At 60.5% G+C, this 55,276-nt stretch carries 56 protein-coding genes and 1 tRNA gene (2 of these 57 running past the window's edge); 33 read left to right on the plus strand and 24 right to left on the minus strand.

Annotation, left to right across the window (positions count from 1 at the left end):
* On the plus strand, nt 1 holds a 1-nt sliver of the coding sequence (locus tag CRO59_RS06215; protein WP_096796176.1) for a nucleoside hydrolase. It extends 1,028 nt beyond the left edge of the window; just 1 of its 1,029 coding nucleotides falls inside the window; its start codon lies off the left edge, out of view; the stop codon is cut by the window's left edge — 1 of its three bases falls inside, at nt 1.
* Between the two features lie 33 nt (nt 2–34).
* Here the strand turns inward: CRO59_RS06215 and CRO59_RS06220 are convergent, their stop codons facing one another.
* Entirely contained in the window at nt 35–247 is a 213-nt protein-coding gene (locus CRO59_RS06220; protein WP_096796226.1) for a hypothetical protein, read from the minus strand.
* Between the two features lie 132 nt (nt 248–379).
* Here CRO59_RS06220 and CRO59_RS06225 point away from each other — a divergent pair, with 132 nt between their 5' ends.
* Together CRO59_RS06225 and CRO59_RS06230 are read left to right on the plus strand one after the other, a co-directional pair.
* Nucleotides 380–685 carry a hypothetical protein gene (locus tag CRO59_RS06225; protein WP_097088685.1) on the plus strand — a complete coding sequence of 102 codons (306 nt, stop codon included), beginning with the start codon at nt 380–382 and terminating at the stop codon, nt 683–685.
* 169 nt (nt 686–854) lie between these two features.
* Nucleotides 855–1,172 carry an I78 family peptidase inhibitor gene (locus CRO59_RS06230; RefSeq protein ID WP_007961248.1) on the plus strand — a complete coding sequence of 106 codons (318 nt, stop codon included), beginning with the start codon at nt 855–857 and terminating at the stop codon, nt 1,170–1,172.
* A gap of 72 nt (nt 1,173–1,244) precedes the next feature.
* Here CRO59_RS06230 and CRO59_RS06235 read toward each other — a convergent pair whose 3' ends face one another.
* Nucleotides 1,245–1,457, minus strand: a complete 213-nt coding sequence (locus CRO59_RS06235) for a cold-shock protein (protein ID WP_003179963.1) — start codon at nt 1,455–1,457, stop codon at nt 1,245–1,247.
* Between the two features lie 292 nt (nt 1,458–1,749).
* On the minus strand, nt 1,750–2,049 hold the full coding sequence (locus tag CRO59_RS06240) for a hypothetical protein (RefSeq protein ID WP_003226370.1): 300 nt from the start codon (nt 2,047–2,049) through the stop codon (nt 1,750–1,752).
* Between the two features lie 381 nt (nt 2,050–2,430).
* Here CRO59_RS06240 and thrS point away from each other — a divergent pair, with 381 nt between their 5' ends.
* The 11 genes from thrS (at nt 2,431) to CRO59_RS06295 (ending at nt 11,242) form a co-directional block, all read left to right on the plus strand.
* Nucleotides 2,431–4,353, plus strand: a complete 1,923-nt coding sequence (thrS, locus tag CRO59_RS06245; protein ID WP_097088687.1) for a threonine--tRNA ligase — start codon at nt 2,431–2,433, stop codon at nt 4,351–4,353.
* On the plus strand, nt 4,353–4,904 hold the full coding sequence (gene infC, locus CRO59_RS06250; protein ID WP_170929410.1) for a translation initiation factor IF-3: 552 nt from the start codon (nt 4,353–4,355) through the stop codon (nt 4,902–4,904). Before thrS ends, infC begins: the two co-directional genes overlap by 1 nt.
* Nucleotides 4,905–4,964: 60 nt before the next feature.
* Nucleotides 4,965–5,159 carry a 50S ribosomal protein L35 gene (gene rpmI, locus CRO59_RS06255; RefSeq protein WP_002553160.1) on the plus strand — a complete coding sequence of 65 codons (195 nt, stop codon included), beginning with the start codon at nt 4,965–4,967 and terminating at the stop codon, nt 5,157–5,159.
* 28 nt (nt 5,160–5,187) lie between these two features.
* Nucleotides 5,188–5,544, plus strand: coding sequence for a 50S ribosomal protein L20 (gene rplT, locus CRO59_RS06260; protein ID WP_002553161.1), 357 nt, complete (start codon nt 5,188–5,190; stop codon nt 5,542–5,544).
* 109 nt (nt 5,545–5,653) lie between these two features.
* Nucleotides 5,654–6,670: a phenylalanine--tRNA ligase subunit alpha gene (pheS, locus tag CRO59_RS06265; RefSeq protein WP_003226365.1), complete on the plus strand. Its 1,017-nt coding sequence runs from the start codon at nt 5,654–5,656 to the stop codon at nt 6,668–6,670.
* A gap of 26 nt (nt 6,671–6,696) precedes the next feature.
* Complete coding sequence (gene pheT, locus CRO59_RS06270) at nt 6,697–9,075, plus strand: phenylalanine--tRNA ligase subunit beta (protein ID WP_097088689.1); 2,379 nt, start codon at nt 6,697–6,699, stop codon at nt 9,073–9,075.
* 3 nt (nt 9,076–9,078) lie between these two features.
* Nucleotides 9,079–9,381 (plus strand): integration host factor subunit alpha, encoded by a 303-nt coding sequence (gene ihfA, locus CRO59_RS06275; protein WP_002553164.1) that lies wholly within the window; start codon nt 9,079–9,081, stop codon nt 9,379–9,381.
* Complete coding sequence (locus tag CRO59_RS06280) at nt 9,362–9,718, plus strand: MerR family transcriptional regulator (RefSeq protein ID WP_003179985.1); 357 nt, start codon at nt 9,362–9,364, stop codon at nt 9,716–9,718. Before ihfA ends, CRO59_RS06280 begins: the two co-directional genes overlap by 20 nt.
* Before the next feature lie 88 nt (nt 9,719–9,806).
* Nucleotides 9,807–9,883 (plus strand) — tRNA-Pro (locus CRO59_RS06285).
* Between the two features lie 80 nt (nt 9,884–9,963).
* Complete coding sequence (locus CRO59_RS06290) at nt 9,964–10,626, plus strand: DUF2625 family protein (protein ID WP_097088691.1); 663 nt, start codon at nt 9,964–9,966, stop codon at nt 10,624–10,626.
* Nucleotides 10,627–10,819: 193 nt separating this feature from the next.
* Nucleotides 10,820–11,242, plus strand: coding sequence for an RDD family protein (locus tag CRO59_RS06295; protein ID WP_097088693.1), 423 nt, complete (start codon nt 10,820–10,822; stop codon nt 11,240–11,242).
* Nucleotides 11,243–11,273: 31 nt separating this feature from the next.
* On the opposite strand, the gene CRO59_RS06300 is transcribed toward CRO59_RS06295, so the two are convergent.
* Nucleotides 11,274–11,534, minus strand: coding sequence for a hypothetical protein (locus CRO59_RS06300; RefSeq protein WP_097088695.1), 261 nt, complete (start codon nt 11,532–11,534; stop codon nt 11,274–11,276).
* Between the two features lie 174 nt (nt 11,535–11,708).
* Nucleotides 11,709–13,316 carry an RNA repair transcriptional activator RtcR gene (rtcR, locus tag CRO59_RS06305; RefSeq protein ID WP_097088697.1) on the minus strand — a complete coding sequence of 536 codons (1,608 nt, stop codon included), beginning with the start codon at nt 13,314–13,316 and terminating at the stop codon, nt 11,709–11,711.
* Between the two features lie 204 nt (nt 13,317–13,520).
* Here rtcR and CRO59_RS06310 point away from each other — a divergent pair, with 204 nt between their 5' ends.
* From CRO59_RS06310 to CRO59_RS06330, 5 genes are all read left to right on the plus strand, one after another.
* Nucleotides 13,521–15,068 (plus strand): TROVE domain-containing protein, encoded by a 1,548-nt coding sequence (locus tag CRO59_RS06310; protein ID WP_097088699.1) that lies wholly within the window; start codon nt 13,521–13,523, stop codon nt 15,066–15,068.
* A gap of 335 nt (nt 15,069–15,403) precedes the next feature.
* Nucleotides 15,404–16,630: an RtcB family protein gene (locus CRO59_RS06315; RefSeq protein ID WP_027611573.1), complete on the plus strand. Its 1,227-nt coding sequence runs from the start codon at nt 15,404–15,406 to the stop codon at nt 16,628–16,630.
* 14 nt (nt 16,631–16,644) lie between these two features.
* Nucleotides 16,645–17,433, plus strand: a complete 789-nt coding sequence (locus CRO59_RS06320; RefSeq protein WP_097088701.1) for a nucleotidyltransferase domain-containing protein — start codon at nt 16,645–16,647, stop codon at nt 17,431–17,433.
* Nucleotides 17,434–17,441: 8 nt separating this feature from the next.
* A complete protein-coding gene (gene rtcA / locus CRO59_RS06325; RefSeq protein WP_097088703.1) occupies nt 17,442–18,470 on the plus strand; it encodes an RNA 3'-terminal phosphate cyclase in 1,029 nt (342 codons plus the stop codon).
* A gap of 106 nt (nt 18,471–18,576) precedes the next feature.
* Nucleotides 18,577–18,906, plus strand: a complete 330-nt coding sequence (locus CRO59_RS06330) for a hypothetical protein (RefSeq protein WP_007961262.1) — start codon at nt 18,577–18,579, stop codon at nt 18,904–18,906.
* A gap of 57 nt (nt 18,907–18,963) precedes the next feature.
* Here CRO59_RS06330 and CRO59_RS06335 read toward each other — a convergent pair whose 3' ends face one another.
* Nucleotides 18,964–19,377 carry a VOC family protein gene (locus CRO59_RS06335; protein WP_097088705.1) on the minus strand — a complete coding sequence of 138 codons (414 nt, stop codon included), beginning with the start codon at nt 19,375–19,377 and terminating at the stop codon, nt 18,964–18,966.
* 202 nt (nt 19,378–19,579) lie between these two features.
* Here CRO59_RS06335 and CRO59_RS06340 point away from each other — a divergent pair, with 202 nt between their 5' ends.
* Nucleotides 19,580–21,391, plus strand: coding sequence for an ABC transporter ATP-binding protein (locus CRO59_RS06340; RefSeq protein ID WP_097088707.1), 1,812 nt, complete (start codon nt 19,580–19,582; stop codon nt 21,389–21,391).
* On the opposite strand, the gene CRO59_RS06345 is transcribed toward CRO59_RS06340, so the two are convergent.
* From CRO59_RS06345 to CRO59_RS06355, 3 genes are all read right to left on the minus strand, one after another.
* Nucleotides 21,388–22,332, minus strand: a complete 945-nt coding sequence (locus CRO59_RS06345) for an alpha/beta hydrolase (protein ID WP_097088709.1) — start codon at nt 22,330–22,332, stop codon at nt 21,388–21,390. The genes CRO59_RS06340 and CRO59_RS06345 overlap by 4 nt on opposite strands.
* Nucleotides 22,333–22,441: 109 nt before the next feature.
* Nucleotides 22,442–23,440: an NAD(P)H-quinone oxidoreductase gene (locus CRO59_RS06350; protein WP_097088711.1), complete on the minus strand. Its 999-nt coding sequence runs from the start codon at nt 23,438–23,440 to the stop codon at nt 22,442–22,444.
* 61 nt (nt 23,441–23,501) lie between these two features.
* Nucleotides 23,502–24,692: a YbfB/YjiJ family MFS transporter gene (locus tag CRO59_RS06355; RefSeq protein WP_097088713.1), complete on the minus strand. Its 1,191-nt coding sequence runs from the start codon at nt 24,690–24,692 to the stop codon at nt 23,502–23,504.
* Between the two features lie 111 nt (nt 24,693–24,803).
* On the opposite strand from CRO59_RS06355, the gene CRO59_RS06360 reads away from it, so the two are divergent.
* Together CRO59_RS06360 and CRO59_RS06365 are read left to right on the plus strand one after the other, a co-directional pair.
* On the plus strand, nt 24,804–25,679 hold the full coding sequence (locus CRO59_RS06360) for a LysR family transcriptional regulator (protein WP_097088715.1): 876 nt from the start codon (nt 24,804–24,806) through the stop codon (nt 25,677–25,679).
* A gap of 171 nt (nt 25,680–25,850) precedes the next feature.
* A complete protein-coding gene (locus CRO59_RS06365) occupies nt 25,851–26,339 on the plus strand; it encodes a hypothetical protein (protein WP_256578446.1) in 489 nt (162 codons plus the stop codon).
* Nucleotides 26,340–26,390: 51 nt separating this feature from the next.
* Here the strand turns inward: CRO59_RS06365 and CRO59_RS06370 are convergent, their stop codons facing one another.
* A complete protein-coding gene (locus CRO59_RS06370; RefSeq protein ID WP_097088717.1) occupies nt 26,391–27,113 on the minus strand; it encodes a pirin family protein in 723 nt (240 codons plus the stop codon).
* Between the two features lie 220 nt (nt 27,114–27,333).
* On the opposite strand from CRO59_RS06370, the gene CRO59_RS06375 reads away from it, so the two are divergent.
* Both CRO59_RS06375 and CRO59_RS06380 read left to right on the plus strand, forming a co-directional pair.
* Nucleotides 27,334–28,284, plus strand: coding sequence for a GlxA family transcriptional regulator (locus CRO59_RS06375; RefSeq protein WP_097088719.1), 951 nt, complete (start codon nt 27,334–27,336; stop codon nt 28,282–28,284).
* 90 nt (nt 28,285–28,374) lie between these two features.
* Complete coding sequence (locus CRO59_RS06380; RefSeq protein WP_097088721.1) at nt 28,375–29,844, plus strand: winged helix-turn-helix domain-containing protein; 1,470 nt, start codon at nt 28,375–28,377, stop codon at nt 29,842–29,844.
* Here CRO59_RS06380 and CRO59_RS06385 read toward each other — a convergent pair.
* Nucleotides 29,809–32,616 (minus strand): winged helix-turn-helix domain-containing protein, encoded by a 2,808-nt coding sequence (locus CRO59_RS06385; protein ID WP_097088723.1) that lies wholly within the window; start codon nt 32,614–32,616, stop codon nt 29,809–29,811. The genes CRO59_RS06380 and CRO59_RS06385 overlap by 36 nt on opposite strands.
* A 355-nt stretch (nt 32,617–32,971) precedes the next feature.
* Here CRO59_RS06385 and CRO59_RS06390 point away from each other — a divergent pair, with 355 nt between their 5' ends.
* Nucleotides 32,972–33,541, plus strand: coding sequence for a flavodoxin family protein (locus CRO59_RS06390; RefSeq protein ID WP_027611586.1), 570 nt, complete (start codon nt 32,972–32,974; stop codon nt 33,539–33,541).
* A gap of 34 nt (nt 33,542–33,575) precedes the next feature.
* Here the strand turns inward: CRO59_RS06390 and CRO59_RS06395 are convergent, their stop codons facing one another.
* Complete coding sequence (locus tag CRO59_RS06395; protein WP_097088725.1) at nt 33,576–34,031, minus strand: helix-turn-helix domain-containing protein; 456 nt, start codon at nt 34,029–34,031, stop codon at nt 33,576–33,578.
* Between the two features lie 119 nt (nt 34,032–34,150).
* Between CRO59_RS06395 and CRO59_RS28905 the strand changes: the two genes are divergently transcribed.
* The 6 genes from CRO59_RS28905 to ycaC all read left to right on the plus strand — a co-directional run bounded on the left by CRO59_RS28905 (nt 34,151) and on the right by ycaC (nt 39,074).
* Nucleotides 34,151–34,282, plus strand: coding sequence for a hypothetical protein (locus tag CRO59_RS28905; protein WP_256578447.1), 132 nt, complete (start codon nt 34,151–34,153; stop codon nt 34,280–34,282).
* A 57-nt stretch (nt 34,283–34,339) separates the two neighbouring features.
* Nucleotides 34,340–35,263, plus strand: a complete 924-nt coding sequence (locus CRO59_RS06400) for a LysR family transcriptional regulator (protein ID WP_096796195.1) — start codon at nt 34,340–34,342, stop codon at nt 35,261–35,263.
* A 214-nt stretch (nt 35,264–35,477) separates the two neighbouring features.
* The gene (locus tag CRO59_RS06405; protein WP_096796196.1) at nt 35,478–35,894 is read left to right on the plus strand and encodes a DoxX family protein; all 417 of its coding nucleotides are present in this window, start codon (nt 35,478–35,480) and stop codon (nt 35,892–35,894) included.
* Nucleotides 35,887–36,513: an antibiotic biosynthesis monooxygenase gene (locus tag CRO59_RS06410; protein WP_095136682.1), complete on the plus strand. Its 627-nt coding sequence runs from the start codon at nt 35,887–35,889 to the stop codon at nt 36,511–36,513. Before CRO59_RS06405 ends, CRO59_RS06410 begins: the two co-directional genes overlap by 8 nt.
* Before the next feature lie 30 nt (nt 36,514–36,543).
* Nucleotides 36,544–38,382, plus strand: a complete 1,839-nt coding sequence (locus CRO59_RS06415) for an amidohydrolase (protein ID WP_097088727.1) — start codon at nt 36,544–36,546, stop codon at nt 38,380–38,382.
* Between the two features lie 68 nt (nt 38,383–38,450).
* Nucleotides 38,451–39,074 (plus strand): isochorismate family cysteine hydrolase YcaC, encoded by a 624-nt coding sequence (gene ycaC, locus CRO59_RS06420; RefSeq protein ID WP_007961287.1) that lies wholly within the window; start codon nt 38,451–38,453, stop codon nt 39,072–39,074.
* 192 nt (nt 39,075–39,266) lie between these two features.
* On the opposite strand, the gene CRO59_RS06425 is transcribed toward ycaC, so the two are convergent.
* Entirely contained in the window at nt 39,267–40,694 is a 1,428-nt protein-coding gene (locus CRO59_RS06425; protein ID WP_097088729.1) for a mechanosensitive ion channel family protein, read from the minus strand.
* A gap of 206 nt (nt 40,695–40,900) precedes the next feature.
* Nucleotides 40,901–41,917, minus strand: coding sequence for an alpha/beta hydrolase (locus CRO59_RS06430; RefSeq protein ID WP_097088731.1), 1,017 nt, complete (start codon nt 41,915–41,917; stop codon nt 40,901–40,903).
* A gap of 129 nt (nt 41,918–42,046) precedes the next feature.
* Here CRO59_RS06430 and CRO59_RS06435 point away from each other — a divergent pair, with 129 nt between their 5' ends.
* Nucleotides 42,047–42,934 carry a LysR family transcriptional regulator gene (locus CRO59_RS06435; RefSeq protein ID WP_097088733.1) on the plus strand — a complete coding sequence of 296 codons (888 nt, stop codon included), beginning with the start codon at nt 42,047–42,049 and terminating at the stop codon, nt 42,932–42,934.
* A 381-nt stretch (nt 42,935–43,315) separates the two neighbouring features.
* Nucleotides 43,316–44,122: a class I SAM-dependent methyltransferase gene (locus CRO59_RS06440; protein ID WP_097088735.1), complete on the plus strand. Its 807-nt coding sequence runs from the start codon at nt 43,316–43,318 to the stop codon at nt 44,120–44,122.
* 134 nt (nt 44,123–44,256) lie between these two features.
* Here CRO59_RS06440 and CRO59_RS06445 read toward each other — a convergent pair whose 3' ends face one another.
* From CRO59_RS06445 to CRO59_RS06490, 10 genes are all read right to left on the minus strand, one after another.
* Nucleotides 44,257–44,949 carry a GNAT family N-acetyltransferase gene (locus tag CRO59_RS06445; protein WP_027611596.1) on the minus strand — a complete coding sequence of 231 codons (693 nt, stop codon included), beginning with the start codon at nt 44,947–44,949 and terminating at the stop codon, nt 44,257–44,259.
* Nucleotides 44,950–45,004: 55 nt separating this feature from the next.
* Nucleotides 45,005–45,796: a ChbG/HpnK family deacetylase gene (locus CRO59_RS06450; protein WP_097088737.1), complete on the minus strand. Its 792-nt coding sequence runs from the start codon at nt 45,794–45,796 to the stop codon at nt 45,005–45,007.
* The gene (locus CRO59_RS06455) at nt 45,768–46,952 is read right to left on the minus strand and encodes a GNAT family N-acetyltransferase (protein WP_097088739.1); all 1,185 of its coding nucleotides are present in this window, start codon (nt 46,950–46,952) and stop codon (nt 45,768–45,770) included. Before CRO59_RS06455 ends, CRO59_RS06450 begins: the two co-directional genes overlap by 29 nt.
* Nucleotides 46,953–46,956: 4 nt before the next feature.
* Nucleotides 46,957–47,646, minus strand: a complete 690-nt coding sequence (locus tag CRO59_RS06460; protein WP_097088741.1) for an N-acetyltransferase — start codon at nt 47,644–47,646, stop codon at nt 46,957–46,959.
* Between the two features lie 215 nt (nt 47,647–47,861).
* Nucleotides 47,862–49,781: a hypothetical protein gene (locus CRO59_RS06465; RefSeq protein WP_097088743.1), complete on the minus strand. Its 1,920-nt coding sequence runs from the start codon at nt 49,779–49,781 to the stop codon at nt 47,862–47,864.
* On the minus strand, nt 49,778–51,082 hold the full coding sequence (locus tag CRO59_RS06470) for a lipopolysaccharide biosynthesis protein (RefSeq protein WP_097088745.1): 1,305 nt from the start codon (nt 51,080–51,082) through the stop codon (nt 49,778–49,780). Before CRO59_RS06470 ends, CRO59_RS06465 begins: the two co-directional genes overlap by 4 nt.
* On the minus strand, nt 51,079–52,080 hold the full coding sequence (locus CRO59_RS06475) for a polysaccharide deacetylase family protein (RefSeq protein ID WP_097088747.1): 1,002 nt from the start codon (nt 52,078–52,080) through the stop codon (nt 51,079–51,081). The genes CRO59_RS06470 and CRO59_RS06475 overlap by 4 nt, the downstream gene beginning before the upstream one ends.
* Nucleotides 52,081–52,093: 13 nt before the next feature.
* Complete coding sequence (locus CRO59_RS06480) at nt 52,094–53,230, minus strand: glycosyltransferase family 2 protein (RefSeq protein ID WP_097088749.1); 1,137 nt, start codon at nt 53,228–53,230, stop codon at nt 52,094–52,096.
* Nucleotides 53,223–54,191 carry a glycosyltransferase gene (locus tag CRO59_RS06485; protein ID WP_096796211.1) on the minus strand — a complete coding sequence of 323 codons (969 nt, stop codon included), beginning with the start codon at nt 54,189–54,191 and terminating at the stop codon, nt 53,223–53,225. The genes CRO59_RS06480 and CRO59_RS06485 overlap by 8 nt, the downstream gene beginning before the upstream one ends.
* Nucleotides 54,188–55,276, minus strand: the 3' portion of a protein-coding gene (locus tag CRO59_RS06490) for an O-antigen ligase (RefSeq protein WP_097088751.1). Its footprint extends 282 nt past the window's final position; 1,089 of the gene's 1,371 nt are visible here — the last part of the coding sequence; its start codon lies off the right edge, out of view; it ends in the stop codon at nt 54,188–54,190. The genes CRO59_RS06485 and CRO59_RS06490 overlap by 4 nt, the downstream gene beginning before the upstream one ends.

Genomic DNA, 55,276 nt, shown 5'->3' on the forward strand with positions numbered 1-55,276 from the left:
AGGCTGTGACCCGCAGGTGCCAGCCTGCGGGTTTTTATTTTCTCTCGGTGTCCTGCGTGTTCTCGCCGTCATGCTGGTACCGCTCGAACACCTGGGCGATAAACGTTTGTGCGCCCTGGGTTCCCATCGTCTTGACCAGCAGATCGATGCTGATCAATGCCAACTCCTCCGCACTGCCCGGGCTGTACGAGCTGTGCCCCTTCGGCCAATGAACCTTGATGTCGGCGGAGATGCTTACGGTGTTCATGAGTGCGCTCGAAAAGTCGGAAATGTCTGAAAGCGAGTTAACCACTTTGGCGGGCGTTTGGCACTGCGACTTAGGCATGAGCGCGTCGCTATGCGACACTTGGTCTTTTCCGGCTGATCCAAGGAATGTGCTGTGCAGATCGATTTGAACACCCCCGACGGCCTCACACTCGACGCTGTGCGCCAGTTGCTGGCGTCGGCCAGCGATGATGTGCACACGCAGCTGCGTGTGACCAAGGGTGGGATTGCCTATATCTCTTCCGGTGTGACCGGCGGCCAGGATATTGATGGCCTGCTGTTTCGCCTGGAGACCTGGGCCAAGGGCTCGGGGTATGTCGGCAAGGTCGCGGCCAGTGATGAAGTCTGGGTGATGCAGATTTTCAATGCGCTGAAAGACAACTGGCCGAATCCGCCGCACGATTACATCGACGTCTATTGAGCTTCGTTAATATTCGGTGACGATTGCGTGAGGATGCGATGCGCGCACTTCAGGCAGACTCAGCGTTTTTTCCGGATCGTGGGGCAGGGTGACAGCATCGGTTGTGAAACCAAACGCCGGATTGGTGGTCGCACGATCTCAGCTTAACCATTTGAAAAAAGGAGGCTTCATGCCTTTGAAGTTCGCGTCTCTGGGTGCACTAATGGCCGTTGCCATGTTGGCCGGTTGCAGCACAACCTCCAGCGAGTCGGCAAAGGATCCTGTGGCGACCGATGCTGGTCATAGCCGCTGTGAAGCAAAGGCAGCGGAGTTTGCCATCGGTAAAAAGGCTTCGCCGGAACTGCTCGATCAGGCTCGTGCCAAGGCTGGCGCGCAAAACGCCCGCTTCCTCAAGCCAACCGACATGATCACTCTGGAGTACCGTTCCGATCGCTTGAATCTGAACACCGACAACAACCTGGTGGTCACTCGCGTCAACTGCGGCTGATCTCAGACCGCTTTTGTTGCAGGTATAAAAAACCCCGTCACATGGGCGGGGTTTTTTTAGTGCGCCGGGAAATTACTCTGGGCGAACTTGTGCAGCTTGCATACCCTTTTGGCCTTTCTCAGCCACGAAAGAGACGGTCTGGCCTTCTTTCAGGCTTTTGAAACCGTCGGATTCGATAGCTTTGAAGTGTACGAACAGGTCGTCACCGCCACCTTGAGGAGTGATGAAGCCGAAGCCTTTTTCATCGTTGAACCATTTAACGGTGCCGGTTTGGCGATTAGACATGGTGTATCTCCAAGAAACATATATTTTCAGTAGTACTGTGCTGCTCAGGCCAACTGGGCACACCGGAGTATCATAGTCGAAATGTTCGCTTTGGTAGCCCCCCGGACGTGCTGTTTGCTTTCATATTGCATCGATTTCAACCTCTGAAATGTCTGCAAGCCCCGGTTTCAGTGGCTTTCAGCCGAGTGAAGAGGGTGTAAAAAAAGCTATAAAACCTGCGTAAATTATCGATTTTGGGGTCTTTTTGGCGGTTTTCAGCCTGCTGGACGCCCGAAAAAACATTCGTCAGCGCTTATTTCTGCACGCGGCAAACCGAGATTTCTTTCAGCGCGCGCTGACCCAGTTCACCACTTGGCGGGGTGTTCTTGTCCATCAGTTGCGCGATCTCTTGCGTGGTGAATTTCTTTTCCAGAACGTCGGCACCGCAAGCGCAATGTTTATTGGCTTCGGCCGGATTGACGCTCTTGCTGGCTGCGGCGGTGCAGTCGTTCATGTATTGGGCTTTGACGCCGGCAGGCCAGGCCGCGTTGGCGCTCAGCGGCAGCAGCAGGGCCAGCGGGGCCGCGAAAGCAAAAAGTCGGATGAGGCGCATGTCGGAAACTCCTTGGGTTGATATCGGCGACGATTCTCAGCCTATTTGAGGCAAAGCGTATATCCCAAGTTCACTTCGCGCCGCAAAAATGCGCAAATCAGCAACACCTCAATTCGATGACGTCGATGACCGCTCATCTGTGCTAGCATGCCGGGCTCAAGCGTTCTCAGGCTCCGGATGGCCTTCAGCCCCGGCAGCGGTCAGCGTGCGAAAATTCTGATTTGAATCCCAGTCACTCTGGTTCGGTTTTCCGGTTGGCCGCAAGGCTCCTGCCGCTGTAAGGCAGGCGTTCGTCATTGAATGGCCTGGATCGGATCTTGTACTGGCTCATCCCAACCCACGTGACCTTTGGTAGGGGTCACCACTAGGAGAGGAGGCGCCATGCCAACTATTACTCTTCCCGACGGCAGTCAACGTTCATTCGATCACCCGGTTTCCGTAGCCGAGGTCGCCGCATCCATTGGTGCCGGTCTGGCCAAGGCCACTGTGGCCGGCAAGGTCAACGGCAAGCTGGTCGACGCCTGCGACATCATCGACAGCGACGCGACGCTGCAAATCATCACGCCAAAGGATGAAGAGGGGCTGGAGATCATTCGCCACTCTTGTGCGCACCTGGTTGGCCACGCGGTCAAGCAGCTGTACCCGACTGCGAAAATGGTCATCGGCCCGGTTATCGACGAAGGCTTCTATTACGACATCGCCTTCGAGCGTCCTTTTACGCCGGACGACATGGCCGCCATCGAACAGCGCATGCATCAGCTGATCGACAAAGATTACGACGTCATCAAGAAAGTCACTCCGCGCGCCGAAGTGATTGAAGTGTTCAAAACCCGCGGCGAAGACTACAAGCTGCGTCTGGTCGAAGACATGCCGAACGAACAGGCCATGGGCCTGTACTACCACGAAGAATACGTCGACATGTGCCGCGGCCCGCACGTGCCGAACACGCGTTTTCTGAAATCCTTCAAGCTGACCAAGTTGTCCGGCGCCTACTGGCGCGGCGATGCCAAGAACGAGCAATTGCAGCGCGTTTACGGCACAGCCTGGGCTGACAAGAAGCAGCTGGCGGCTTACATCCAGCGCATCGAAGAAGCTGAAAAGCGCGACCACCGCAAGATCGGCAAGCGCCTGGGCCTGTTCCACACCCAGGAAGAGGCGCCGGGCATGGTGTTCTGGCACCCGAACGGCTGGACCCTGTATCAAGTGCTCGAGCAGTACATGCGCAAAGTGCAGCGCGACAACGGCTACCTGGAGATCAAGACTCCGCAAGTGGTCGATCGCAGCCTTTGGGAGAAATCCGGACACTGGGCCAACTACGCCGACAACATGTTCACCACCGAGTCGGAAAGCCGCGACTACGCCATCAAGCCGATGAACTGCCCGTGTCACGTGCAGGTGTTCAACCAGGGCCTGAAGAGCTACCGCGAGCTGCCGATGCGACTGGCCGAGTTCGGTGCCTGCCACCGTAACGAGCCATCAGGTGCGTTGCACGGCATCATGCGTGTGCGTGCGTTCACTCAGGACGACGCCCACATTTTCTGCACTGAAGAGCAGATGCAGGCCGAATCCGCTGCGTTCATCAAGCTGACCATGGACGTTTACCGCGATTTCGGCTTCACCGATGTCGAGATGAAACTGTCCACTCGTCCGGAAAAACGCGTAGGTTCCGATGAGCTGTGGGATCGCGCCGAAGCGGCACTGGCTGCAGCCCTTGATTCCGCGGGTCTGCCGTATGATCTGCAGCCGGGCGAGGGTGCGTTCTACGGTCCGAAAATCGAGTTCTCGCTGAAAGATTGCCTCGGTCGCGTCTGGCAGTGTGGTACCTTGCAGCTCGATTTCAACCTGCCTGTCCGTCTCGGTGCTGAATACGTCTCCGAAGACAACAGCCGCAAACACCCAGTGATGTTGCACCGGGCGATCCTCGGTTCCTTCGAGCGTTTCGTCGGGATTCTGATCGAGCATTACGAAGGTGCATTCCCTGCGTGGCTGGCGCCAACCCAGGCAGTGATCATGAATATCACTGATAAACAGGCAGATTTTGTTGCAGAAGTAGAAAAAACTCTCAACGAAAGCGGATTTCGTGCCAAGTCCGACTTGAGAAATGAAAAGATCGGCTTTAAAATCCGCGAGCATACTTTGCTCAAGGTTCCCTATCTTTTGGTTATCGGAGATAAGGAAGTCGAGATGCAGACTGTCGCTGTGCGTACTCGTGAAGGTGCTGACCTGGGCTCGATGCCCGTCGCCCAGTTCGCTGAGTTTCTCGCGCAAGCGGTTTCCCGGCGTGGTCGCCCAGATTCGGAGTAATTATTATTAAGCGTGAAATGAGACAAGATAAACGAGCTGCACCGAAAGCCCCGATCAACGAGAATATCTCGGCACGCGAGGTTCGGTTAATTGGCGCTGATGGCGAGCAGATTGGCATCGTCTCGATTGATGAAGCGCTTCGTATTGCTGAAGAAGCAAAGCTTGATCTGGTAGAAATCTCTGCTGACGCAGTCCCACCGGTTTGCCGGGTGATGGACTACGGCAAATCGATCTTCGAGAAGAAGAAGCAGATTGCAGCAGCGAAGAAAAACCAGAAGCAGATTCAGGTAAAAGAAATCAAGTTTCGTCCAGGGACGGAGGAAGGGGATTACCAGGTAAAACTGCGCAACCTGGTACGTTTCCTGAGTGACGGGGACAGGGCCAAGGTATCCTTGCGATTCCGCGGCCGTGAGATGGCCCACCAGGAGCTGGGGATGGAACTCCTCAAGCGGGTTGAAGCTGACCTGCTCGAGTACGGTTCGGTCGAACAGCATCCTAAGATGGAAGGACGCCAGCTGATCATGGTCATCGCCCCGAAAAAGAAGAAGTAATCAACAGGGCACGGCAGGCCTTCTGATTATGTTTATCAACTGAATGCGGAGTATCCGAACATGCCAAAAATGAAAACCAAAAGTGGTGCTGCTAAGCGGTTTCTGAAAACTGCTAACGGTATCAAGCACAAGCACGCTTTCAAGAGCCACATCCTGACCAAAATGTCGACCAAGCGTAAGCGTCAACTGCGCGGTAGCAGCTTGCTGCATCCGTCTGACGTGGCAAAAGTCGAGCGCATGCTGCGCCTTCGTTAATTTTAGTCAAGAATAGAGGAAGTAACTCATGGCTCGTGTAAAGCGTGGCGTCATTGCCCGTAAGCGTCACAAAAAAATTCTGAAACTTGCTAAAGGCTACTACGGCGCACGCTCCCGCGTATTCCGTGTTGCCAAGCAAGCGGTAATCAAGGCAGGCCAATACGCCTACCGTGACCGTCGTCAGAAAAAACGTCAGTTCCGCGCTCTGTGGATCGCTCGTATCAACGCTGGTGCTCGTGTTAACGGTCTGTCCTACAGCCGTTTCATCGCTGGCCTGAAAAAAGCGTCCATCGAGATCGACCGTAAGGTTCTGGCTGATCTGGCAGTGAACGAAAAAGCGGCGTTTGCTGCGATTGTCGAGAAAGCTAAAGCCACCTTGGCTTAAGTACCCCCGACAGTCACCCGGCCTCACCTCTGTGGGGCCAGGTGTTAAACGTCATAAATAGGGGAAGAGCCTTCAAGCTCTTCCCCTATTTTGTATCTGGAGTCTGTACATGGAAAACCTGGATGCGCTGGTCTCTCAAGCACTAGAGGCTGTGCAAAGCGCTGAAGATATCAATGCCCTGGAGCAAATCCGGGTTCAATACCTTGGCAAAAAGGGTGAATTGACTCAGGTGATGAAGACCCTGGGGAATTTGCCGGCAGAAGAGCGTCCGCAAGTCGGCGCCCTGATCAACGTTGCCAAGGAGCGTGTTACAGGCGTTCTCAATGCGCGCATGGCTCTGTTTGAAGAAGCCGAACTGGCTGCCAAACTGTCTGCCGAATCCATTGACGTGACGTTGCCGGGCCGTGGCCAGACCTCCGGTGGTCTGCATCCTGTGACCCGGACTCTGGAACGAGTCGAGCAGTTCTTCACCCGCATCGGCTACGGCATCGCCGAAGGCCCTGAGGTCGAAGACGACTATCACAACTTCGAAGCGCTCAACATCCCAGGCCACCACCCGGCCCGGTCGATGCATGACACTTTCTATTTCAATGCCAACATGTTGCTGCGCACCCATACCTCGCCGGTACAGGTCCGCACCATGGAGTCCAAGCAGCCGCCGATCCGCATCGTTTGCCCTGGCCGTGTGTATCGCAGCGACTCCGATATCACCCACTCGCCGATGTTCCACCAGGTCGAAGGCCTGCTGGTCGATCGCGACATCAATTTCGCCGACCTCAAAGGCACCATCGAAGAATTCCTGCGGGTGTTCTTCGAAAAAGAGCTGGCCGTCCGTTTCCGTCCTTCGTACTTCCCGTTCACCGAGCCATCCGCTGAAGTCGACATGGAATGCGTGATGTGCAGCGGTAAAGGCTGCCGCGTCTGCAAGCAGACCGGCTGGCTGGAAGTCATGGGCTGCGGCATGGTGCACCCGAACGTGCTGCGCATGTCCGGCATCGATCCGGAAGAGTTCTCCGGTTTTGCCTTCGGCATGGGTGTCGAGCGTCTGGCAATGCTCCGTTACGGCGTGAACGACTTGCGTCTGTTCTTCGACAACGACTTGCGGTTCCTCGCGCAATTTCGCTAGTCGTAACGAATTCTTAGGAGAGCAGGATGAAATTCAGTGAACAATGGCTGCGTGGCTGGGTTAGCCCGCAGGTAAGTCGCGACGAGCTGGTTGCTCGTCTGTCGATGGCGGGTCTGGAGGTCGATAGCGTGACCCCGGCCGCCGGTATATTCAGCGGCGTGGTTGTGGGCGAGGTGCTGAGCACCGAGCAGCACCCTGATGCCGACAAGTTGCGTGTGTGCCAGGTCAGCAATGGTGCGGAAACCTTCCAGGTCGTGTGCGGTGCGCCAAACGTGCGTCCGGGCCTGAAGATTCCGTTCGCCATGATCGGTGCCGAACTGCCGGGCGACTTCAAGATCAAGAAGGCCAAGCTGCGTGGCGTCGAGTCCAACGGCATGCTGTGCTCGCAAGCCGAGCTGCAGGTCGGTGAAGGCAACGACGGTCTGATGGAACTGCCGGCCGATGCGCCGGTGGGCGAAGATTTCCGTGTGTACCTGGATCTGGAAGATGCCAGCATCGAGGTCGACCTCACCCCGAACCGTGGCGACTGCCTGTCGCTGGCCGGTCTGGCCCGTGAAGTGGGTGCGCTGTACGACACGCCGGTCACTCGCCCGGTGGTCATGACCATTCCGGCTGTGCACGACGAAGTGCGTCCGGTAGAAGTGCTGGCGCCTGCCGCCTGCCCGCGTTACCTGGGTCGTGTCATCCGTAACGTTGATCTGTCCAAACCAACCCCGCTGTGGATGGTTGAACGTCTGCGCCGCGCCGATGTGCGCAGCATCGACGCTGCCGTCGACATCACCAACTACGTGATGCTTGAGCTGGGTCAGCCACTGCACGCTTTCGATCTTGCCGAAATCAATGGCGGCATCCGCGTGCGTATGGCGGAAGAGGGTGAGAAGCTGGTTTTGCTCGACGGTCAGGAAGTCAGCCTGCGTAGCGATACCCTGGTGATTGCCGACCACACCCGCGCTCTGGCGATTGCCGGCGTAATGGGTGGCGAGCACAGCGGTGTGTCCGCAACCACTCGCGACGTTTTCCTGGAAAGTGCCTTCTTCGATCAGATCGCTGTGGCGGGCAAGGCTCGTTCCTACGGCCTGCACACCGACGCCTCGCACCGTTACGAGCGTGGCGTGGACTGGCAACTGGCCCGTGAAGCCATGGAGCGCGCCACTGGCCTGCTGCTGGAAATTACCGGTGGTGAAGCCGGCCCGATCATCGAGACCGTCAGCGAACAGCACCTGCCGTCGATCGCGCCGATCACCCTGCGTGCGCAGCGCATCACCCAGATGCTGGGGATGGAAATGGATTCGGCGCAGGTCGAGCGTCTGCTCAGCGCCTTGGGTCTGAAGATTTCCGCTGACGGCGCAGGGCAGTGGCGCGTAGAAGTGCCAAGCCATCGCTTCGACATCAGTCTGGAAGTCGATCTGATCGAAGAGCTGGCGCGTCTCTACGGCTACAACCGTCTGCCGGTTCGTTACCCGCAAGCGCGTCTGGCGCCGCAAGCCAAGGCTGAAGCGCGCAGCGAATTGCCTGAACTGCGTCGTCTGTTGGTTGCCCGTGGTTATCAGGAAGCGATCACTTACAGCTTCATCGATCCGAAGCAGTTCGAACTGTTCAACCCGGGCGTCGAGCCGCTGTTGCTGGCCAACCCGATTTCCAATGACATGGCGGCCATGCGTTCTTCGCTGTGGCCGGGTCTGGTCAAGGCGTTGCAGCACAACCTGAACCGCCAGCAGGATCGCGTGCGTCTGTTCGAAAGCGGTCTGCGCTTCGTCGGTCAGCTGGAAGGTCTGAAGCAAGAACCGATGCTGTCGGGTGTTGTTTGCGGCAGCCGTCTGCCGGAAGGTTGGGCGCAGGGTCGCGACACCGTCGATTTCTTCGACGTGAAGGCTGATGTTGAAGCGGTGTTGGGCTTTGCCGGTGCACTGGATACCTTCACTTTCACTCCGGGTAAACACCCGGCGCTGCACCCGGGGCAAACCGCGCGCATCGAACGTGACGGGCGTGAAGTCGGCTTTATCGGTGCGATCCACCCTGAGCTGTCCAAAGCCCTGGGCCTGGATCGTCCGGTCTTCGTCTTCGAGCTGGTTCTGGCTGAAGTCGCTTCCGGAAAAATGCCGCAATTCCACGAGTTGTCGCGTTTTCCTGAAGTGCGTCGTGACCTTGCACTGATCGCACACAAAGACGTCGCGGCCTCGGCTGTATTGGACGTAATTCGTGAAAATGCAGGCGAATGGCTCACGGATCTCAGGCTGTTTGACGTGTATCAGGGTAAAGGTATTGATCCTGATAGAAAAAGCCTTGCAGTTGGCTTGACCTGGCAGCATCCATCGCGCACTCTTAATGACGATGAGGTGAATTCGACGACGCAAAATATCCTCACCTCGCTCGAACAAAGGTTGAACGCCACGTTAAGGAAGTGACGTATGGGGGCTTTGACGAAAGCTGAGATGGCGGAACGTCTGTATGAAGAGCTGGGCCTGAACAAGCGGGAAGCCAAGGAATTGGTTGAACTGTTTTTCGAGGAAATCAGGCACGCTCTTGAAGACAACGAGCAGGTCAAATTGTCCGGTTTCGGCAATTTCGACCTTCGGGACAAACGCCAGCGGCCTGGCCGCAACCCGAAAACGGGGGAAGAAATCCCGATCACGGCTCGCCGTGTGGTCACCTTTCGTCCAGGGCAGAAGTTGAAGGCCCGAGTTGAGGCTTATGCTGGAACCAAGTCATAACGACGAACTACCCGTCATCCCGGGCAAACGCTACTTCACCATTGGTGAAGTCAGCGAGCTGTGTGCGGTAAAACCACACGTGCTGCGCTACTGGGAGCAGGAGTTTCCTCAACTCAACCCCGTCAAACGCCGCGGAAACCGCCGGTATTATCAGCGCCAGGACGTGCTGATGATCCGGCAGATCCGCGCGCTCCTTTACGATCAGGGATTCACCATCGGCGGTGCACGTCTGCGTTTGTCCGGTGATGAAGCCAAAGACGACACCACCCAGTACAAGCAAATGATCCGCCAGATGATCGCTGAGCTTGAAGATGTACTGGTGGTGCTCAAGAAATAAAAAGCTGCGTTTGAATACTTCCAGTTTTCAAAAGCTTGCGATATATTCTTGAGCGCTCTTCGAGACGAGGGGCGGGTTTCAAACCAGTCGGGGCGTAGCGCAGTCCGGTAGCGCACTAGCATGGGGTGCTAGGGGTCGAGTGTTCGAATCACTCCGTCCCGACCATTATTCCTGAGTAAAATCAGACACTTAAGCCGATCATCTAGATCGGCTTTTTTGTGCCTGCGCAAAAAAAAGGTCGCTGGATGAAAAGTTTGGATCACTTGATAGACAAGCGGGATCCGGCGCTGCCCATCATTGAAAAAATGCTGGGGGAAGCCGTACTCAACTATCAGTTACTCCCTCCCTCCACCGAAAATGGCAGAGTTCTTTCAGGTCTTCAGCTCACGACTAAATCGACTTTAGGTGCGATCGCCTTCGAAACGGGTGGGCTGTTGATTGATCACGGCTGGTTACGTGTGCTCGGCTCCGGGCATCTGCAATTACCGCGAAATCTTCTGGATTGGAATGGCGGCCGTGCTGATGCTTATATGTTGGTCGCCGACGATGCCGCTGGAGGTTTTTTTGCTCTCAATGGCGGTGGTTTGGGTGAAGAGGTTGGGGCGATGTATTACTGGGCGCCTGACACGCTCTTGTGGGAGCCATTGCACATTGCTTACACCGACTTCCTTGGTTGGGCGTTGAGCGATCGGCTTGCGACCTTCTACGACGGTTTGCGCTGGAACGGCTGGATTCGCGACCTGCAGGCGCTGGAAGCGGATCAGTGCTTTTCGTTTTTCCCATTTCTCTGGACTCGGGAAGGCTCAGTCGAAAAGAGTCGCCGTACGGCGATTGATGTTAGCGAACAGTTCGAAATGAATGTCGAGTTGGCACGCAAGCTCGGCAAAGGTTCTGCGCAGTTACTCTGATGTCGGGTTAATACTCTGCCTGTCAGGGCTGATTTCCTTCTACTTCTTTACCTTCAGTGAGCCGAGCCATGCGCAGCAGTATTGCGGGGTTTGATAGACCGTACTGTCAGTGCGCTCGCCTCTGATGCGCCACTAAATATTGGCGATCGGTTGCCGATACTCAGTCATCTAAATTCCGATCGAGCGAAGGCGCATGGACATCAGCAATACCAGTAGTGAATATCAAAAGCCGAAAAATCTCGCAGGGCTGGGCCGTCGCTGGGGTGGGCAGATCATCGATACGTTGATCACCTACTTTTTGATCCTCTTCGTAGGACGGCTGGCGGAGTTTATTGGTTTGCCGCCAAATGTGGTGGCTGTCCTGGCTCTTGGTACGGGTGTGGCGTATTACCTGTTTTCCGATGCAATGCCCAACGGGCAAAGCCTGGGTAAAAAGCTGCTGGGGATGTCGGTGATTGATGAGCGTAGTTACTTGAACTGCAATCTGTATCAATCGTTCATACGCAACATCACAACGCCGTTTCTGAACATCCTCGACTGGATTTTCATCTTCTTTGGCTCGCGCAAACGCCTGGGCGACATGCTTGCGTCGACAATTGTGATTCGTGTCAGGTGAGTCAAGTGGGGCGGCGGCAGCCGCCCAGGTACTAAGGTTTCGAACCTTGCTCAATGTCCTCCGAGTCACTGGAGGTTGCGGCGTCCTTCTGCGTTTCTTGCGGTTCGGCGCCGGAGTTTGAGCCTGACGCTTCTTCGCCTTTTTTATTGGCTTTTTCCTCGTTGGACTCTGAGCTTTGCGCCTGATTTGTGCCGGAGGAGGCTGTCGGTGTTGCTGCCGAACTGGTCTGCGTGAAGAGCGAGCCAGTCAACAGCAGGCTTGCAAGCGTCAGGGTTGCAATCGACTTGTTCATGATCTGAGTCTTCCGCGCGATGTGGGTAACTCTTTGGAGGCATGAACAGGCCTAAGGTGCTGGCCGTTGGACGAGCGGTAAAGTCACAGATACCCGGCCCAATGTGAAAGCAGAAGGATTTCTACCAAGCCGACCATAAACATGACCGCGACAAAGCGCCACGAAAACACCGCGCTATATTTTGCGGCCTTGCAAGTCGGCCCATTCAATCCCGAAGCGGCTCAGGTATTTTCTCAAGCGATCTGCATCATTCGGCTGCACCTTGGCTTGGCGCGATACGCCGAACAGTCTGCGTCCGGCATCCGACAGGCTGTCCGCTTGCCGACATACGTCAATTACCGCTTTCAATTGCAGTCGATCAAACAGGTCGAGGCTAGCGGCGTCTCCCGGGAGGTCATCCGGCATCCCGTCCGGTTGCGCCAGTCGCCACGCATAACGCAGTCGATCAATTTCTTCCTGCACTTGCGCCTCATCAATTCGTCCGCTGTCCGCCAGCGTGGCCATCCGGGTAATCGACGCTGACAATTCGCGAAAGTTGCCCAGCCATGCCGCTTCCCGAGAGCTGGCGAAGGCGAGGTAGCGTCGGCGCGCTTCGAGGTTGAAGCGCACCAGTTGGCCGTGATCGCGAGCGTGACGTTCGAGCTCGAAATCGATGTTGGGCTCGATGTCTTCGCGGCGGCCGGCCAGGCCGGGCAAATCAAATGTCCAGAGGTTGATGCGTGCGTACAGATCCTCGCGGAACAGGCCTTCGGCGACGCGGCTGCGCAGATCGCGGTGAGTGCCGGCGATGATCAGGAAGTCGCTGTCGACCTCCTTGTCGGAGCCAAGCGGAAAGAAGCGCTTTTCTTCGATAGCCTTGAGCAGCATCGCCTGTTCGTCCGCGCCCAGCTCACCGATTTCATCGAGAAACAACATGCCGCCGTCCGCTGCCCGTAGCAGGCCGTCGCGGGCGTTCTGCGCTCCGGTGAATGCGCCTTTGACGTGACCGAACAGAGCCGACATCGCACCGTCGCCCCGCAGGGTGGCGCAGTTGACCTCAACAAACCGGCCCTGCATTTGATGGCGGCTGCGTTTGAGTTCATAGATGCGTCGGGCGAGAAACGATTTGCCGGCGCCGGTCGGGCCGATCAGCAGCATGGGCGCCTTGGAGCGCACGGCCACCCGTTCAATCTGTTCGATGGAGCGGTTGAACGCCGCGTTACGGGTGGCGATGCCGGACTTCAAGAACTCCAGGCCCTCGAGGCGTTTGTTGGCGAAACGCGAGGCAATGCGGTCATAACGCGACAGGTCGAGGTCGATCAGCGCGTGAGTGCCGGTGGCTTGTTCATCTTCGCTTTTGCGTCGGGCGGGGGAGGTCTGGATCAGGCGCGCCGGCAGATAGCGTGCTTCGGTCAGCAGGAACCAGCAAATCTGCGCGACGTGGGTGCCGGTGGTGATGTGAACCAGATAGTCCTCGTGCTCGGTATCGAAGCTGTAGGCCGTCGTGAAGTCATGCAGTGCGCCGTAGACCTCTTCGAAATCCCACGGATTGCGCAGTGCCATGGGGTGCAGGTGTACCTCGGTTTCCGGCGAGACCTGCTGGATATCGGCGCGAACCCGTTCAGCGAGGCTGATGTCGCGCGCGTCGATACCGTGAATCAGTTCCAGACGATGGATCAACACGTCCGGTTGCTGGCACAGGCCAACGCTCGGTCGCCAGTGGCTCCAGCGATTGGCGCCTTTGCCAACGCGGTCCAGGGTGGCGCCGATAAAACCGATGGCGACGGTGCGTTTGTTGGGCATGGCAATCTCAAAAGATAAATGACGATATCAAATGATAGGTTTCTCACACTGGGTTTGTCTTCGGTTCAGCTCAAAGAAATCGATAAAAAATAAAAAAACTATATAAATCAATAAGATAAAAAATAAATTTTGCGCCTCTCAAAAACTGGCACAGCCGCTGCAATACCTATCGCAACGAACAGGACAACAGAGCGAGACGCCACGATGGCCAACTTCAAACTCTTCAACACGCAATCGAAACAGCTGCCAGCCTGCGACACTTTGAATGCCTCCGGTGCCTCGGCATATGCCTACACGCCGAAGCATCAACTGGCCCAGCTGGCGGTCACCGGTTGCCTGAACCAGACGTTTTACGCCAGCGCTGAAAGCCAGCTGGATCAAGTATTGAAGCTGGTGGCTGAACTCGACAGCCGTTTCGTGGCGAAGGCTGCTGTCTACGCTCGCCAAAAGGGCCACATGAAAGACATGCCGGCATTGCTGCTCGCGGCGTTAACGGCGAACCGTTCGACGTTGGTACCTGAGGTGTTTGAACAAGTGATCGACAGCGGCAAGATGTTGCGTAACTACGTGCAGATCCTGCGCAGTGGCGCCACCGGGCGCAAATCCCTTGGTTCGCAACCCAAACGTCTGGTGCAGAACTGGCTGAACGGCGCGACCGAACGTCAACTGCTACAAGCGTCGATTGGCAACCAGCCATCCCTGGCGGACGTGGTGAAGATGGTTCACCCCAAGCCGGCTGAGGCCTGGCGCGAAGCGTTCTTCGCCTGGCTGATCGGCAAACCGGTGGATGTGCAGGCATTGCCCGAGTTGACCCGTGATTTGCTGGCATTTCGCAGCGGTGCGAGTCGCGAAGTCCCCGCGGTACCGTTTCAACTGCTCGGCAACGAAATTCTGAGCAAAGAGCAATGGGCGGCGCAGGCTTGCAACATGGGCTGGCAGGGGTTGCGCATCAACCTCAACACCCTGGCGCGGCATGGCGCGTTCGAGGTTCCGGGTTGCGTCGATTACGTGGCCGCGCGACTTGCAGATCCGCAAGAAGTGGCAAAAGCGCGGGTTTATCCGTATCAGTTGCTGGCGGCCTACCGGATGGTTGGCGATAACGTTCCGCTGCAGATCCGCGAGGCGTTGCAGGATGCACTTGAGTTGTCGCTGGCCAACGTGCCGAAGCTGGAAGGCGCGGTGGTGGTTTGCCCGGACGTATCGGGTTCGATGGGGAGCCCGGCGACCGGTTATCGTCAGGGTGCGACCACCGCAGTGCGTTGCATTGATGTGGCGGCACTGGTCGCGGCAGCGGTGTTGCGCAAACAGCCGGCGGCGCGGGTGATGCCGTTCGAAGTGAAGGTGGTGGATATCAAGCTCAACCCACGGGACAGCGTGATCAGCAATGCGGAGAAACTGGCCGCGGCCTTTGGCGGCGGCACCAACTGCTCGGCGCCATTGAAGAAACTGGCGGACAGCAAGGCCAGGGTCGATACGTTGATTCTGGTATCGGACAACGAGTCCTGGATCGACACGCGGCGCCATGGAGCAAGCGAGACCATTCGCCAATGGGAACGAATCAAGCAGATCAACCCGCAGGCGCGGCTGGTGTGCATCGATATCCAGCCGGGTTATGCAACGCAGGCAGCCGACCGCGACGACATTCTGAATGTCGGCGGTTTCAGCGATGCGGTGTTCGATGTGGTCGAGCAGTTCACCAGCGGTCGTTACGGTGCCCAGCACTGGGTCGAAGCGATCGAGAAGATGCAATGAATTGATTTGTCACAGGCGCTGAATGCCGGTGGGACTACATCCAAGACGTCTCATCAAACCCTTGTCAGCGTGTGTGACGGCACGAATGCCTGATGGCTGTACATCTGAGGCCGGTTAACCCCGGTGCGCGGCGACGCGCAACAGTCATCAACTTTTGTCGTGCCACCTTATTGAAAAAGAAGGCAGCGAATGCAACAGGTACTCCATCGGAACGCGGGTTCGAATCCCGCCCCGGCAACGGGGGCTCGACTGGCAGAGCCACAGTGTCTGTTTTTTTGTCGCTGCACATGACGGAACAACGCCGAATCATCGGCCAACGAATAAAGAATAGAGAAATGAAAGCACACACTTACCAACTGCTCGAAGTCGCCAACGGCAAGCCGATCAAACTCTGGACCGAAGGCGTCCCGGTGGAAAACGAGGCCCGCGAGCAGCTGATGAACACGGCAAAGATGCCATTCATCTTCAAGCATCTGGCGGTGATGCCGGATGTGCATCTGGGCAAGGGCTCGACTATTGGCAGCGTGATTCCGACGGTGGGCGCGATCATCCCTGCGGCCGTCGGCGTGGACATCGGTTGCGGCATGATCGCCGCACGCACGTCGCTGACCGCAGCCGACTTGCCGGACAATCTGCAAGGTCTGCGCAGCGCCATCGAGCAAGCGGTGCCCCATGGCCGCAGTTCGAACCGTTCTCGGCGCGACAAGGGCGCATGGGACGAGATTCCGCAGCAAGCCGATCAGGCCTGGGCGGGGCTTCAGCCACGTTTCAAACTGATCACCGACAAGTACCCGAAACTGACCAACACCAACAACCGTGGGCATCTGGGCACGCTCGGCAGCGGCAACCACTTCATCGAAGTGTGCCTGGATGAAGCCAACCGGGTCTGGTTCATGTTGCACAGTGGTTCTCGCGGTGTCGGCAACGCCATTGGCAACCTGTTCATTCAGATGGCTCAGGCGGATATGCGGCAACATATCGCCAACTTGCCGGATCGTGACCTGGCGTACTTCGAAGAAGGCAGCCAGCACTTCGATGATTACGTGGAAGCGGTGAGCTGGGCGCAGGACTTCGCCAGACAGAACCGCGAATTGATGATGCGCGCGGTGATTCAGGCCACGCGCCAGATCATTCGCAAACCGTTCGAGGTGGCGCTGGAAGCGGTCAACTGCCACCACAACTACGTGCAGAAAGAGCGGCATTTCGGCGAAGAAATCCTGGTCACCCGCAAAGGCGCGGTGTCGGCGAAGAAAGGTGAACTCGGGATCATTCCGGGTTCGATGGGCGCCAAGAGTTTCATTGTGCGCGGCCTGGGCAACGAAGAGTCGTTCAGCTCCTGCAGCCACGGCGCCGGCCGCACCATGAGCCGAACGAAGGCAAAGAATACATTCACCGTCGAAGACCAGATCCGCGCCACGGCGCATGTCGAGTGCCGCAAGGACGAAGCGGTGATCGACGAAATTCCGATGGCCTACAAGGACATCGACAAAGTCATGCACGCCCAGCGCGAGTTGGTGGAAGTGCTGCACACCCTGCGGCAAGTGGTGTGCGTCAAAGGATAAAAGGATCAGCAGTCATGGAATTTGCAGAACGCCACCCGCTGTGCGCCACGATGCGTGCGCGGGTACTGGAAGAGTTGGCGCGTATAGAGCGTGAGCGCAATGTCACGGTGTTGTACGCCTGTGAGTCCGGCAGTCGGGCCTGGGGCTTTGCCTCGACCGACAGCGACTACGACGTACGGTTCGTGTACGTGGAAAAACCGCAGTGGTTCGTTCAGGTCGACACGCCGCGCGCGGTGATCGAGCGGCCATTGGACGATGAGCTGGACGTCAGCGGCTGGGAACTGCGCAAGACCCTCGGGTTGTTGCGCAAGTCCAATCCGACGTTGCTGGAGTGGCTCGACTCGCCATTGGTGTACCGCAGCGAAAGCGCGCAGGTTGCGCAACTGCGGGAACTGGCCGAAGCGTTCTACAGCCCGCCGGCAGCCCGCAACCACTATCTGTCGATGGCGAAAAACAACTTTCGCCAGTACCTGCAAGGCGATAGCGTACGGTTCAAGAAGTACTTCTACGTGCTGCGGCCGTTGCTGGCGGTGCGCTGGATCGATCAGGGGCGCGGGCGTCCACCGATGACCTTCGCCGACCTGCTGACCACGGTCGACGACCGCGCACTGCTCGCTGAAGTCGACGAACTGCTGGCACTTAAACGCAATGCCGACGAGCGCGCCTACGGCCCGCGTCGTCCGGCACTGCACAGGTTCATCACTGCCGAACTCGAGCGCGATGTGCCCACATTACTCAGAACTCAGGAAGACTCGCGACGACTGGATGACTACCTCAGGGAGACCGTCGGGTTGTACGCATAAGGAATGAAATGGAACAGCAAGTGATTGAACTGGACGGCGCGATTGGCGGCGGTCAGGTGTTGCGCAGCGCGCTGAGCCTGTCGATGGTGACGGGCCAGGCGTTTCGCATTAAACAGATTCGCGCCCGCCGCAGTCGGCCGGGACTGCTGCGTCAGCATTTGACGGCGGTGATGGCGGCCGCCGAAGTCTGCGGCGCACGGATCGCGGGAGCGGAACTGGGCTCGCAGGCGCTGTTTTTCGAGCCGGGAGCGATTCGTTCGGGTGATTACCGGTTTGCGATCGGCACGGCCGGCAGTTGCACGTTGGTGTTGCAGACCTTGCTGCCGGCGCTGTTGCAGGCGCCGGGCACAAGTCGCGTACGGATCAGCGGCGGTACGCATAATCCGTTGGCGCCGCCTGTCGATTTCCTTACGCGCAGTTGGTTGCCGTTGATGCGGCGCATGGGTGCCGGCATTGAGCTGGATCTGCTGCGTCACGGCTTTGTCCCGGCCGGTGGCGGTGAGATCGACGTCACGGTGCAGCCGTCGCAACTGACGCCGCTGGACCTGTGTGAGCGTGGGGCGCTGCTGTCGCAGCAAGCCTTGGCGCTGACGGCCGGTCTCGCACCGAGCGTCGCCGAGCGTGAACTGAATCAGGTGGCGAAACGCATGCGCTGGGCAGCGGAAACTTTGCATCCGATCACGCTCGACCCGGCGCGTGGCCCCGGTAACGTGCTGTTACTGGAGTACGTGTTCGAGCAGGTCACCGAAGTCTTCAGTGCCTTTGGCCAGGTGTTGTTACGGGCGGAGAAGGTCGCTGATAGCGCAATCAATCAAGCGACAGACTGGTTACGCAGTGACGCTGCGGTGGCGGAACACCTCGCCGACCAGTTGCTGCTGCCGATGGCGCTGGCCGGTGGCGGATCATTCACTACCCCAAGAATGACCGAGCATCTGCACAGCAACATCGCGGTGATCGAGCGCTTCTTGCCGGTCACTATCGAATGCTCGGAAGCGGGCCCCGAGCGTCTGCGGGTTGAGGTCCGCAACGGTCGCTGACCGCGTCGCAAGCCCGGATCAATCTCGCGAATGCGGCAATTTGCTGGCCCCCAGGCTTGGGCTTCCCCGGCAAAATCGCCTTTTTTCAAAAGGTTAGGTTGGCTATATGCGGACGATTGTCATAACCGTTGCAACGCTTTCCCTGGCTGCCTTCGCTTCGGCCATTGAAGCGAGGGAGTTGAGCAAGAGTCACCGGTTCGCCTGTACCTGGGGCTCGGACATCGCCGCCGGGGCGCAGCAGTCGAAGCTGTCGGGGATCTCGTTGTACGGCGCGCGCAAGCAGTTGCAGGTGCGCAAGTTCCAGCAACCGTGGATGCGCATGACGGCAATGGGGATTACCGAGCAGACCTACAACAGCACGTCGAAGCTCAAACCTGCAGCGGTCAAGCAGACCTATTACGAACAATGCGTGCGGCATGAGCTGGCCCAGCGATAAATCGAAAAGCCCAACCTGAAGAGGTTGGGCTTTTTCATGCCTGACGAAACGTCGGCGTTACTTGTCAGTCTCGCAATTGACCATCCACGACACGCCGAAGCGATCGACCAGCATACCGAACCGGGCGGCCCAGAAAGTCGCCTCTAGCGGCATATCGACGCGACCGTCCTTGGCCAGTGCATTAAACACCCGCTCGGCTTCGGCAATGCTGTCGACGTTGAGTGAAATCGAGCAACCACTCATACCCCCGGTCGGCCGGTCAGGCGTGGTGTCCGAGGCCATGATCATCTGGTCGCCAACCTTCAGGCAGGTATGGATGACCAGGTTGTGGTGCTCTTTCGGTACGTGTTCGGCGGCGGGTGTTTCGCCGAAGGTCATGATTGCTTCGAGTTTTCCTTGCAGCGCTTGCTCATAAAAGGTGAAGGCTTCACGGCAGTTGCCGTTGAAGATCAGGTAGGGATTGATTCGCATGATGGCGTTCCTGGCAGTAGGCGCGGAGAGAGGCGATGTTCGCCAGGTTCCGCGAAAGGCGGTTAAACCATAGCAAAGCATTGGACGCCGCAACGGCCAGAGTTTTTCCAGATGTTTTTCTTCTGAAAACGCCGCGCTTCAGCACGGATAAAACCTGCGGAGTACCATGACACCCTGTACGACCTATTGAGCTTGTTCTGCCATGCCTTTGATTTCCCGCTTCAACGCCCTGTTCGATCAGGCCCGGCGCGCCCTGTTGCTGGTCTGGGCGACATCACGCGGGTTGTTTCTGGGGTTGGTGCTGGCGACCCTGATTGCCGGCGTTCTGCCGGCGCTGGCCGCATGGCTGGGTCAGCGCATTGTCGATGCGGTGGTGATGGCGATGCAGTTGCACGCGCAACAGGGCGATGCACCCCTGTGGCCGGTGTTGCGTTATGTGCTGATGGAGGCGGGCGTGCTGGCGTTGTTATCCGGTACGCAACGGGCGCTCTCGGTGCAGCAGTCGTTGTTGAGGGTGCAGTTGGGGCAGAAGGTCAACACGCTGATTCTGGAAAAGGCGCAGACCCTGTCGCTGGTGCAGTTCGAGAACTCCGAGTTCTACGACAAGCTGGTGCGCGTGCGCCGCGAAGCCTCGACCCGGCCGCTGGCGTTGGTGATGAAGTCGCTGGGGTTGATCCAGAACCTGATCATGCTGATCAGCTTCGGTGTGCTGCTGGTGCATTTTTCGCCGTGGGCACTGCTGTTGCTGGTGATCGGCGCGTTGCCGGTGTTCTTTGCCGAGGCGCATTTCTCCGGCGACGCTTTCCGCCTGTTCACCCGCCGGGCCCCGGAGAGTCGGCAGCAAAATTACATTGAAACCTTGCTGTCCCATGAGGCCTACATCAAAGAGGTCAAGCTGTTCGGCTTTGCGCCGTTGCTGCTGCAGCGTTATCGGGACACCTTCGCCAAGCTCTACGCCGAGGATCGGCGCCTGACATTGCGTCGTGATGGCTGGGGTTTCGGTCTCGGCTTGCTCGGTACAGGGGCGTTCTATCTGGCTTATGCCTGGGTGGTGATCGATGCGGTGCACGGCAATATCAGTCTCGGTCAGATGACCATGTACCTGGTGTTGTTCAAGCAGGGGCAGAGTGCGGTCAGCAGCAGCCTGAGTGCGATCAGCGGTTTGTATGAGGACGGTCTGTACCTGTCGAGCCTGTATGAGTATCTGGCCGAACCGGTGTTGGCTGATTGCGGTCATCTCACCGTCGGCGCGCATCCGGGTGATGGCCTGCGTTTTGAGAACGTCGGTTTCCGCTATCCGGGGGCCAGCCGTGCAGCACTGGAAGGCATCGACCTGCACCTGGTGCCGGGCAAGAGTGTGGCGCTGGTGGGGGAGAACGGCTCAGGCAAAACCACGCTGATCAAATTGCTGACGCGCCTGTATCGGCCCGATCAGGGGCGGATTCTGCTTGATGGCAGCGATTTGCAGGATTGGGAAGAGAACACATTGCGGCGGCGTATCGGGGTGATTTTTCAGGACTACATTCGCTACCAGTTCACTGTCGGCGAGAACATCGGCGTGGGCGATACCTCGGCGTTCAACGAAGAATCGCGCTGGCAGGCTGCGGCTACCGAAGGCATGGCCGCGCCGTTCATTGAAAACCTCGACCGTGGCTATGCAACGCAACTAGGCCGATGGTTCGCTGGCGGTCAGGAGTTGTCCGGTGGGCAATGGCAGAAGATTGCCTTGTCCCGGGCGTACATGCGCCGCGATGCCGACATCCTGATTCTCGACGAACCGACCTCGGCGCTGGATCCGGCAGCGGAAGCGGCAGTGTTCGAGCATTTCAGCCAGCACACCGAAGGTCGCATGACCTTGCTGATCTCCCACCGCTTTTCCAGTGTGCGCAACGCCGATCAGATCATGGTGCTGGAGGCCGGACGGATACTGGAGCAGGGCGATCACGATAGCCTGATCGCCGCCAACGGACACTACGCCAAACTGTTCGATCTGCAGGCTCGCGGCTATCGCTAGGAATCCTGCGCGCTGCGCACCAGTGCAGGGCCGGCCACGCGCGGCGCGGGTTTGGACTGCATCAGCGCATCAAGCGCCTTGCGATAATTCTGCCCGCCCAGCGCCATGCTGTTGTTATGGGTGGCACCCGGCACCAGCAGCAGTCGTTTCGGTTGTTGGGCGGCGTTGAACAGCTGTTCGCTGAAGCGCGGCGGCACGAACGCGTCGGCCATGCCGTGTACCACCAGCAATGGCATGTGAATCTCGGCGATCTTATCGATGGAGTCGAATTTCTGTGACAGCAACCAGCGCACTGGTAGCGAGGTGTTGGCCACGGCCGCAGCCACGTCGGCGAGAGAGGTGAAGGTCGATTCGATCACCAGACCTTTGACCGGCAGCGGTGACTTGTCCCGTGCGGCGTCCTGGCCGAGTTCGGCGGCCAGATCAATAGCCACGGCGCCACCCAGTGAGTGGCCGTAGATCAGGCGCTTGCTCGGGTCGGGCTGCAGCAGTTTGAAGCGCTCCCACGCCACACGGGCGTCTTCATACACGCTGCTTTCCGAAGGCAGATCGCCCTTGCTCTGGCCGAAACCACGGTAGTCGATGGCCAGTACCGAGTAGCCGGCCGCGCGCAACTGCTCAATGCGGAACAGCTGTCCGGTGAGGTTCCAGCGCACGCCATGCAGATAGAGAATCGCCGGAGCGTTCGGTCGTTCTGCGGGCCACCACCAGGCATGAATATTCTGCCCGGCCTTGAAGCTCTTGGGCTGCAAGTCGAGTTCCTGCACGCTGCCCGGCAAACCGTGATACCAGCCGGCCGTGCCCGGTTCGATGCGAAACAGCAGTTTGCGCTCGGTGTGTTCGAGCACCGCACAACTCGTCGGCACGCCAATGATCAGCGCAGCCATGCAGGCGAACGCCAGACGGCGACGACGCAAACGGGTCATGAAGGACAGGAACATTAAACGGTTCACCACAGCGCAGACAAAGAAGGCTTTTTACCAGAAGGCTCGGTCTGCGCGTGACTTTTTCGACCACCGTCTACTCGCAACGATTACAAAATGCTGCGGCTCAGCCCACGCGCAGAACGATTTTGCCGATGTGGTCGCCACCTTCCATGCGCGCATGCGCCTGGGCCGCATCGTTCAGCGAATAAACCTTGTCGATGATCGGCAGGCAGCGTCCGGCGGCCAGCGCCGGCCATACGTGTTCGCGCAGTTGCTCGGCAATTTCGGCCTTTTCCTCAGCGGTTCGCGCACGCAGCAGTGAGCCAGTGATCACTGCACGCTTGGCCATGATCGCCAACAGGTCGATGTCGTTGGCCTTGCCGCCCCCGAGAAAGCCCAGCATCACCAGCCGGCCATCCATCGCCAGCGCGCTGACATTTCCGTTGAGGTACGAGGCGCCCATGATGTCGAGAATCGCGTTCACCCCTTGGCCTGCAGTTTTTTCGGCGATGACCGTGGCGAAATCCTGCTCGCGATAATTGATCGGCTGCCCACCCAGTTTGCTGATTGCCGCGCATTTATCGGCACTGCCGGCGGTGGCGAATGCTTCGATGCCGAACTCGCGGCAGAGCATCAGCGCGGTGGTGCCGATGCCGCTGGTGCCGCCGTGAATCAGCACGCGCTGACCGCGCTGAACGTCGCCGAGGCCGAACAGGTTGGCCCACACGGTAAAGAACGTTTCCGGGATAGCGGCGGCCTGCACCCAATCCAGTCCATCGGGGATCGGCAGGGTTTGCCCGGCCGGGACGTTGCAGTATTCGGCGTAACCGCCACCGTTGGTCAGCGCGCAGACCTTGTCCCCGACGGCAAACTGACTGACACCGGCACCCAGCGCCACCACTTCGCCGGCCACTTCCAGACCGGGGATCGGGTTCATGCCCGGCTTCATCGGGTATTTGCCGGCGCGTTGCAGGGCGTCGGGACGGTTGATCCCGGCGGCATGCACGCGGATCAGCACTTCACCGGCTGCAGCGACGGGCAGGGGCACACGTTTGGCTTGCAAGACGTCCGGGCCACCGGGTTGAGTGATTTCGATCCGGGTCATTTCGTTGGGCAAAGTCATGTCGATTCCTGTTGCTTGAGGTTCTGAAGATGGGAGCGTAGCCCGCGGGCAATGATTCCCTTCAATTTTCACAGACGCGTGGTTCAGTCGCTGAGGGCAGCCATTTCAGGGCGTGCTCCAACAAAATCGCCACGACAATCGCCCCTGCGGCGATCACGAAGAGCATTGCGTGCTGACCGCCCGTGGCATTGAACAGCGCCGAATAGGCAAATCCGGCCAGCGCCTGAAACGTGGCAAACGATACGGTGGCGCGGCTCCAGGCGATTTGCTGGCGATGGTGATCCGGCACCAGTTCATGCACGCGGGCCAAAGCCAGCGGGACGATGCCCGGCGGGAATGAACCGATGATCACTGCCAGCACGGCCAACGCGATGAAAGAGTGGGAAACCGCCAGCAGTCCCAGCGCAATCGCCTGCACCACCAATACCAGCCGGATGCCCATCCGCGCGCCAAGCCGGTCCGCGAGAAAGCCGTAACTTACCGGGCCGACAATTGCGCCCAGGCCATACATCACCCAAACCAGTGCACCAATCTGCGCCCCGGCACCGAGCCCGCGAGCCACGTAATCCACCAGAAACACCATGGCCGGCACCAGACCTGCGGCCATGAATGCGTATTGGCCGAACAGCAAATAGACGGCGGAGGGCGTTGGCTCAACCGCCGCGCCTGTGTGAGCGGCGGTCGGGTGCGGCAGATCAACAGGCCAGCCAAACCAGCTCATAGCGGTCAGCAACAAGGACAATCCGCCCAGCCCCAGCCAGGCGGCGTGCAGGCCCATATTCAACAAGGGCGGGACGATGGTTCCGGAGGCGGCGATGCCTAGGCCGATACCGAGAAAAATCGCACCGCTGGCCAGCCCTTTGCGGGATGCCGGCACGTGGGGCAGTACAGTCGCCGCCACCAGCACCATAATCGCGCCGCCGGTAATCCCCGACAGCAATCGCCAGCCAAAGAACCAGCTCACCGACAACGGAAATGCACAAGCAAAAAATGCTGCGGTGACCAGCAGCATCATCAGTCGCAGGGCGTTTTTATTGCCCAGTTGCCGCGCGATCGGCCGGCCGAGCAGGGCGCCGATCAGATAGCCGACCAGATTGGCTGCGCCGAGGTAGACCACGTCATTGGCAGAAAACCACTGCGCCTGAATCAGCGAGGGAATAAGCGGTGTGTAGGCAAAACGCGCCAGACCAATGCCGACCAGGCTGGCGCAGAGTCCCGAGAAAATCGGTAACGCTGAGGTGGATGTACGCATGACAGCATTCCTTAGGAAGGTCTATGGCGCTCAGGATATCGGCTATCTTTGCTGCGGTAATGCAGCGATTTGGCTTTATAGTGATGCAAATTCGCATCGGTTGGGGGCAGCATGAACTGGGATGATGCGCGGGTATTTCTCGCAGTATGCAGAGAGTCGACCTTACGCGGCGCAGCGCGGGTTCTGGGGGTGGATCAGGCGACCGTCGGGCGACGGATCACGGCGCTGGAAAAGTCCCTGAGCGCGACCTTGTTCCTGCGCACCTCCGACGGCTACGCATTGACCGCGGTCGGCGAGGCCGCGCTCAAAAGCGTGGAAAAAATGGAGCATTCGGCGCTGGAACTTGAGCGGCAGATTCAGGGCCTGGATGATCGTCTGACCGGCACCGTACGCGTCAGCACCACCGACTCACTGGCCATCGACTTTCTGATTCCGGCCATTAGTCGCCTGCACGCGCTGCACCCGGACGTGCGTGTGCAACTGGACGCCTCCACGCAGATTCTTAGCCTGGCCAAGCGCGAGGCGGACATCGCTGTGCGCAATACCCGGCCTGACAATCCCGATCTGATCGCGCGGCGGATTGCACGCTGGCCCGTGGGATTGTTCGCTTCACAGGCGTATATCGACGCCCATGGCATCCCGCCGCCGGGTACGGCGTTCGAAGGCCATGACCTGGTGGTCTACCAGCCGTATTTGCAGACGCACAAGGACATGGCGCTGGTTTGCGAGCCGCTGCATCGCGGACGGATTGTCGCCAGCCTGAGCTCCAGTCTGCTGGTACGGCGCTCGATTGCGGCTGGCCTGGGCGTAGGAGAAATTCCGGTGTACATGGGCGAGCGCGATGGCCTGATCAGGCTTTGGCCGGAGCGCAATCGCCCGCAACCGTATGAGGTCTGGCTGGTGACCCACGCGGACTTGCGCCACACCGCACGGGTCAGGGCGGTGATTGAGCAGATTGTCGAGGCGTTTGCACTGGAGAATGAGTGACGGCTCAAAGCGCTTTGGAGAAGCTACAGCGTCTGACGAAACGCCCTACATCCACAGCAGAATCTGCCGGCTTGTGGGCTTGGAGCGCCAGTCCTAAGGTTGATGCAACTCGCAGCGCCAGGAAATCGGTGCGCCAGAGAAGGTATCGCTAACCCAGGGAAGGGGGTCGGATTGAAAGCCAGGGAATTCGAGCAATATCAAAGCTTCGACACATTGAGCAAAGGTCGTAATACACAAATCATGAACGCTATCAGCCGTGAAGAATTCAACGCCAGGATCGAGACCATCGAGGCAAGGATGGATGCTCGGGTAGAGCGAGTGCACGCAGATATCCGAGAGTTCCTTTGCTCCCAGGCAGAGCGAGACAAGGCGAATGAGCGCATCCAGTGTGAGCGAGATAAACGCTACGACTCGATGATTCAAGGCATTGCCATCGAGTCCAAAGAGGCGCTCAAAAAGGCGGGTTCCGTGAATGCCAACGTCTGGATGGCAACGGCTGTGCATCTGTTTGGTGTGGTCAGTATTGTCGTGGGCGGGTATTTCGCCAGTCAGGCCAACCTGTATGCAGCGATACAAACAACCTTGGCGGCGGTTCAGGCGGGCAAAGAAGTCGGCGCAGCCAAGCCTGCCGAGCAGCCATCACCGGTGTTGCCAAAATAAAAAAACGGCCTTCAATCGAAGGCCGTTTTTGTTGGCTTTGGAAACCCTGCCTCATGGCATTTGCGGCAGCTCTTGCGGACGCAGGTCAAACACCAGCACTTCTGCATCCGCGCCATTGCTCAGGGTCAACGCCTGTTCCTCGCGAACCCGCACGCCGTCACCTTCCTGCAGCAACTGGCCGTTGAGTTCAACACTGCCGCGAGCCACATGCACGTAGGCGTAACGGTTGGCGGACAGTTTCAGGGTGGCGCTTTCCTTGCCGTCGAACAACCCGGCGTAAACCCGCGCATCCTGGCGCACTGTCAGCGAACCATCGCTGCCGTCCGGCGAGATGATCAGTTGCAGGCGACCGCGTTTTTTCTGCGCACTGAAGTGCTCCTGCTGATAGCGCGGTTTGGCGCCGCTGATCTCCGGCACAATCCAGATCTGCAAAAAGTGCACGGGTTTGGTGGCCGAATGGTTGAACTCGCTGTGCGCCACGCCGCTGCCGGCGCTCATCAGTTGTACGTCGCCAGGGCGGATCACCGAGCCGGTGCCCAACGTGTCTTTATGTTCCAGTGCGCCTTCGAGCACGTAGGAAAAGATCTCCATGTCACGATGCGGGTGCTGGCCGAAACCTTTACCGGCGGCAACGCGGTCATCGTTGATCACCAGCAGGTCGGAAAAACCCTGTTCACGCGGGTCGCGGTAGCTGGCGAAGGAAAAGGTGTGGAACGACTTCAACCAGCCATGATTGGCGAGGCCACGATCGGAGGCTTTGCGAAGAGTCAGCATGATGAAATCTCCTTGGGGGACGTGAATTCGTCCGAGTGAGGAGGAGATTACTGTTTACTCTGCGGGGTAATAAGTAGATGGAAATTGAAATACTGTCCGTTTCTGGTTGACAGTTGTGTGCGCTCGATCACGTATTTTTTTCCGACGACTGTGCCGCAGTTGGCCATAATGCTCAGCCTGTCCTGTCCGCTTACTTTTGATTATCAGTGATGTGTACCCCATGAAAACCGTGGCCATGGTGTTGTTCCCCGACTTTCTGCTGCTCGACATGGCCGGGCCGCTGGAAGTGTTTTCGGTGGCCAATCGCTATTTGAAACCGGAGTCGCACTATCAGCTGACGACCCTTGGCACCGAGCGCGGGCCGTTGCGTGCGTCCAACGGTGTGCTGGTATACACCGACCGGCATATCGAACAAGCCCTTGAGCGCTACGATTTGCTGCTGGTGCCAGGAGGGCCGGGGGCTTACAACGAAAAACACCCGGCGTTGCTGGCCTGGCTGAAAGCGGCGGTGCCCTGTGCCGAGCGATATGGTTCGATCTGCACCGGTGCCTTCGTGCTCGGCCATGCCGGGTTGCTCGACGGCTATCGGGTGACCACTCATTGGAACTACACCGAACGCCTGATCAAGGCATTTCCAAAGGCGAGCGTCGCCACCGACCAGATTTTCATTGAGGATCGCAATCTGATCACCTCTGGCGGGGTCACGGCCGGCATCGACCTGGCGCTGGCGCTGGTGGCGCAGGATCACGGCAAGAAGTTGGCCCAGGACGTCGCCAAAGTGCTGCTGGTGGTGATGAAACGTCAAGGCGGACAGGCGCAGTTCAGCCCCTTGATGGCGGCGGTGGCGCCTCAGGAAACATCGATCACCCGAGTACAGAATTACGTCCTGGACCATCTCGACGAAGTGTTCACTGTCGAGCGCATGGCTGGATTGGCCAACATGAGTGCACGGCACTTCGCGCGGACGTTTGTCCGCGACATCAATATGACGCCGATGGAGTTCCTGCAAAGTGCGCGTATCGACTGCGCACGAAATCTTTTGGAAACCACTGACCTGCCTTTGAAAACCGTGGCCTACAAGAGTGGTTTTGGCAGTGTTCGGCACATGCGTCTGTTGTTCGCGGAAAAACTTGGCCTTACGCCTGTGCAATACCGCGAACAGTTCAGCTAGAGCGGTTCTGTCCGTTGTGCGCACCCGGATGTCCGTGCTGCGCCCTGTGTGAAGGTTGTGCCGTCATCGCAGGCTGCCAAGATAGTTGGCATGAACAGCCTCAACGATTTGCACTCGGCGTCAGTCCTGTATTTCGGCCCTTACGCCTTTCATTTGCGCCAACGGCTGATCCTCGACGGGGATCGGCAACTGCGTATGGGCGGGCGTGCGCTGGACATTCTGCAGGTGCTGGTCGAGCGTGCAGGCCGAGTGGTCAGAAAGGAAGAGTTGATTGCACGGGTCTGGCCCACTTCGGTGGTCGAAGAGATCAATCTTCGCGTCCACATTGCCGCCCTGCGCCGGGCGCTCGGTGACGGTGAGAACGGCCAACGCTACATCGTCAATGTGCCGCAATGTGGCTACAGCTTCGTTGCTCCGGTGCACGGCGACAATTTCGAGCACGTGGCCCTGGAACACCTGCAAGCGCCACAACACAACTTGCCTGTGCGGCTGACGCCGGTGACCGGTCGCGATTCAGTGGTGGGCTCGATGGTGCGGCAATTGCCACTGTGCCGATTGATGACCGTGACGGGGCCTGCGGGTGTCGGCAAAACCACGGTGGCGTTGCGTGCTGCAGAGTTGCTGTTACAGCATTTTCGCGACGGGGTCTGGCTGGTGGACCTGGCGGTAGTCAACGACGCCACGCCACTGCTCGATTATCTGTTGCACACCCTCGAAACCGATCTCGTCACGCTGGCAGCGCGTCACAGCTTGCTGGTGCTGGATAACTGCGAGCATCTGCGTGAAGCCTGCAAGGCTCTGGTTGAACGTTTACTGGAGGCCGCGCCACGGTTGTCGATTCTTGCGACCAGTCGCGAAGCATTGCAGGCCAGTCTGGAGACCGTGCAAACCCTGCCGCCACTGGCCATTCCCAAGTCCTCAGCGTTGGGCAGTGTCGAAGAGACCATGAGCTATTCGGCCGTGCAATTGTTTGTCAGTCGTGCCCGAGCCCGGCAGCAGGGTTTTACCCTGCGTGAACAGGATCTCAATGCTGTGCGCGACATCTGTCGGCGGCTCGATGGGCTGCCACTGGCGATTGAACTGGCGGCGGCGCACATTGATGCGCTGGCGTTGGTCGGCTTGCAGTCACAACTCGACAATTGTTTACAGCTGCTCAGCCATGGTCGGCGTACTGCCGTGCCACGCCATCAAACCCTGAAAGCCGCGCTGGACTGGAGCTATCAGCACCTGAGTGAGCAGGAACAGCGGGTGCTGCAACGCCTGTCGGTCTTCAAAACGGCGTTTGCCATTGATGCGGCGATGGGCGTCATCAGTTGCGCGCTATTACCCCCGTCGACGTTGGCCCTGATGATTGATCGGTTGGCGCAGAAGTCTTTGCTGGCGGTGGAGCGGGGCAGTGCCGGGTTGCGCTATCGCATGCTCAACACCACCCGTCGTTACGCCCGCGAACAACTGGAAGGCAGTGGTGAATCCAACGAGTACGAGCGCCGGTATGCGCGCTTTGTCAGCCGCAGTCGTTGGGTGTCAGGCTCGCAGTTGGCTGCTCAACTCGTCGAGTAACCAGCGCACCTTGCGCAAGTCCGGGGTGGCGTAGCCCTCGGTGAAGCGTTGATAGATCGGGTTCAATAAATCCAGCGCTTCGCGGTAGCGGTTCTGCCGTTGCCACAACTGCGCCAGCGAAGTGGCGCTGCGCAGTTCCCAGGCCAGGGCGCCCTGGGTTTGCGCGATCGACAGTGCCTGGAGCAAGACCTTTTCGGCTTGCCGGGTGTTGCTGTCAGGGCAAGCCGATTGTTCAATCAACATCCGATCGGCCCGAGCCCGCAGAATCTCCGCCGTGCTCCAGCCTGCAGCTCCGCTGTGTGCCCGCTCAAGCAACGCATCATCAACAAAGCGGCTGTCCAGGGTCACCATGATTTCTCTGATCAGACCGCTGTCATCGGTCGCTATCGGCACGGCGGCATCGGCGTCGAGGACCTGCGCGTATTGCCGTGCCCAGCGATAGAACAGCAATACGGAATGCTTCTGCGCCTGCTCCAGCAACAGCTGCAGCAAAGCACGGGCGTTTTGCGGGTCACCGTTGTAATGAGCAATCAGGCAACTGGCCAGCGCCAGGGTGTAGCAGATCGAGGTGCCGTGGTTGATTTGCACGGCGATGTCCAGTGCCTGCCTGGCCGTACGCCAGGCCTGTTCAGGGAAACCTTGCAGCCACAACACCCGGGCCAGCACCGTCAGCGAGGCGACGCTCTGGTCGTACTGCACGCCGAAGCCATGGGTGAAACGGTTGGGATTGCCGTTTTGCGCCATGTGCTGAATCACTTGCTCGGCATGCAGGCGTGCCTGCTGCTGGTCGCCGGCGTAATGCAGCGCCAACACCCGCAGGCGATGTGTACTCAGCGACAACTGCGGGTCGCCGTGCAGGCCGAGGCGATCGAACTGTTCGCTCTGTTCCAGCGCCGATCGATAGTGGCCACAGCTGAGGTTGACCGCCATGTGCCCGGACACTGCACGCAGCTGGCCGGCCACGTCGTCGTACGCTTGCGCCAGCGCATGGGCATCGACGAACGCCGCGATGGTTTCCGGGGTACCACCCCAGGTGTGGTAGCAGGCGCTGCCGAGCGCCAGCTTCAGCGCGATCTTCACCCGAGGGCAAGGTTCGGCAGCGTTTTCCAGCAGGGCCAGCGCCTGACGCACGTAACCGCCGTATTCCTTGAGCAGCGACAACTCTTGCCACAGGGGCGCCGAGGTCGCGGCCAGATAAATCCCCACATCGTTGGGGCCTGCACCGTTCAGGCTCCAGTCGAGCGCCGCGCGCAGGTCTTCCAGACCGCGTGCGTAGCGTTCGATCCACAGTGCGGTTGAGGTGGTTTCCCAATCGGTCTGCCCCTGATACATCAGCGCCAGACAACGTTCAGCGTGGCGTTCGCGGGTTTCGGCGAGTTCGGCGCCTTGCTCGAGTTTTTCCAGGGCATAGCGGCGCGTGGTGTCGAGCAACCGATAAAACACTTCTTCGTCACCGACTTCGACGTTGAGCAACGATTTGGCGACCAGTTGGGTGATTGAGCCGAACACCTCGCCGGGCTGGATGTGCTGTCCACCGATCACCGCAGCGGCGGACTCCAGCGTGAAGCCACCCCGAAACACGCCGAGCCGGCGCAGGCAGGTCTGTTCGCAATCGGTCAGCAGGTTGAAGCTCCAGTCCAGCGTGGCACGCAGCGTCTGGTGGCGTTCCACGCTGCTCTGATTGCCGGTCGCCAATACCGGCAGACGCCCTTGCAACTGGCTGAGCAAACCCTGCAGGCCGAGTTCTCCAACCTGCGCCGCCGCCAGCTCCAGCGCCAGCGGAATGCCGTCCAGACGCCGACAGATTTCAAGCGCATCGGGCAACTCGGCGTCGCTCAATTCGAAGCCCTCGTGCGCGGCCAGGGCGCGTTCGGCAAACAGTTGCAGTGCCGAAAAACTCAACGCCTGCGCACGATCAAGCACGGCAATCGGCGGCGGGTAATCGAGGGATTCGAGACGTTGCACATACTCGCCTTCGGCACGCAGGCTCTCGCGGCTGGTGGCCAGAATGTGAACCTGCGGCGCACCGCGCAAAATGCTCTCGCTGAGCAGTGCCATGGCGTCGATCAGGTGTTCGCAGTTGTCGATCACCAGCAGCATCTGGCGCTCGCGCAGCGCATTGACGAGGTGGGTCAGCGGATCGTTGTCATGCGGCACCACGTCCAGCAGGGCCGCCAGGTGCGAGCAGATCATTCGTGCGTCGTTGATCGGCGACAGATCCAGCAGCCGGATACCGTCCCGATAGTGGCCGATCATCTGCTCGGCAACGCGCAGGGCCACGGTGGTTTTGCCGATGCCGCCGGGGCCGACCAGCGTGATGCAGCGCTGGCGCGGCAACTGCCTGATCAGGCTGTCGACCAGCGGCTGGCGGCCGATCATTCGCGTGCGGCGCAGTGGCAGGTTATGCCGGGTGCCGGTCTCTGCGCAGGTGTGCTGTTCGATCGATTGCAGCCTGATCGGTGCGACAAAGCTGTAGCCGCGCTGCGCCACCGTGACGATGTATCTCTGCCCGCCCTGACCATCGCCCAGGGCTTTGCGCAACGCCGCCATGTGCACCCGCAGATTGATGTCTTCGACGATGCTGTCCGGCCACACGCCGGCAATCAGTTGCTGCTTGCTCACGACATCGCCGGCATGCGCCAGCAGGATCAGCAGAATATCCATGGCACGCCGGCCCAGGCGTAACGGCTGCTCGCCCTCAAGCAGCAGCCGTTTGCCGGGCTGAATCCGATAGGGGCCGAAACCGAGGGCCTGATTCGGGGGAAGACTCAACAGCTCACTCCTGCGAAATTTTTATAATCCTGCCCACGGCGTGTGAAGCCTCCGTGAAGGGCAGCGCGGATCAGCGTCAGCGGCACGCAAGCCTTCTAATCCGCAGTTTTGCGGACATATTCCGCAGGTTCTGGCGTCAGTGCAACGTGCAGATTGCCGGCAATGCTCGAAAGTGATGCAGCGATCGGCATTTTTGCCCGCTGCAATGTTCAGACCAGCGCTTTGTCTCGCGGACAATTAACAACGATTAACTCGTCTGTGTTCGCTTCAACCCCAAAAATCCGCTGAATCAAGCCTGGCCTCAGGCCAGGACCTGATGGCTGCAATGGAGTGCACCCGAGCGGAGGACGGCGCAATGAGCAACGTGGTGGTGGTCTATCACAGCGGCTATGGCCACACTCGCGTCATGGCAGAAGCCGTGGCGCAGGGCGTCGAACGGCACTTGGGCAGTACCTGTCGGTTGGTGGCGGTAGAAGAAGTCGAGTTCTATTGGGATGAGTTGCACCGCGCCGACGCGATCATTTTCGGTGCGCCGACTTACATGGGCAGCGCGTCGGCGGGCTTCAAGCATTTCATGGAGGCCAGCGCGGCGTTCTATCTGGCGAAACCGTGGCGCAACAAGGTTGCCGCCGGGTTCACCAATTCCGGAAGCCTGTGCGGCGACAAGCTCAATACATTGCTGCAAATGGCGGTGTTCGCCGCGCAGCATTCGATGATCTGGGTGGGGCTCGACCTGCTCCCGGCGCGCTCGGTGGCGGGCTGCTTCGATGGACAGTTGAATCGTCTGGGCAGCGCGCTCGGGGCCATGTCGCAATCCAATGTCGAACAGCCCCCCGAGCAGGCGCCGCCGCTCGAAGACCGGCGCACAGCGGCACACCTGGGCGAGCGGGTGGCGCAAGTGGCGCAGCGCTTGAGGCAGCAATGAAGCGCAGGGAAATGAGCTTGGCGCGCGACAGCGTCTAGACCGCCAGGCGTATGCCGACAGGCGCGGCCGCTGACTGCGGTCTTTCGGGCTTCATGCCCGGCACCTCACGACACCGCCAGGCGAACGGACTGATCCCTTCGCTGCGAGTGAAGATATGGCAGAAGTGTGCCTGATCACAGAAGCCACACTCCAGGCTGATCTGCGTCAGGCTCAAGTGAGTGAACCGGATCAACTGCTTGGCGCGAGCGATGCGCTGGGTGCGGATCCAGTCCTGTGGCGAGAGTCCGGTACTGCATTTGAACGCCCGGGAAAAATGACTGCGTGACAACGAACAGGCCTCTGCCAGTTCGGTGACTTCCAGGCTTTCACCCAGGCGATCGAGGATCAACTGTTTGGCCCGCCGTTCGCGTTGCGGACTGAGGCCGCCGATGCGCGGTGTGCGGGATTCGCTGGAGGGGGCGAGGGCGACTGTTTGTTGTAAGTGAGCCATGGCCAATGTCCGTGTCGGGGGGGTAACGCACGCTCGGCACGTTTCCCTCTGGTCAAAAAAACAATGTTTCGCAGAGGGTTTCATTGTTGGACGGGGCCGGAAGACTGACGAGTTAAACGTTGTTAATTGCGCCGCAAAACGTTGAACTCAGCACATCGCTGCAAGTCGTCGCCATCGACAAACACTTCCAATGGGTGCCGGTGAAATACGGCCCATACAAACCTGCGGCCAGCGTACCGTTGATCAAGTAAAGTACGGCGCTATCGCACCCGACTGAACACGACTTCTCAAGCAAGGAACTCGAGCCCATGAACCGTAACGATCTGCGTCGCGTCGACATGAACCTGCTGGTGATTTTCGAAGCGCTGATGTTCGAAAAGAACCTGACCCGCGTCGCCGAAAAACTGTTCATGGGCCAACCGGCGGTCAGTGCGGCGCTGGGGCGGTTGCGTGACCTGTTCGATGATCCGTTGCTGCTGCGCAACGGTCGCAGCATGGAGCCGACCGCCCGCGCGCTGGCGATTCTGCAGGAGCTGCAACCGGCGATGGATGTGATCTCCGGCGCGGTCAGCCGGGCCAAGGAATTCGACCCGGCCAGCAGTTGCGACGTGTTCCGCATCGGCCTGTCGGACGACGCCGAGTTCGGTCTGTTTCCGCCGCTGCTGCGACAGCTTCAGCAGGAAGCACCGGGGATTGTCGTGGTGGTGCGCCGTGCCAATTATCTGTTGATGCCGGCGCTGCTGGCGTCCGGGGAAATCTCCGTCGGCGTCAGTTACACCACCGATCTGCCGGCCAACGCCAAGCGCAAGAAACTGCGCGACATTCCCTGCAAAGTGCTACGCGGCGATGACCGGCCTGGGCCGCTGACGCTGGACGAATACTGCGAGCGCCCGCACGCGATGGTGTCGTTCTCCGGTGACCTGAGCGGCAACATCGACCTGGACCTGGCCAAGGTTGGCCGGCGTCGGCGCGTGGTGCTCGGCGTGCCGCAGTTCAGCGGTTTGCGCGCGTTGCTCGCCGGCACCGAAATGATTGCCACCGTGCCGGACTATGCCGCGTGTGCGCTGGTCGAAGGTTGCGCGTTGCGCGCTGAAGATCCACCGTTCCCGATCGACGCCGCACAGCTGTCGATGGCCTGGAGCGGGGTACACGACAACGACCCGGCCGAGCGCTGGCTGCGCTCGCGGATCAGCCAGTTCATGGCGGCGCCGCTGGATATCCCGCCTGCCTGACGCGCCAAGTTTCCCTGTGGGAGCGGGCTTGCTCGCGAAAACGGTATGTCATTCAACAATGATGCTGGCTGACCGGACGCCACTGTCGGATCGCCGCCCGCACCAGGCTCGCTCGCACAGGAATCCGACTCGCCTGAAAGAGAGCACATCCATTCAATTTTCCCTCGCCCACACCGAGCATGATTCAACCCGATAAGGATTTAAGGGTAGGGTCATGAGCGCATCACAACACGATGAACAGGCACAGGATATCGGTCTGCTGTTTCTGCGGGTCAGCGGCGGGCTGTTCCTGCTGTGGGTCCACGGTTTGCCCAAGCTGCTGGACTTCAACGCGCAATTGCAGCAGATCGAAGATCCGTTCCACCTCGGCGCGCACCTCACACTCTGCCTGGCGATTTTCGCTGAAGTCCTCTGTCCGCTACTGATCGTCGCCGGGGTGCTGGCGCGATTGGCCTGCTTGCCTATTCTTTTTGTTCTGCTGGTGGCGCTGCTGGTCGTGCATCCGCAATGGAGTGTGGCCGAGGGGCAATTCGGTTGGTTGCTGTTGATCCTGTTCGCCACTGTGTTTATCGCCGGGCCGGGACGCCTGGCGCTCAATGTTCGTCTGCCCGGAGTGCTGCGTTATGCCTGAAGCCCTGAGTCCAAAAGCACCGGGGGTCGGTGAAACCGTGACCCTGATCGTCAAGCACCGGGTCAAGGCCGGGTTTGAACAGCCATACGAGGCGTGGTTGCGCAACATCGTCCGGGTCGCCGGGCAGCGCGACGGTCACCTCGGGGTCGACGTGGTGCGCGGCAAGTTGGCCGGTCTCGACACGTACACCTGCGTCCTGCGCTTTTCCTCCACCGAGGCCATGCAGCTGTGGCTGGAATCGCCGCAGCGTCAGGCGCTGGTGGATGAAGCGGCGCCGATGCTCGCCGATGGCGACCAGACCGAAGTCGCACCGGTCAACGAATTCTGGTTCGCGCCGCTGGCCGATGCCGCGAAGCCGCCGCCGCGCTGGAAGCAAGCGGTGATCACCCTGCTGGTGATTCTGCCGCACACGCTGCTGGTGCCGCTGATCTGGGGGCCGCTGCTCAAGCTGCATCCGCTGCTTTCCAACTACGTGGTCGCCACGTTCCTGATCACCCTGACCATCGTCCTGTCGGTGGTGTACGTGTTCATGCCCCGCGTGACCCGGTTGTTCGCGCCGTGGCTGGAAGCCGGTCAGGCCCATGCTCACGTCGAGCCGGCGAAACAGCCGTCACGCTGACACCCATTCATCTACTCGAAAGGAACTGCGATGAACGCCGATCTGATTCTGTTCAATGGCCAATTTCATACCGTAGACCGCAGCAAGCCGCTGGCCAGTGCCGTGGCGATCAAGGACGGCCGCTTTGTCGTCGTTGGCAACGACACCCAGGCCATGGCCCTGCGTGGTTCGGCCACGCAAGTGATCGACATGCACGGGCGCTGCGTGATCCCCGGCCTCAACGACTCGCACCTGCACCTGATCCGTGGCGGCCTCAACTACAACCTCGAACTGCGTTGGGAAGGCGTACCGTCGCTGGCCGATGCGTTGCGCATGCTCAAGGAGCAGGCCGACCGTACGCCGACTCCGCAATGGGTGCGCGTGGTTGGTGGCTGGAACGAATTCCAGTTCGCCGAAAAACGCATGCCGACTCTTGAGGAACTCAACCAGGCCGCACCGGACACTCCGGTATTCGTCCTGCACCTGTACGACCGCGCGCTGCTCAACCGCGCCGCACTGCGCGTTGCCGGTTACACCCGCGACACGCCGAACCCACCGGGTGGCGAGATCGTGCGCGATGCCAACGGCAACCCGACCGGCATGCTGGTGGCAAAACCCAATGCGATGATTCTGTACTCGACGCTGGCCAAGGGGCCGAAGCTGCCGCTGGACTATCAGGTCAACTCGACCCGGCAGTTCATGCGCGAACTCAATCGCCTCGGCCTGACCAGCGCGATCGATGCCGGCGGTGGTTTCCAGAACTATCCAGATGACTATCAGGTGATCGAGCAACTGGCCAAGGATGATCAGTTGACCGTGCGCATCGCCTACAACCTGTTCACCCAGAAGCCCAAAGAAGAGCTGACTGATTTCCAGAACTGGACCAGCAGCGTCAAGTTGCACCAGGGCGACGATTACCTGCGGCACAACGGCGCTGGCGAGATGCTGGTGTTCTCCGCCGCCGACTTCGAAGACTTTCTCGAACCGCGCCCGGACCTGCCGCAGACCATGGAGCAGGAGCTGGAACCGGTGGTGCGCCATCTGGTCGAGCAGCGCTGGCCGTTCCGTCTGCACGCCACTTACAACGAATCGATCAGCCGCATGCTCGACGTGTTCGAGAAGGTCAATCGCGATATTCCGTTCAACGGTCTGCCGTGGTTCTTCGACCACGCCGAAACCATCACCCCGCAGAACATCGAGCGGGTGAGGGCGCTGGGCGGCGGCATCGCGATTCAGGATCGCATGGCGTTCCAGGGCGAATACTTCGTTGACCGTTACGGCGCGAAAGCCGCCGAAGCCACGCCGCCGATCAAACGCATGCTCGCCGAAGGCATACCGGTCGGCGCCGGCACCGATGCCACGCGGGTTTCCAGCTACAACCCGTGGACCTCGCTGTACTGGATGGTCAGCGGTCGCACCGTCGGCGGTCTGGCCTTGTACGAAGAAGGTCTGCCACGCACTACCGCACTGGAACTGTTCACCCACGGCAGCGCCTGGTTCTCGTCGGAGCAGGGCAAGAAGGGCCAGATCAAGGTCGGGCAACTGGCGGATCTGGCGGCGCTGAGCGCGGACTTCTTCCACGTCGAGGAAGAAGCGATCAAGTGGATCGAGTCGGTGCTGACCGTGGTCGGCGGCAAGATCGTCTACGCCGCCGGCGACTTCGAAGACCTCGGCCCACGCTCGATCCCCGTGCTGCCGGACTGGTCGCCGGTGGTCAAGGTGCCGGGCCACTGGCGCCCGAACTCGCCGTTGCAGGCGCAAGTGCACCAGTGCGTCGGTGCCTGCGCAGTGCACGCGCACAGCCATGAAAAAGCCCGACTGTCGAACGCACCGGTCAGCGACTTCGCCGGTTTCTGGGGCGCGTTCGGCTGTTCCTGTTTCGCTTTCTGATCACTACAAAAAAGCGCCGGCCATCCGGTCGGCGCCTCACGCAACAACCATCCACCGAGGAGTTTCCCATGAGCGTTCCCTACAAGCGTCTGAACAAAGATGATGCGGTCGTGCTGCTGGTCGACCACCAGACCGGTCTGATCTCGCTGGTACAGGATTTCACCCCTAACGAGTTCAAGAACAACGTGCTGGCGCTGGGCGACATCGCCAAGTTCTTCAAGCTGCCGACCATCCTCACCACCAGTTTCGATGCCGGCCCGAACGGCCCGATCGTGCCTGAGCTGCGCGAGCAATTCCCCGATGCACCGTTCATTCAGCGCCCTGGCCAGATCAATGCCTGGGACAACGAAGACTTCGTCAAGGCGATCAAGGCCACCGGCCGCAAGCAACTGATCATCGCCGGTGTGGTGACGGACGTTTGCGTGGCATTCCCGACCCTGTCGGCCATTGCTGAAGGCTTCGAAGTGTTCGTGGTCACCGATTCTTCCGGCACCTTCAACACCACCGTGCAACAAGCCGCGTGGGCGCGCATGTCGGCCGCCGGTGCACACCTGCTGAACTGGTTCTCGGTAGCGTGCGAGCTGCAAGGTGACTGGCGCAACGACATGGAAGGCCTGGCGCATCTGCTGTCCGAACGCCTGCCGAACTACCGCAACCTGATCAACAGCTACACCAAGTTCACGGCCAAGTGATGCCTGAAGCCCCTCACCCTAGCCCTCTCCCAGAGGGAGAGGGGACTGACCGAGGGGTTTGTTCGCGATACGCCGACCTGCAATACCGAGCCGATCTCCGAAATTGAAGTACACGGAGATCTGCTCCCTTTCCCCCTCGCCCCCTTGGGGGAGAGGGTTGGGGTGAGGGGGGCTCTTGATCTTGCTCTCGCATCAGCGCTTTTGCAGCCAACCCAGAAAACCACCCTTGCGCACCGCCACCGGTTTGGCCATCAACGCCAGCCGGCTGTTCTGCTGTCGCACGGCCTGCAATTTGTTCAGCGCCTGGCCGACTTCGCTGCGCTGCTCCATGCATTGGCGGGTCAGCGCTTTGTCGAGGCGATAGATGATGCTCGACGTCAGCGCGGTGAACGTCGCTTGCGACGGGGTATCGGCGAGGATGCTCTGTTCGCCCATGACCTCGCTCGGCCCCATGCGTCCGGCTTCGGTCTGGCCGTTGCCGTCGGGCACGGTCGCACTGACCACCCCGGTGGCGATGACAAACAGACTGTCGGGCACTTCATCCAGCCCCAGCACCACCTGACCGGCCGCGTATTGCTGCGCGACCATCGATTCGGCGAGGCGATCACGTTCCTCATGGCTCAGCGAGCGGAAAACTTTCACTTCATCGAGCAAGGCCCGGGCGCGGGTCGAGGGCTCGATCACGCCATCGGGGTGCCGGGAAATTCCTGCGGCTTCGAGATGCCGGTGGGCGAGGTCGAACAGTTGATTGCGCACTTCGCCTTTCTTGCTCAGTTCAATGATGAAGCCGCTGGCGACGTACTCCGACATCTCCTCGCCGGCCTCTTTCAACACGGCTTTGGGCGGCGGATTGAGCAGCAGACTGCTGCTGCCCTGCAGCGTGCGGTCGAGGGCGTCGAGCACCCGCCGCGGGCGAATGTGATTCGGCACCTTGATGCTGATCGACACCCCGTGCAGGTTGGTCGGGCGACTGAGATTGACGATCTTCGCCTTGGCCGCCACCGAGTTCGGCACCACGGCCAGGGTTCCGCTGCTGGTCAACAGATGCGTGGCGCGCCAGTCGATGTCGATGACCTTGCCCTCGACACCGTCGATCACCACGAAATCGTCGACCTGATACGGCTTGGTGGTGTTGAGCACGATTCCCGAGAACACGTCGCTCAAGGTGCTTTGCAACGCCAGACCGACGACGATCGCCACCACCCCGGAAGTCGCCAGCAAACCCTTGACCGGCAGTTCCAGCACATAGCCGGCGGCCGCGACGATCGCCGCCAGAAACACCAGCGCGCCGATCACGTCCTGCAACAGCCGACCGCTGTGGCCGATGCGTCGCATCAGTGCCAGACCGATCACCTCGGTGAGCACCCGCGCGGCGTACAGCCACCAGACAATCCCCAACGCCGTTGCGCCCAGTTGCATCACCCGGTCATCGGCGAACAGCGGCGCCTGCAACGGGCTGATCTCGGCGTTGATGATCAGTGCGCTGAACGCCAGAAACAGCGCCAGGCGAATGCCGACTCTCGGTGCGCGATGCTGAAACGGCGCGAGGTGCCAGAGCAGCGCATCGAGCAGCAGCAGGGCGGCGCTCCAGGACAGTGGGTGAGTGAGGAGGATGGACATGGCGATCTCCGGAACTGCATGAACGTTGGTGTTGAAGAGGCTTTTGTGGTGAGGGGATTCATCCCCGATGGACTGCGCAGCAGTCCCCTGCCTTTCTGGTTAGCGGCGGGGTCGCTTCGCAACCCATCGGGGATGAATCCCCTCACCACAAGGGTTCCTGCAGACAAAAAACTCGCCACACCGTCAGGTGTGGCGAGGGAGGGGGCTTAGTTCAGATGTGTTTTCAGCTCAGCCGCGGCCTGGCGCACGGCCGCTTTCACTTCGGGAATCTGGCTCAGCGGATTGAGCAAGCCAAAGTCATGAATCATCCCGTTGTAACGCACCGACGTCACCGGCACACCGGCCGCATCCAGATGCCGCGCATAGCCTTCGCCTTCATCACGCAACACATCGAACTCGGCGGTCTGCACCAGCGCGGCGGGCAGGCCCTTGAGCTGTTCGCTGCTGGCGTTCAGTGGCGAGGCGTGGATCTGTGCGCGCTCGGCCGGGTTGGTGGTGTAGTTGTCCCAGAACCATTGCATCATGCCCTTGGTGAGGAAGTGGCCCTCGGCGAATTGCTGGTACGAGCCGTCGTCGAACTGCGCGTTGGTCACCGGCCACATCAGCAACTGGAAGCGCAGGGCCGGGCTCTGCTTTTCTTTGGCCATCAGCGCCACGACCGCCGCCATGTTGCCGCCGACGCTGTTGCCGGCCACCGCCAGACGCTTGCCGTCGACGCCAATGTCCTTGCCATGCTCTGCCACCCATTTGGTCGCCGCGTAGGCCTGGTTGATCGCTGTCGGGTACTGCGCTTCCGGCGACGGCGTGTAATCGACGTACACCGCGACCGCTCCAGAACCGACCACCAGATCGCGAATCAAGCGTTGGTGCGTCGGGTAATCGCCCAACACCCAACCGCCGCCGTGGAAGAACATGAACACCGGCAATTCACCTTTGACCTTGGCCGGACGCACCACTTTGAGGTTGATCGTCTGGCCATCGACCTTGATTGCCTTGTCACTGACTTCAACTCCGGACAGGTCAACCTTTACCGAGGCCTGAGCGCCGGTCAGCACTGCACGGGCATCCTTCGGGCTGAGTTGCTCCAGCGGTTTGCCGCCGCCGGCGGCGAGGGCTTCGAGAAACGCCTGGGTGTTGTGTTCGACACCCGGGCTGCCGGCGGCGAACGCGTTGCCGATGGACAGGGCGAGGAGGGATGCGGTCAGGGTTTTTTTGATGTTCATGCTCAATTCCATTTTCGAAAGTTATTGGTGTTGTGTCGGGCTGTTTTCAAACCGTGAGCACAGATTAATGAGCTGTCGAAAAGTGAAAAAGCGGCTATAAAGCGTTTGACTGTCTACCAGAGAGTGACAATGAACCCGTTCGAAGACATGCGTATTTTTTGCCAGGTCATGGACTCCGGCAGTTTCACTGCTGCGGCCGATCAGTTGGGCCTGTCCAAGCAGTTCGTCAGCCGCCGTTTGATGCAGCTCGAAGAGCGCCTCGGTGTGCGGCTGTTGAACCGTTCCACCCGACGCCTAGACGTCACGCCACTGGGCCAGAGCTACTACGAATCGGCGCTGCGTCTGCTGGGCGAAGTGGAACAGGTCGAGCAGGGCATCGCCGGGCAGACTGCCGAGCCGCGCGGGACCATTCGCGTCAGTGCGCCGCTGTCATTTGCTGTCGCGCATCTGGGCTGTCTGCTGCCGCTGTTCCTGCAGCGCTATCGCGATGTCACCGTGGAGGTGGATTTGAGCGACCGCCCGGTGGATCTGCTTGGCGAAGGTTATGACCTGGCACTGCGCATTGGTGTACTGGAAGACTCAACATTGATCGCCCGGCGCATCGCCGCCATCGAACGGGTGTACTGCGCCAGCCCGGCATATCTGGCCGAACGCGGTACGCCGCTTACCCCCGAAGACCTGTACAGCCACGACTGCCTGCCGTACGGCCATGGTCGTTCGGTGCAATGGCGCTTCAATGCGGGGCAGGGCAAGCCGCTGCTGGTCAATGTCACCGGACGCATGCGGGTGAACAATGGCGAGCTGCTGAGGGACGCGGCGGTGCAGGGGATGGGGATTACTTATCTGCCGACGTTCATCGTCGGCGCGGCGCTGAAGGACGGGCGGCTGCTGCCAGTGCTCGACGACTACCGCCCCGAACCGCTGACCCTGTCGGCGGTGTATCCGCAGCACCGTCAGGCGTCGCGCCCGGTGCAGGCACTGGTCGAATTCCTGCGCGAACGCCTCAACCAGATGTGACCACGCCAAAAGTGTGGGAGCGGGCTTGCTCGCGAAGAGGTCGTGTCAGTCGATGAAGATGTTGGCCGGACCGACGTCTTCGCGAGCAAGCCCGCTCCCACTGGTTGTGCGACGTGTGCAAATCTTGTGGGAGCTTTTTGCAGCGATGAGGCCCGGTCGCAAAAAGCTCTACGAAGCCGCCGCATTACCCCCTGTGGGAGCGGGCTTGCTCGCGAAAGCGTCCTGTCAGCCAACATCTCCGTTGCCTGACTCACCGCCTTCGCGAGCAAGCCCGGTCCCACAGTGGATCGGCGGTGTGGCTTACAAAGTCGCAACAACCGTACTGATCGGGCTGTTCTAGACTCGGGTCCGCTCAATCACGAGCATCGCCCGGAGTGCGCCATGGAAGTGCCCAACAATAAAACCGCCATCGACAGCAATCGACAGGCGTGGAACGATTCTGCTCGTCATCACCGTGAGTCGGCGGAATGGCAAGCGCTGTTGAACGATGTGTCAAAGGCTGATTTCTCCTGCCTCGATGACACCTTGCGCGGTCTGCTGGAACAGGTCGGCGTCGATGGCAAAGCGCTGATTCAACTCGGTTGCAACAATGGTCGCGAAAGCCTGTCGCTGTTCGCCATCGGTGCGCGCAGTGTGGTCGGCGTCGATCAATCGGAGGCGTTTCTCGAACAGGCCCGCGAACTGAACCAGCGCTCGCCGTACAACGCCGAATTCATCGAAAGCGATATCCATCACCTGCCGGCTGCGCTGCACAGCCGCTTCGACGTGGCGCTGATCACCATCGGCGTGCTGAACTGGATGCCCGACATCGGCGAGTTCTTTCGCCACGTGGCGTTGACCCTGAAGCCGGGCGGCAAACTGGTGATCTACGAAACCCATCCGTTTCTGGAAATGGTCGACCCCGACGCCGAAGACCCGTACCGCCTCGCCAGCTCCTACTTCCGCGCCGAGCCATTCGTGCAGGAAGAACCGATCGTCTACGTCGGCAAGGTCGAACAGCAGGCTGCCAAGTCCTACTGGTTCGTACACACCCTCGGCGCGATCTTCAGCGGCGCCATCGCGGCCGGCCTGAACATCGCGCACTTCAAGGAGTATGCGCATTCGAACCGCGAAGAGGTGTATGACCAGTATCTGAATCGCGAGGCGCAGATGCCGTTGTGCTTCACCTTGGTCGCTCGCAAAACCTGAGAATTTGTTGCTCCATCTGGCCTCATCGTGAGCAGGCTCACTCCTACACGTGATCGGTGTCGTACACAAATCCACTGTGGGAGCGAGCCTGCTCGCGATGGCGGCCAAATGGCCGCCATGCCTCTAACGATTGATCACGCCTGCGCCGCCGCACTCACCACCGGCCGCCCAGGTTTGCGCAGGGGGTCCAGGCGTGAGCCGTCATAGCGGCTTTCGCGGTAGAAGCGCCAGCGGCCGAACAGGCCGTAGACGTGGGTGACGCGGCCCTGTTCGTGGTAGCCCATGCGGATGTGCAGTTTCAGCGCCGGGATGTTGTGAGTTTCGCAGACATCGACGACTTTGTCGCAACCCTGGGCAGCCATGGCTTCCCAGAGGGCGACTTGCACGTCCACCGACAGACTGGTGCCGAAATACGGGCGGGCCATTTCGCCGCCGAATTCGAAGAACTCGCCGGGTTTGACCGGGAACCAGCAGCCGTAATAGTGGCGGTCGTGGTAGTCGCGCATGCTGCCCCAGATGAATGCCACCGCGTGGCCGTCGGCATCCAGGTACATGTGCCCGGTGTGGCCCTCGGCGGCGAGTTCGGCCATGGTTTCCACGCGGTCGCCGAAGTGCTTGGCGAAGGCCCCGGTGTTGAGCTGGGTGATATCGACTTTGCGCAAACCTTCGTACGGGCGCAGCTTGTGCGGTGGCACCGGGGAAACCAGATCGCGCTCCATCCACAGCAGCTCCCAGTGGAAGAACACGTAGCGTTTCCACAGGGTGGCGAAGAGACGGCCGAGGCCCTTTTGACGAATGCGTTCGCGCAGTTTTTCGATAACACTCATGTTGCCCTCCGTGGCCGAAGCCCGGTGTGGTGGATGTTGCTGTTGTGGGGATGAATCAATCGAGTGCCGTGGCACCCCGTAAAAAATCCTTGTGCAGATCGGCATAGGACACCCGTGGCACACCCGGCAGCCGCTGCTCCAGCACGTGGCTCAGGGACTCTTCGGGGTTGAGGTAGGCATCACCGAAATCGCTGCCTAGCTGATTCGGGTGGGCAACGATTTCCAGCACGCCGTCGTTCGGCGCGGGGTCGTTACGCAGATCCACTGGCGTGCACACATAGTCCGCCGTGGCTCCGACCAGACTCTGCAAGCGCCAGTTGAGCAGACCCTTGAACACGCGTTTCGGCAGACTGAGGTTCTGCCCCAGGTTGCGCGCCAGGCGAATCGGCACGCCTTGATGGGCAGCAAAGCGCGCGACGATTTCGCCGATCGGCCAGATGTTGTGCACGTGCTGATGCGAGTCGATATGGCTCGGCCGTACGCCGTGTTCGACGCAGCGCTGCCACTGCGCCTGCAACTCTTCCCGCACCGCGTCGCGATCTTCGCGACTGAGCCAAAAGCTGTGCCGTGGCAGGCTCAGATCGAACACGCCGTGGCCGTCGCAGAAGGTGCGACTGCGCAGGATTGAGGTACTCAGCGGCCGCCCGTAGGTCAGGTTGAAATGCAATCCGACCCGACCTTGCAGCGACGGATGCCGGGCCATTGCGCAGGCTGCTTCGAACGCCGGCATGTTGGCCATGGCCGTGGCCGAGCTGATGACCCCGGCCTGAAACGCGGCGAAGATCGTCGCGTTTTCGTTCGGGCTCAAACCGAAATCGTCAGCGTTGACTATGACTTGGCGAGGCATGATCGCCCTCCGTGGTGATGACGACAGGTGTGGGCGCCGATGCCGGTCTGGCCGCACGTCGCGCGCGCCATTGCTGCACCGTCGGTTTCAAGCGCTGCCAGAGCCGCAACCCCAGCCCCAGCAACATCCCGCTGGGGCGCCAGGAATAGAAACTCCAGCGCCAGTGTTCCAGTTGTCCGGTCATGCGTTCGTGCAGTTGGTGGCTGGAGTTTTTCAGGCTGACCCGCGAGGCATCGATCCAGCGCCAATGCTCGTCCAGCCCCCAGCGAATCCATTCCTCCAGCAGCACCCGGCCGCTGCCCAGATCGGCGTATTGCGGCAGGAACGCGAGGTTGTAATCGTAGAGTCGACCCTGTTCCAGCAAGCCGAGGCGATAGCTGATGCAACGCCCGTTGAGTTCCAGCGTCACCACCCGCACCAGGCCCTGGCCGGCGAGGGCGGTGAAGGCGCGTTCGATCCATTGCCGACTGCGCTCGCTGGCGAAGATCCCCACGCCTTCGTCACCTTTCCAGCTCACCGCTTCGACTTCGCTGATCGCCCGCAACAGCGGACCCATGCTCAGCGCGTCGGGACTGATGCGCCGCACCTGGGCGCCACACGCGGCAATCCGTTTGCGCGCCCGCCGCAGCTTGTAGCGCGGGTCGCCGGAGACCTCCTGATGATCGGCGTCGCTGATCAGATGCACCGGCACCCGACAACTGAGACGGCGTTCGCCCGCAGAACTGTGGGCCATCCATTCGGTCAGGGCGCTTTCCTCACCCGCCGGCTCGGACAATTCGTTGAGTTGCAGCAGGGCGTGCGGCAGCTGTCGGCGGATCAGGTGCAAGGCTTCGCGCATGTCTTCGCCCTTGAGCAATGACAGCAGCGCCAGCCGGTCCGCCAGCGGATATCCCAAGTGGTGCAGTACACGAAACGGCACGCCGGCAAAGCGCTCACGGCCCGCTACCAGCGGCAGGCACAGGCGCAATTCGTCCGCTTCCCAACCGAGCAGGATGTGCAGGCGCTCACCCGCGCCCAGTGCCTGCTCCGCCGCGCACAACCAGCCCAGGTGGTTGAACGGCGTGTGATCCGTCACCTGCAGGCGCAGCGCTTCATAGGCGGCTGCCGGGAAGTCGGCGGCGCACAGTGAAGTGCGCCATTCGAATCGCGCCGTCATAGGCTCAGACCGCCGTGGCTGTGACAGGTGGACGGGACGGTTTGCGCAGCGCATCCAGTCGCGAACCGCTGTAGCGGGTTTCGCGGTAGAAACGCCAGCGACCGAACAGGGTGTAGACATTCATGATCCGGCCTTGCTCGGTGTAACCCATGCGCAGGTGCAGTTTCAGCGCCGGGACGTTGTGGAACTCGCAGACGTCCACCACCTTGTTGCAGCCCTGGGCCGCCATGGCTTTCCACAGTTCCAGTTGCAGGTCCACCGAGAGTTCGCTGCCCCAGTAGGCACGGGTCAGCTCGCCACCGAATTCGAAGAACTCGCCGGGTTTCACCGGGAACAGGCAGCCGTAGTAATGCCGGTCGAAGTAGTCCCGTGCGCTGCCCCAGATGAACGCCACGGCATCGCCGTGATCGTCCAGGTGCATGTGCCCGGTGTGGCCTTCGTTGGCCAGCTCGGCCATGGTCCCGACGCGGTCGCCGAAGTAGCGGGCGAAGGCGCTGGCGTTGTTGGCGGTGATCTTCACCACCCGCAGCGGCGGATACGGTTTGAGGCTGTGCGGTGGCACCGGACTGACCAGATCGCGTTCCATCCACAGCAATTCCTGATGGAAAAACACGTAGTGCTTCCACGCCTTGGCGAGGGTGGCGCGCAGGCCTTTTTGTTTGATGTGCTGGCTGAGTTTGCTGACGGTACCCATGTTCTGTACTCCGGCGTTCCGGCAGGGCGAACAACTGTGGCGAGGGGCTCTGTGGCGAGGGGATTTATCCCCGATGGGCTGCGAAGCGGCCCCGCATTTACAGGCTAAAAGCGACGACTGCTGCGCAGCCGATCGGGGATAAATCCCCTCGCCACAAAAACTCCCTACCCACAAATCTTTGTTCGCTTTACCTTTTCTGATATTCGGAATTGGGTTCATGACGCGCTCCAGCTCAGGGCGAACAGGGTTTCTCCTGGCAAGTCGAAGCTGACGCGTCCGTCGCGGCAGGCGAATGGCGCGTCGCGGCTGCGGTTGTCCGCGCCGAAGTAACGCAGCGCACCGTTGTTCAGCGGGCACTTGGCGCCTCTCAGGTCAACACGCTGCAAACGCGTGCCCTTGTTCACACCGAGCAGACCCCGCTGCTCGTCGCCGGCCATCGCCAGCACATCGACTTCAAAGCCATCGTTTTCTAGCCACAGCACTTGGTGCAGCCAATGCTGCGCGATGAACTGCTGGGCCAGACCTACCGGCTTCAACTCGAAACGCTCAGCGCCCAAAACCCGGATCATGCCCTTGGGATACTGCGGTTCATCGGCGGCCTGAAACCAGTTGAGCATCGTCAGCAAACCGTCCTGCGAAGCGTTGATCACCACCGAGGCCCACCACAGCGAGGCGTAGTGGGTTTCCTGATCGTAGGGGCTGAGGCTGGAGCCGCTGGACAGATTGGTCTGATCCAGCAGCAAGGCTTTGCGCGGCTGGCCGTGGGCGTCGAGGCCGACCAGTTCGGCGGCGCGGTGCACGCTGTCGCGGTAAACCCGGGTGGCGAGCAGGTCGCGGATCATCCATTCGTGCCACGCCAGTGCGTCGATCTGCTCGGCGGATTCACCGAGCAAACGTCGCGCCCAGTCGATGCCGCGCTTGTCTGCCGCGTTGTCGGCAAACGGCCCGTTGACCAGCCGTGAACTGGCCGGCATGGCGATGCGCACGCCGGCCCTGGCATTCGCCGGATCGCTGCGCACTTGCCTGGCCATGCTGGCGAAAATCGCCCGGTATTGCTCGAAGCTCGAATAGTTGAGGTTCGGCTCATCAGCAAAACCGATGTAGTGCGTGCCTTTGCCGCCCAAGGCGCGGGTGCCGGCCAGCCATGCATCGAGGCCGCCATTGCTTTGCACGTCGGCGCGCAGATCGGCCTGACGCTGGCTGCCGGCGAGCAGGGTGATGTCCTGACGGATGCCGAAGCGCTCCTGATAAGCCTGGCGGAACGCGTCTTCGAAGTGCGGATTTTTCGCCGTGACATCGACAAAGCTGTAGTAGCTGGCGGCGGTCGCTTTCAGCGCATCCAGCACCGCGTGACTACTGGCGGGTGGCATCACGTAGGGCAGGGCGATGCCCAGATCCGGGGTGCGGCCGAGGATTTTGTCATGCAGGGTCAGGTGGATCTGGCCGGACTCTTCGCGCACAGGTTTGAGTTGCTGCGGAGTTTGCGCAAACCGATTGGCCGTGCCGTCGAGCCAGAACGCCGCTTTGCCGCTGCCTTGCAGACGCAGGCGCCAGACCTGTTCGCGTTCGCTGACCGGCAACGCCAGTTGATCGAACTGCCAGTAGGCGCGATAGGGTTTGAGCGCCAGCGTCAGTGACTGATCATCGCCCACCCGTTGCGCCTGCAGCGCGTTGACCCCGCCATGAAACTTGCCGGCCAGCACCGCGTGTTCCCCCGGCGCCACCTTGAAATACAACTCGTCGCCGTTCTGCGTCTGCGCGCTGAAATGCACCTTGGCCGGTTCGAACAGCGCCACGGTGCGGTCGTCGTGTTCGACCCGGTAATTGCGGAAGCTGTAGCCGGGAATTTCCAGGCGATAACTGGCGGCACCCGGCAGCAACGCCCAGCTCTGGGTGCCACGGGTTTCGCTGGCTTTGATCAAGCGCTCGCCCTGCAATTTGCCCTGACCGTCGAGCAGGTACAGATGCTCTTCGTTGGCATCGGCCTGCCACGCCGGGGTCCAGCGCACGGTCACGCTGTCCGGGCGGTCGGTTTGCAGATACAGGCTGCCGTCGCGGATCTCGCCCCAGCGCATCGACGCGGCAAAGGCGTCCAGCGACAGGCCGAGACCGAGCAGCAGGACCAGGCCTTTCATGCGGCCTTCCGTTGCAACATCTGCCACATCGGCGCGATGTCACTGGGCAGGATGATCAAAGTTTGCCAGAACGCCACGCCGCTCAAACGGCAGTACAACACCAGCATCGCCACCGTCACCGCCAGATAGGCAATCGATGAAGCCGCCGCTGCGCCAATGATGCCGTAGGCCGGAATCAACACCAGGTTCAGCGCCAGATTGAGCAGGGCGCCGAGGCCCATCAGCAGCGACACCGTGCCGGGGCGGTTTTTCCCCAGCAGGTCCAGACGCAGGATGCTCGCGTAGCACAGGCCGAGCAGCCCCGGCAGCAAGGCGAGCAGCGCTGGATACGCCGGTTGGTAGGCGATGCCGAACAGGGTGACGATCAGCCAGTTGCCGATCACGGCCATGCTCAGGCACGCGCCGAGCATCACCGTGGCGGTCAGGCGCAGGGCCAGCGGAGTGACCTTGTCCATGCCTTCGTCCTGTTGCAACAGGCGTTTCATCAGCGGCGTGGTCACCGCTTCCGGCACGATCAGCAGCAGTTCGGCGGCGGCGCTGGCCATCGCGTAATGACCCAGCGCGGTGCTGCCGAGCAGGGCGCCGATGAACAGGTAATCCGAGCGCAGAATCACTTGCTGGAACAGCAGGTCCGGATGGCTGCGGGCGCTGTAGCGCAGCAGTTCGTTCTGGCTGGCGCGATCCCACTGCAACTGCAGCGGTTGCGCCCGTTTCAGCCAGACCCAACCGGCCAGCACTACCAGGCTGATCCCGGCCAGCCAACTGATCAACGCGGCTTCCAGCGCCGCGCTTTTCCACATCCAGAACAGCGCGAGAAACAGCAGCAACGGCGCCAGTGATTCGGTCAGGCGCAAGGCGTTGAACGCAACCACGCCACCGGAGGCGTTGTGCAGGGTCAGCAGGCCGCTTTTCAGCACGGTCAGCGGCACCGCCAGCAGCAACAGCCACGCCAGCAGACCAAGCTGCACGGTGACATCCAGTTCACTGCCGAACTCACGGACCAGCGCCACCACCAGCAGGGTAAGCAGACCCGCGAGCAAGCAACCGAACACCAGCACCTGACTCAGCAGCAGGCCCATCGGCCGTTGTTTGGCGGCCTGATAACCGACGGCTGAATTCAACCCGCCACTGGTGGCAGCGCTGATCAGATCGGGCAGGGTGCTAAGCAGCGCGAACAACCCGCGCTCACTCGGCCCTAGGATCCGCGCCAGCAACACGTTACGCAGCAGGCGCAAGGCGATCATCGCCAGTTTGGTGCCCATGCTCAGCGCCAGATGCTTGAGGTAATGGCTGCGGCTCATGGCCGGTTTCCACGAAAGATGCGCCACGAAAGCAGCTCAGGATTGCGCGCAGTACGCTGGCTGACACCGAAACGCGGCAGGTTCAGCGGATCGCCTTCACCGCGATAGATGCCGGTGCCGGTGCCCAGCGCGAACGGATAATCGTGCGCGGCAATCTGTTTTCTTACTCGCTCGTCGTTGTTGCCGTTGGGGTAGCAATACACCGGTAACGGCCGGTTACAGCCGTTGCTCAAGGCGTCGCGGCTGCGGCTGATTTCTTCGCTCAGGCGCACATCGTCCAGTTCAGTGAGGATCGCGTGGCTGGCGCCGTGCGGGCCGAAGCGCACCAGCCCCGAGGCTTCCAGCGCCCGTACCTGATGCCAGTCCAGCGCTTGCGGCTGCGCTTCGGGCGGGCATTCGTCGGTCAGGCGTTCGAGCATCGCCGGTTCAAGGTTTTTCAGGCTTTGCAGGTAATGCAGCAGCGACAGGCTGCGGCGATCAACGTCGATGTCATCCACCAGCACCGGCACCGGGTGGTGGATTACGTGCAGGCATTCGATCAAGTGCATGCGGGCCTTTTCGCCGTGGCTGCCCCACAGGGTTTCGCCGAGGCTTTCCCACCAGAAGCGCTGACGGCTGCCGATGAAATCGGTGGAGAGAAAAATGCTCGCTGGCACCTGATGTTTTTGCAGCAATGGGAACGCATTGACCGCGTTGTCGCGCCAGCCATCGTCGAAGGTCAGCGCCACCCTTGGGCGTTCGCTGCGCAGTGCGGTGGGCGTGAGGATGTCCATCAGCGGCACGCAATCGAAGTGCCGGCGCAGCCACACCAGCAGGTGCTCGAACGCCTTGGGCCCGACACACAGCTCATTGCGGTGCGGCAAGTCGGCGGCGCGGTCGTTGGCCAGCACCCGATGCAGCATCAGAATCACCCCGGCGCCGTGCAACTGGTTTCGTCCCACGGGCGAGTTGAGGTAAAGCCAGCCACTGGTGCGTTTTATCAGTTGTTTGATCGCCATGGCTTCGGTCCTCTCAACGGTTTTGTTCAGGGTTCCACTGGGCATATCGGTGGCCGCGCAGGAACTGCCACAGGCCGAGACTCATCCCGGCGAGGGTGACCAGCAGGAACGCGGCCAGACGAAACGGTTTGGGCAAGCGATGTTGCGAGTCCAGCAGTCCGGCCAGCGCAATGGCGTAGCCGAACAGTTGGGCGATCAGGGCCAGTCGATAGAAACCGTGGTCATCCCACAGCCAGAAGTTGCTCAGCAGCAGCGGCAGCAGGAGGATCGGTGCCAGGCGCCGAATCAGTTTGTGGCTGATCAGCGCCAGCGAATACAGGCCATGTTTGAGCGGGTTGAGCAGCTCACGGCGCTGGGCGAGGCTTTGCAGGCCACCGACGGTGACGCGTTGACGGCGGCGGAACTGTTTGTCCGCTTCGTCGACACCGTGGTCGATCACTTGCGCCTCGGGCACGTACACAATGCGCTTGAAGGCCACCGGTGCACAGGTGCTGAGAAAGAAGTCGTCGTTGACCTCCGCCGGCACGCTCTGGAACAGCTCGCGGCGCAGGGCGAGCAGGGCGCCGTCGGCCGAGACCATGCAGCCGGTGCGATTCTCCACCCGACGCAGCCAGCCTTCGTAATGCCGGTACAGACTGTCGCCGACGCTGAGGCCGCCGCCGGTCACTGGAATCACCATGTGCCCGGCGCAGGCCCCGACGTTGGGGTCGCTGAGTGGCGCGAGCAGGTAGCCGAGGGTTTCCCGCGACCATTGGTTGTCGGCGTCGGTGAACACCAGAATATCGCCAGTCGCCAGGGCTACGCCGGCATTCAGCGTCGCGGCTTTGCCTTGGCGCGGCAGGTCGAGGACAGTGATGCGCGAATCAACCACTTTGTGCGCGCGGGCCACGGTGTCGTCGGTCGAGCCATCGCTGGCGAGAATGATCTGCAGCGTGGCCGGCTGATAGTCCTGCGCCAGCAGCGTGCGCAACTTGTGCTCGATGTGCCGCGCCTCATTGTGCGCGGCAATCACGATGCTGATGTTCAGCGGCGGCGCCGGGCTGTGGCGCCAGGCCGGGAACAGCGGCGCCAGCACAGTCAGCAGAAGCGGGTAGCCAAGGTAGGCATACACCGGCAGCAACAGGCACATCCAGAAAATGAATTCAGCCACGGGCAGGCCTCCTGGCGTTCCAATGACACAGACTGAGAATGAACGCGGCGCCCGCCAGGTGCAGACGCACCCAGTGCAGGCCCCACAGTTGCACGGTCAGGCCGATGTCGTGGTGTTTGATACTCTGCCGCACGCTTAGCACCAGCCCCGGCAGGAGGGTCAACGCGACCATGAACGCGGCGTGATGCGGGAAGCCGTCGAGCAACGCTGAAATCGCCAGAAAGTCGAGGATCCACACCGCAATCGACAGCAGCGGAAAGCGCAACAGACGCAGGCTGAAACCGTGAGTACGCAGCAGTTGCAGATGACTGCCCTGACGCCACATTTCCTTGCCCATCCACTCGCGCCAGTTCATCTCATAGCCCCAATGCAGGGCCACGCTGCTGTTCACCGACAGCAGCCGCGCGCCTTGTTCGTGCAGGCGCAGGGTGAACTCCTTGTCCTCGCCGGTGCGCAGGTGTTCGTTGAAGCCGCCAACCTTGTCGAACCAGCACCGGCGCATCAGCAGGTTGGAACTGGGCAGCCAGTCCACCGGGTGCGAGCTCTGGCTGGACGGGCGCAGCGTGCGCCGTTGCCAGGCGGCGGCGTACCACGGCGCAGTGGCGGGGGTATGCAGGTCGAGACCGAACACTTCGGCTTGACCCTCGGCTTGCAGTTCGAACAAGGGCTTGAGCCAGTCTTCGGGCATTTCGACGTCGGCATCAATGAACGCGATCCACTCGCCGCTTGCCAGCACGGCACCGCGATTGCGCAGTGCACCGATCAGCAGGCCTGGCAGCACCAGCACCTGTGCACCGAACCGGCGGGCGATGTGCGGGCCGTCGTCGCTCGAACCGTTGTCGACCACGATCAACTCGCAGTCGACATCGGCCGCATGCGCGGCTTTTTGCGCCGCCAGCAGCGTACGGCCGATGTGCCGGGCCTCGTTGTACATCGGGATGATGATGCTGATCCGGCTCATGTTCTGGCCTCGGTCAGTGGCGCCTGTTCGGCCTTGAGGCGCAGGACGCTGGTCAGCGCGAGCATGATCCACACGTACTTCTGGTTCGGTGCGCTGAGGAACATCAGGAACAGGGTCAGCGACAGAAAGCTCACCCCGAGGTGAGTCATCAGGTCCGCCTGCTGCCAATCGCGCCGCAGCATCCACGCGGCGCGGGCGCGAATCAGGTTGTACAGGCCCAGGCCGAGCATGCCGACGAACAGCAGGCCGGCAGGAATCCCCAGTTCACTGAAGATTTCCAGGTAGGTGTTGTGGGCACGGCGGTACAGATCGCCGATCTTGCGGTTGGCGGAAAATGCTTTGGCGTAGCCGGTGGTCGCGTAGTGCAGCGGGAAGGTGCCGGGACCGGAGCCGAGCAGCGGGTTCTCGCGGATCATCTGCCCGCCGACCACGATGTACGAGGCGCGGCGGCCGAGGGATTCGTCATCGTGGCCCTTGGCCCCGGCGCTCAATACGCTCAGGGACTGGATGCGCGCGAGGTAACCGGCGGGCATTGCGTAGATCGCCAGCGGAATCACGATGGCTGCACCGAGCATAGCGAAGCCCAGGTGCCGAGGGCGAATGCGGGTCAGTTGCGCGCGGTAGTGCCAGCAGCCGATCAACAGACTCAAGGCCACTACCACCAGCCCGGAGCGCGATTCGGTCTTGGTCATGCCACCGAGCAGCAGCAGGCAGCAAGCGCCCCAGAACAACCGGTGCAGCAGGTTTGGCCCACGAATCACCAGCAGCAGCGCCAACGGAATGGCGAAGGCGATCAGCAAGGCAAACGCGTTAGGGTCTTCCAGAAGACCGGCAGCGCGCCCCTGATCCTGGAATTTGACCGAAAACATCGCCATGGCGCAGGTCGTGCTGACGCTCAGGGTCACCAGTCGGGCGAACAGGTCGAGATTCAGTTCACGGCCAATCAACAGGGTAATGACAAACAGGATCAGCCCGACGCTCAGTTCGCGCAGGTGTCCCAGCGACATGCCCACGTCATCGGTGTTGAGCAGGCTGAGGAAATACAGGACTAGAAACCACAGCAGAAACCGCCAGATATTGCTGCG

Source organism: Pseudomonas sp. LAMO17WK12:I5 (assembly GCF_900215165.1).
Lineage (GTDB): Bacteria > Pseudomonadota > Gammaproteobacteria > Pseudomonadales > Pseudomonadaceae > Aquipseudomonas > Aquipseudomonas putida_A.

What these genes read in the sequence shown, in the direction of transcription:
- CRO59_RS06220 (WP_096796226.1), bottom strand. Translation starts at nt 247, where the DNA reads ATGAACACCGTAAGCATCTCCGCCGACATCAAGGTTCATTGGCCGAAG.
- CRO59_RS06230 (WP_007961248.1), top strand. Translation starts at nt 855, where the DNA reads ATGCCTTTGAAGTTCGCGTCTCTGGGTGCACTAATGGCCGTTGCCATG.
- CRO59_RS06235 (WP_003179963.1), bottom strand. Translation starts at nt 1,457, where the DNA reads ATGTCTAATCGCCAAACCGGCACCGTTAAATGGTTCAACGATGAAAAA.
- CRO59_RS06240 (WP_003226370.1), bottom strand. Translation starts at nt 2,049, where the DNA reads ATGCGCCTCATCCGACTTTTTGCTTTCGCGGCCCCGCTGGCCCTGCTG.
- thrS (WP_097088687.1), top strand. Translation starts at nt 2,431, where the DNA reads ATGCCAACTATTACTCTTCCCGACGGCAGTCAACGTTCATTCGATCAC.
- rpmI (WP_002553160.1), top strand. Translation starts at nt 4,965, where the DNA reads ATGCCAAAAATGAAAACCAAAAGTGGTGCTGCTAAGCGGTTTCTGAAA.
- rplT (WP_002553161.1), top strand. Translation starts at nt 5,188, where the DNA reads ATGGCTCGTGTAAAGCGTGGCGTCATTGCCCGTAAGCGTCACAAAAAA.
- pheS (WP_003226365.1), top strand. Translation starts at nt 5,654, where the DNA reads ATGGAAAACCTGGATGCGCTGGTCTCTCAAGCACTAGAGGCTGTGCAA.
- pheT (WP_097088689.1), top strand. Translation starts at nt 6,697, where the DNA reads ATGAAATTCAGTGAACAATGGCTGCGTGGCTGGGTTAGCCCGCAGGTA.
- ihfA (WP_002553164.1), top strand. Translation starts at nt 9,079, where the DNA reads ATGGGGGCTTTGACGAAAGCTGAGATGGCGGAACGTCTGTATGAAGAG.
- CRO59_RS06280 (WP_003179985.1), top strand. Translation starts at nt 9,362, where the DNA reads ATGCTGGAACCAAGTCATAACGACGAACTACCCGTCATCCCGGGCAAA.
- CRO59_RS06290 (WP_097088691.1), top strand. Translation starts at nt 9,964, where the DNA reads ATGAAAAGTTTGGATCACTTGATAGACAAGCGGGATCCGGCGCTGCCC.
- CRO59_RS06295 (WP_097088693.1), top strand. Translation starts at nt 10,820, where the DNA reads ATGGACATCAGCAATACCAGTAGTGAATATCAAAAGCCGAAAAATCTC.
- CRO59_RS06300 (WP_097088695.1), bottom strand. Translation starts at nt 11,534, where the DNA reads ATGAACAAGTCGATTGCAACCCTGACGCTTGCAAGCCTGCTGTTGACT.
- rtcR (WP_097088697.1), bottom strand. Translation starts at nt 13,316, where the DNA reads ATGCCCAACAAACGCACCGTCGCCATCGGTTTTATCGGCGCCACCCTG.
- CRO59_RS06310 (WP_097088699.1), top strand. Translation starts at nt 13,521, where the DNA reads ATGGCCAACTTCAAACTCTTCAACACGCAATCGAAACAGCTGCCAGCC.
- CRO59_RS06315 (WP_027611573.1), top strand. Translation starts at nt 15,404, where the DNA reads ATGAAAGCACACACTTACCAACTGCTCGAAGTCGCCAACGGCAAGCCG.
- CRO59_RS06320 (WP_097088701.1), top strand. Translation starts at nt 16,645, where the DNA reads ATGGAATTTGCAGAACGCCACCCGCTGTGCGCCACGATGCGTGCGCGG.
- rtcA (WP_097088703.1), top strand. Translation starts at nt 17,442, where the DNA reads ATGGAACAGCAAGTGATTGAACTGGACGGCGCGATTGGCGGCGGTCAG.
- CRO59_RS06330 (WP_007961262.1), top strand. Translation starts at nt 18,577, where the DNA reads ATGCGGACGATTGTCATAACCGTTGCAACGCTTTCCCTGGCTGCCTTC.
- CRO59_RS06335 (WP_097088705.1), bottom strand. Translation starts at nt 19,377, where the DNA reads ATGCGAATCAATCCCTACCTGATCTTCAACGGCAACTGCCGTGAAGCC.
- CRO59_RS06340 (WP_097088707.1), top strand. Translation starts at nt 19,580, where the DNA reads ATGCCTTTGATTTCCCGCTTCAACGCCCTGTTCGATCAGGCCCGGCGC.
- CRO59_RS06345 (WP_097088709.1), bottom strand. Translation starts at nt 22,332, where the DNA reads ATGTTCCTGTCCTTCATGACCCGTTTGCGTCGTCGCCGTCTGGCGTTC.
- CRO59_RS06350 (WP_097088711.1), bottom strand. Translation starts at nt 23,440, where the DNA reads ATGACTTTGCCCAACGAAATGACCCGGATCGAAATCACTCAACCCGGT.
- CRO59_RS06355 (WP_097088713.1), bottom strand. Translation starts at nt 24,692, where the DNA reads ATGCGTACATCCACCTCAGCGTTACCGATTTTCTCGGGACTCTGCGCC.
- CRO59_RS06360 (WP_097088715.1), top strand. Translation starts at nt 24,804, where the DNA reads ATGAACTGGGATGATGCGCGGGTATTTCTCGCAGTATGCAGAGAGTCG.
- CRO59_RS06370 (WP_097088717.1), bottom strand. Translation starts at nt 27,113, where the DNA reads ATGCTGACTCTTCGCAAAGCCTCCGATCGTGGCCTCGCCAATCATGGC.
- CRO59_RS06375 (WP_097088719.1), top strand. Translation starts at nt 27,334, where the DNA reads ATGAAAACCGTGGCCATGGTGTTGTTCCCCGACTTTCTGCTGCTCGAC.
- CRO59_RS06380 (WP_097088721.1), top strand. Translation starts at nt 28,375, where the DNA reads ATGAACAGCCTCAACGATTTGCACTCGGCGTCAGTCCTGTATTTCGGC.
- CRO59_RS06390 (WP_027611586.1), top strand. Translation starts at nt 32,972, where the DNA reads ATGAGCAACGTGGTGGTGGTCTATCACAGCGGCTATGGCCACACTCGC.
- CRO59_RS06395 (WP_097088725.1), bottom strand. Translation starts at nt 34,031, where the DNA reads ATGGCTCACTTACAACAAACAGTCGCCCTCGCCCCCTCCAGCGAATCC.
- CRO59_RS06400 (WP_096796195.1), top strand. Translation starts at nt 34,340, where the DNA reads ATGAACCGTAACGATCTGCGTCGCGTCGACATGAACCTGCTGGTGATT.
- CRO59_RS06405 (WP_096796196.1), top strand. Translation starts at nt 35,478, where the DNA reads ATGAGCGCATCACAACACGATGAACAGGCACAGGATATCGGTCTGCTG.
- CRO59_RS06410 (WP_095136682.1), top strand. Translation starts at nt 35,887, where the DNA reads ATGCCTGAAGCCCTGAGTCCAAAAGCACCGGGGGTCGGTGAAACCGTG.
- CRO59_RS06415 (WP_097088727.1), top strand. Translation starts at nt 36,544, where the DNA reads ATGAACGCCGATCTGATTCTGTTCAATGGCCAATTTCATACCGTAGAC.
- ycaC (WP_007961287.1), top strand. Translation starts at nt 38,451, where the DNA reads ATGAGCGTTCCCTACAAGCGTCTGAACAAAGATGATGCGGTCGTGCTG.
- CRO59_RS06425 (WP_097088729.1), bottom strand. Translation starts at nt 40,694, where the DNA reads ATGTCCATCCTCCTCACTCACCCACTGTCCTGGAGCGCCGCCCTGCTG.
- CRO59_RS06430 (WP_097088731.1), bottom strand. Translation starts at nt 41,917, where the DNA reads ATGAACATCAAAAAAACCCTGACCGCATCCCTCCTCGCCCTGTCCATC.
- CRO59_RS06435 (WP_097088733.1), top strand. Translation starts at nt 42,047, where the DNA reads ATGAACCCGTTCGAAGACATGCGTATTTTTTGCCAGGTCATGGACTCC.
- CRO59_RS06440 (WP_097088735.1), top strand. Translation starts at nt 43,316, where the DNA reads ATGGAAGTGCCCAACAATAAAACCGCCATCGACAGCAATCGACAGGCG.
- CRO59_RS06445 (WP_027611596.1), bottom strand. Translation starts at nt 44,949, where the DNA reads ATGAGTGTTATCGAAAAACTGCGCGAACGCATTCGTCAAAAGGGCCTC.
- CRO59_RS06450 (WP_097088737.1), bottom strand. Translation starts at nt 45,796, where the DNA reads ATGCCTCGCCAAGTCATAGTCAACGCTGACGATTTCGGTTTGAGCCCG.
- CRO59_RS06455 (WP_097088739.1), bottom strand. Translation starts at nt 46,952, where the DNA reads ATGACGGCGCGATTCGAATGGCGCACTTCACTGTGCGCCGCCGACTTC.
- CRO59_RS06460 (WP_097088741.1), bottom strand. Translation starts at nt 47,646, where the DNA reads ATGGGTACCGTCAGCAAACTCAGCCAGCACATCAAACAAAAAGGCCTG.
- CRO59_RS06465 (WP_097088743.1), bottom strand. Translation starts at nt 49,781, where the DNA reads ATGAAAGGCCTGGTCCTGCTGCTCGGTCTCGGCCTGTCGCTGGACGCC.
- CRO59_RS06470 (WP_097088745.1), bottom strand. Translation starts at nt 51,082, where the DNA reads ATGAGCCGCAGCCATTACCTCAAGCATCTGGCGCTGAGCATGGGCACC.
- CRO59_RS06475 (WP_097088747.1), bottom strand. Translation starts at nt 52,080, where the DNA reads ATGGCGATCAAACAACTGATAAAACGCACCAGTGGCTGGCTTTACCTC.
- CRO59_RS06485 (WP_096796211.1), bottom strand. Translation starts at nt 54,191, where the DNA reads ATGAGCCGGATCAGCATCATCATCCCGATGTACAACGAGGCCCGGCAC.